Annotated in this window: 56 protein-coding genes, 2 tRNA genes and 4 pseudogenes (2 of these 62 only partly in view); 39 read left to right on the top strand and 23 right to left on the bottom strand. The window is 50.4% G+C overall.

The annotated features are described in order from the left end of the window. Nucleotides 1–561: the 3' portion of a glutathione transferase GstA gene (gene gstA / locus OGV57_RS05435; RefSeq protein WP_003029164.1), read on the top strand. Its footprint begins 45 nt before the window's first position; only the last 561 of its 606 coding nucleotides appear in the window; its start codon lies off the left edge, out of view; the stop codon is at nt 559–561. Nucleotides 562–644: 83 nt separating this feature from the next. Here gstA and pdxY read toward each other — a convergent pair whose 3' ends face one another. The 5 genes from pdxY to anmK all read right to left on the bottom strand — a co-directional run bounded on the left by pdxY (nt 645) and on the right by anmK (nt 5225). Continuing rightward, nucleotides 645–1505 (bottom strand): pyridoxal kinase PdxY, encoded by an 861-nt coding sequence (gene pdxY / locus OGV57_RS05430; RefSeq protein ID WP_054528355.1) that lies wholly within the window; start codon nt 1503–1505, stop codon nt 645–647. A gap of 64 nt (nt 1506–1569) precedes the next feature. Next, nucleotides 1570–2844 carry a tyrosine--tRNA ligase gene (tyrS, locus tag OGV57_RS05425; RefSeq protein ID WP_003836431.1) on the bottom strand — a complete coding sequence of 425 codons (1275 nt, stop codon included), beginning with the start codon at nt 2842–2844 and terminating at the stop codon, nt 1570–1572. A 126-nt stretch (nt 2845–2970) separates the two neighbouring features. Further along, on the bottom strand, nt 2971–3627 hold the full coding sequence (gene pdxH / locus OGV57_RS05420) for a pyridoxamine 5'-phosphate oxidase (protein ID WP_003029169.1): 657 nt from the start codon (nt 3625–3627) through the stop codon (nt 2971–2973). 59 nt (nt 3628–3686) lie between these two features. Further along, nucleotides 3687–4016, bottom strand: a complete 330-nt coding sequence (mliC, locus tag OGV57_RS05415) for a C-type lysozyme inhibitor (protein WP_003029170.1) — start codon at nt 4014–4016, stop codon at nt 3687–3689. Between the two features lie 87 nt (nt 4017–4103). After that, nucleotides 4104–5225 (bottom strand): anhydro-N-acetylmuramic acid kinase, encoded by a 1122-nt coding sequence (gene anmK / locus OGV57_RS05410; RefSeq protein WP_054528354.1) that lies wholly within the window; start codon nt 5223–5225, stop codon nt 4104–4106. Between the two features lie 274 nt (nt 5226–5499). On the opposite strand from anmK, the gene slyB reads away from it, so the two are divergent. Further along, the gene (gene slyB / locus OGV57_RS05405; RefSeq protein ID WP_003029175.1) at nt 5500–5967 is read left to right on the top strand and encodes an outer membrane lipoprotein SlyB; all 468 of its coding nucleotides are present in this window, start codon (nt 5500–5502) and stop codon (nt 5965–5967) included. Nucleotides 5968–6013: 46 nt separating this feature from the next. Here the strand turns inward: slyB and slyA are convergent, their stop codons facing one another. Continuing rightward, nucleotides 6014–6454, bottom strand: a complete 441-nt coding sequence (gene slyA / locus OGV57_RS05400; protein WP_019076732.1) for a transcriptional regulator SlyA — start codon at nt 6452–6454, stop codon at nt 6014–6016. A gap of 192 nt (nt 6455–6646) precedes the next feature. Between slyA and OGV57_RS05395 the strand changes: the two genes are divergently transcribed. The 3 genes and pseudogenes from OGV57_RS05395 (at nt 6647) to OGV57_RS05385 (ending at nt 9786) form a co-directional block, all read left to right on the top strand. Next, a complete protein-coding gene (locus OGV57_RS05395) occupies nt 6647–6883 on the top strand; it encodes a DUF1656 domain-containing protein (RefSeq protein ID WP_003029180.1) in 237 nt (78 codons plus the stop codon). 2 nt (nt 6884–6885) lie between these two features. Continuing rightward, the gene (locus OGV57_RS05390; RefSeq protein WP_003836440.1) at nt 6886–7749 is read left to right on the top strand and encodes an efflux RND transporter periplasmic adaptor subunit; all 864 of its coding nucleotides are present in this window, start codon (nt 6886–6888) and stop codon (nt 7747–7749) included. Then, nucleotides 7746–9786 (top strand): annotated as a pseudogene (locus tag OGV57_RS05385) (FUSC family protein). Before OGV57_RS05390 ends, OGV57_RS05385 begins: the two are co-directional and overlap by 4 nt. Here the strand turns inward: OGV57_RS05385 and sodC are convergent. From sodC to OGV57_RS05370, 3 genes are all read right to left on the bottom strand, one after another. After that, complete coding sequence (sodC, locus tag OGV57_RS05380; protein ID WP_003029187.1) at nt 9762–10286, bottom strand: superoxide dismutase [Cu-Zn] SodC; 525 nt, start codon at nt 10284–10286, stop codon at nt 9762–9764. The pseudogene OGV57_RS05385 and the gene sodC overlap by 25 nt on opposite strands. A gap of 81 nt (nt 10287–10367) precedes the next feature. After that, nucleotides 10368–11264, bottom strand: coding sequence for an aldo/keto reductase (locus tag OGV57_RS05375; protein WP_003029189.1), 897 nt, complete (start codon nt 11262–11264; stop codon nt 10368–10370). Nucleotides 11265–11313: 49 nt separating this feature from the next. Then, nucleotides 11314–11553: a DUF1289 domain-containing protein gene (locus tag OGV57_RS05370; protein WP_003029191.1), complete on the bottom strand. Its 240-nt coding sequence runs from the start codon at nt 11551–11553 to the stop codon at nt 11314–11316. A gap of 101 nt (nt 11554–11654) precedes the next feature. Here OGV57_RS05370 and OGV57_RS05365 point away from each other — a divergent pair, with 101 nt between their 5' ends. The 4 genes from OGV57_RS05365 to rnt all read left to right on the top strand — a co-directional run bounded on the left by OGV57_RS05365 (nt 11655) and on the right by rnt (nt 14654). Continuing rightward, nucleotides 11655–12254 carry a TetR/AcrR family transcriptional regulator gene (locus tag OGV57_RS05365; RefSeq protein ID WP_032935837.1) on the top strand — a complete coding sequence of 200 codons (600 nt, stop codon included), beginning with the start codon at nt 11655–11657 and terminating at the stop codon, nt 12252–12254. Between the two features lie 54 nt (nt 12255–12308). Further along, the gene (locus tag OGV57_RS05360; RefSeq protein ID WP_003029197.1) at nt 12309–13406 is read left to right on the top strand and encodes an alkene reductase; all 1098 of its coding nucleotides are present in this window, start codon (nt 12309–12311) and stop codon (nt 13404–13406) included. Between the two features lie 97 nt (nt 13407–13503). Beyond that, a complete protein-coding gene (gene gloA / locus OGV57_RS05355) occupies nt 13504–13911 on the top strand; it encodes a lactoylglutathione lyase (RefSeq protein ID WP_003029198.1) in 408 nt (135 codons plus the stop codon). A gap of 95 nt (nt 13912–14006) precedes the next feature. Then, a complete protein-coding gene (gene rnt / locus OGV57_RS05350) occupies nt 14007–14654 on the top strand; it encodes a ribonuclease T (protein ID WP_003029200.1) in 648 nt (215 codons plus the stop codon). A 53-nt stretch (nt 14655–14707) separates the two neighbouring features. Here the strand turns inward: rnt and grxD are convergent, their stop codons facing one another. Continuing rightward, entirely contained in the window at nt 14708–15055 is a 348-nt protein-coding gene (grxD, locus tag OGV57_RS05345) for a monothiol glutaredoxin 4 (protein ID WP_003832760.1), read from the bottom strand. Nucleotides 15056–15389: 334 nt separating this feature from the next. Between grxD and OGV57_RS05340 the strand changes: the two genes are divergently transcribed. Together OGV57_RS05340 and sodB are read left to right on the top strand one after the other, a co-directional pair. Further along, the gene (locus tag OGV57_RS05340; protein ID WP_054528353.1) at nt 15390–16220 is read left to right on the top strand and encodes a C40 family peptidase; all 831 of its coding nucleotides are present in this window, start codon (nt 15390–15392) and stop codon (nt 16218–16220) included. A gap of 127 nt (nt 16221–16347) precedes the next feature. Beyond that, a complete protein-coding gene (sodB, locus tag OGV57_RS05335) occupies nt 16348–16929 on the top strand; it encodes a superoxide dismutase [Fe] (protein WP_003029205.1) in 582 nt (193 codons plus the stop codon). A gap of 39 nt (nt 16930–16968) precedes the next feature. Here sodB and OGV57_RS05330 read toward each other — a convergent pair whose 3' ends face one another. Beyond that, complete coding sequence (locus OGV57_RS05330; RefSeq protein ID WP_044699907.1) at nt 16969–18138, bottom strand: MFS transporter; 1170 nt, start codon at nt 18136–18138, stop codon at nt 16969–16971. 176 nt (nt 18139–18314) lie between these two features. Continuing rightward, a complete protein-coding gene (cydH, locus tag OGV57_RS05325; RefSeq protein ID WP_003029209.1) occupies nt 18315–18404 on the bottom strand; it encodes a cytochrome bd-I accessory subunit CydH in 90 nt (29 codons plus the stop codon). 297 nt (nt 18405–18701) lie between these two features. Between cydH and purR the strand changes: the two genes are divergently transcribed. Further along, the gene (purR, locus tag OGV57_RS05320; protein WP_003029211.1) at nt 18702–19727 is read left to right on the top strand and encodes an HTH-type transcriptional repressor PurR; all 1026 of its coding nucleotides are present in this window, start codon (nt 18702–18704) and stop codon (nt 19725–19727) included. Here the strand turns inward: purR and punR are convergent. After that, nucleotides 19724–20656: a DNA-binding transcriptional activator PunR gene (gene punR, locus OGV57_RS05315; protein WP_003029215.1), complete on the bottom strand. Its 933-nt coding sequence runs from the start codon at nt 20654–20656 to the stop codon at nt 19724–19726. The two genes, purR and punR, sit on opposite strands and share 4 nt — an antisense overlap. Before the next feature lie 113 nt (nt 20657–20769). Between punR and punC the strand changes: the two genes are divergently transcribed. Next, nucleotides 20770–21975 carry a purine nucleoside transporter PunC gene (gene punC / locus OGV57_RS05310; protein WP_054528352.1) on the top strand — a complete coding sequence of 402 codons (1206 nt, stop codon included), beginning with the start codon at nt 20770–20772 and terminating at the stop codon, nt 21973–21975. 289 nt (nt 21976–22264) lie between these two features. Beyond that, nucleotides 22265–23413, top strand: a complete 1149-nt coding sequence (cfa, locus tag OGV57_RS05305; RefSeq protein ID WP_003029219.1) for a cyclopropane fatty acyl phospholipid synthase — start codon at nt 22265–22267, stop codon at nt 23411–23413. Between the two features lie 41 nt (nt 23414–23454). On the opposite strand, the gene OGV57_RS05300 is transcribed toward cfa, so the two are convergent. Then, nucleotides 23455–24102, bottom strand: a complete 648-nt coding sequence (locus OGV57_RS05300) for a riboflavin synthase (RefSeq protein WP_003029220.1) — start codon at nt 24100–24102, stop codon at nt 23455–23457. Nucleotides 24103–24319: 217 nt separating this feature from the next. Between OGV57_RS05300 and mdtK the strand changes: the two genes are divergently transcribed. Continuing rightward, a complete protein-coding gene (mdtK, locus tag OGV57_RS05295) occupies nt 24320–25693 on the top strand; it encodes a multidrug efflux MATE transporter MdtK (RefSeq protein WP_003029224.1) in 1374 nt (457 codons plus the stop codon). A 39-nt stretch (nt 25694–25732) separates the two neighbouring features. Here mdtK and OGV57_RS05290 read toward each other — a convergent pair whose 3' ends face one another. Next, complete coding sequence (locus tag OGV57_RS05290; RefSeq protein ID WP_054528351.1) at nt 25733–26431, bottom strand: RluA family pseudouridine synthase; 699 nt, start codon at nt 26429–26431, stop codon at nt 25733–25735. Nucleotides 26432–26560: 129 nt separating this feature from the next. On the opposite strand from OGV57_RS05290, the gene OGV57_RS05285 reads away from it, so the two are divergent. The 11 genes from OGV57_RS05285 (at nt 26561) to trpS (ending at nt 37918) form a co-directional block, all read left to right on the top strand. Then, nucleotides 26561–27352, top strand: a complete 792-nt coding sequence (locus tag OGV57_RS05285) for a PhzF family phenazine biosynthesis protein (protein WP_054528350.1) — start codon at nt 26561–26563, stop codon at nt 27350–27352. Nucleotides 27353–27388: 36 nt separating this feature from the next. Next, nucleotides 27389–27697, top strand: coding sequence for a monooxygenase (locus tag OGV57_RS05280; RefSeq protein WP_003836470.1), 309 nt, complete (start codon nt 27389–27391; stop codon nt 27695–27697). A gap of 222 nt (nt 27698–27919) precedes the next feature. Further along, the gene (locus OGV57_RS05275) at nt 27920–28315 is read left to right on the top strand and encodes a RidA family protein (protein WP_003029233.1); all 396 of its coding nucleotides are present in this window, start codon (nt 27920–27922) and stop codon (nt 28313–28315) included. A 27-nt stretch (nt 28316–28342) separates the two neighbouring features. Further along, entirely contained in the window at nt 28343–29311 is a 969-nt protein-coding gene (locus tag OGV57_RS05270) for a threo-3-hydroxy-L-aspartate ammonia-lyase (RefSeq protein WP_054528349.1), read from the top strand. A gap of 127 nt (nt 29312–29438) precedes the next feature. Then, nucleotides 29439–30080, top strand: coding sequence for a helix-turn-helix transcriptional regulator (locus tag OGV57_RS05265; protein WP_003029239.1), 642 nt, complete (start codon nt 29439–29441; stop codon nt 30078–30080). A gap of 409 nt (nt 30081–30489) precedes the next feature. Beyond that, the gene (locus OGV57_RS05260; protein WP_003029241.1) at nt 30490–30984 is read left to right on the top strand and encodes a putative pterin-binding protein; all 495 of its coding nucleotides are present in this window, start codon (nt 30490–30492) and stop codon (nt 30982–30984) included. A gap of 17 nt (nt 30985–31001) precedes the next feature. Next, nucleotides 31002–32966, top strand: a complete 1965-nt coding sequence (locus tag OGV57_RS05255) for a putative bifunctional diguanylate cyclase/phosphodiesterase (protein WP_003029244.1) — start codon at nt 31002–31004, stop codon at nt 32964–32966. Between the two features lie 84 nt (nt 32967–33050). Next, nucleotides 33051–33533, top strand: coding sequence for a glutathione peroxidase (locus tag OGV57_RS05250; protein ID WP_054528348.1), 483 nt, complete (start codon nt 33051–33053; stop codon nt 33531–33533). Between the two features lie 165 nt (nt 33534–33698). Beyond that, on the top strand, nt 33699–34808 hold the full coding sequence (locus OGV57_RS05245) for an AI-2E family transporter (RefSeq protein ID WP_044712332.1): 1110 nt from the start codon (nt 33699–33701) through the stop codon (nt 34806–34808). Between the two features lie 119 nt (nt 34809–34927). Further along, nucleotides 34928–36712 (top strand): diguanylate cyclase, encoded by a 1785-nt coding sequence (locus OGV57_RS05240; RefSeq protein ID WP_054528347.1) that lies wholly within the window; start codon nt 34928–34930, stop codon nt 36710–36712. A 201-nt stretch (nt 36713–36913) separates the two neighbouring features. After that, the gene (gene trpS, locus OGV57_RS05235; protein WP_003029254.1) at nt 36914–37918 is read left to right on the top strand and encodes a tryptophan--tRNA ligase; all 1005 of its coding nucleotides are present in this window, start codon (nt 36914–36916) and stop codon (nt 37916–37918) included. A 420-nt stretch (nt 37919–38338) separates the two neighbouring features. Here the strand turns inward: trpS and OGV57_RS05230 are convergent, their stop codons facing one another. The 3 genes and pseudogenes from OGV57_RS05230 to OGV57_RS23780 form a co-directional block, all read right to left on the bottom strand. Beyond that, nucleotides 38339–39085 (bottom strand): SDR family NAD(P)-dependent oxidoreductase, encoded by a 747-nt coding sequence (locus OGV57_RS05230; protein ID WP_054528346.1) that lies wholly within the window; start codon nt 39083–39085, stop codon nt 38339–38341. 70 nt (nt 39086–39155) lie between these two features. Further along, nucleotides 39156–39844, bottom strand: a pseudogene (locus OGV57_RS05220) (helix-turn-helix transcriptional regulator). Nucleotides 39845–39978: 134 nt separating this feature from the next. After that, nucleotides 39979–40137: pseudogene (locus tag OGV57_RS23780) on the bottom strand (DNA methylase); the annotation flags it as partial. Between the two features lie 673 nt (nt 40138–40810). Between OGV57_RS23780 and OGV57_RS05210 the strand changes: the two are divergent. From OGV57_RS05210 to OGV57_RS05155, 12 genes and pseudogenes are all read left to right on the top strand, one after another. Next, nucleotides 40811–41116 carry a helix-turn-helix domain-containing protein gene (locus OGV57_RS05210; RefSeq protein WP_003029261.1) on the top strand — a complete coding sequence of 102 codons (306 nt, stop codon included), beginning with the start codon at nt 40811–40813 and terminating at the stop codon, nt 41114–41116. Nucleotides 41117–41340: 224 nt separating this feature from the next. Beyond that, complete coding sequence (locus OGV57_RS05205; RefSeq protein ID WP_016150178.1) at nt 41341–42045, top strand: DUF1120 domain-containing protein; 705 nt, start codon at nt 41341–41343, stop codon at nt 42043–42045. A gap of 99 nt (nt 42046–42144) precedes the next feature. After that, nucleotides 42145–42849 (top strand): fimbria/pilus chaperone family protein, encoded by a 705-nt coding sequence (locus OGV57_RS05200; RefSeq protein WP_003029264.1) that lies wholly within the window; start codon nt 42145–42147, stop codon nt 42847–42849. 121 nt (nt 42850–42970) lie between these two features. Continuing rightward, on the top strand, nt 42971–45385 hold the full coding sequence (locus tag OGV57_RS05195; RefSeq protein ID WP_054528345.1) for a fimbrial biogenesis usher protein: 2415 nt from the start codon (nt 42971–42973) through the stop codon (nt 45383–45385). Beyond that, a complete protein-coding gene (locus tag OGV57_RS05190; RefSeq protein WP_044699932.1) occupies nt 45382–45933 on the top strand; it encodes a DUF1120 domain-containing protein in 552 nt (183 codons plus the stop codon). Before OGV57_RS05195 ends, OGV57_RS05190 begins: the two co-directional genes overlap by 4 nt. Before the next feature lie 4 nt (nt 45934–45937). Then, nucleotides 45938–46720, top strand: coding sequence for a DUF1120 domain-containing protein (locus tag OGV57_RS05185; RefSeq protein WP_032941311.1), 783 nt, complete (start codon nt 45938–45940; stop codon nt 46718–46720). Nucleotides 46721–46792: 72 nt separating this feature from the next. Continuing rightward, complete coding sequence (locus tag OGV57_RS05180) at nt 46793–47773, top strand: GlxA family transcriptional regulator (RefSeq protein ID WP_054528344.1); 981 nt, start codon at nt 46793–46795, stop codon at nt 47771–47773. A gap of 78 nt (nt 47774–47851) precedes the next feature. Next, nucleotides 47852–48862 (top strand): type I glyceraldehyde-3-phosphate dehydrogenase, encoded by a 1011-nt coding sequence (gene gap / locus OGV57_RS05175; protein ID WP_054528343.1) that lies wholly within the window; start codon nt 47852–47854, stop codon nt 48860–48862. Between the two features lie 212 nt (nt 48863–49074). Further along, nucleotides 49075–49552, top strand: a pseudogene (locus tag OGV57_RS05170) (glutathione peroxidase). A gap of 199 nt (nt 49553–49751) precedes the next feature. Then, nucleotides 49752–49828: transfer RNA gene (locus tag OGV57_RS05165), tRNA-Val, on the top strand. A 4-nt stretch (nt 49829–49832) separates the two neighbouring features. Continuing rightward, nucleotides 49833–49909 (top strand) — tRNA-Val (locus OGV57_RS05160). Nucleotides 49910–50079: 170 nt separating this feature from the next. Continuing rightward, nucleotides 50080–50802, top strand: a complete 723-nt coding sequence (locus OGV57_RS05155; RefSeq protein ID WP_054528342.1) for a substrate-binding domain-containing protein — start codon at nt 50080–50082, stop codon at nt 50800–50802. Here the strand turns inward: OGV57_RS05155 and OGV57_RS05150 are convergent. The 4 genes from OGV57_RS05150 to puuE form a co-directional block, all read right to left on the bottom strand. Then, nucleotides 50789–51541: an ABC transporter ATP-binding protein gene (locus OGV57_RS05150; protein ID WP_054528341.1), complete on the bottom strand. Its 753-nt coding sequence runs from the start codon at nt 51539–51541 to the stop codon at nt 50789–50791. The genes OGV57_RS05155 and OGV57_RS05150 overlap by 14 nt on opposite strands. Beyond that, nucleotides 51538–52542 carry a FecCD family ABC transporter permease gene (locus tag OGV57_RS05145; RefSeq protein WP_054528340.1) on the bottom strand — a complete coding sequence of 335 codons (1005 nt, stop codon included), beginning with the start codon at nt 52540–52542 and terminating at the stop codon, nt 51538–51540. Before OGV57_RS05145 ends, OGV57_RS05150 begins: the two co-directional genes overlap by 4 nt. Then, nucleotides 52529–53584, bottom strand: a complete 1056-nt coding sequence (locus OGV57_RS05140; protein WP_054528339.1) for an ABC transporter substrate-binding protein — start codon at nt 53582–53584, stop codon at nt 52529–52531. The genes OGV57_RS05145 and OGV57_RS05140 overlap by 14 nt, the downstream gene beginning before the upstream one ends. Nucleotides 53585–53764: 180 nt before the next feature. Further along, nucleotides 53765–55027, bottom strand: a complete 1263-nt coding sequence (gene puuE / locus OGV57_RS05135) for a 4-aminobutyrate transaminase (protein ID WP_054528338.1) — start codon at nt 55025–55027, stop codon at nt 53765–53767. 106 nt (nt 55028–55133) lie between these two features. On the opposite strand from puuE, the gene pdxR reads away from it, so the two are divergent. Beyond that, nucleotides 55134–56609 carry a MocR-like pyridoxine biosynthesis transcription factor PdxR gene (gene pdxR, locus OGV57_RS05130; protein WP_003843510.1) on the top strand — a complete coding sequence of 492 codons (1476 nt, stop codon included), beginning with the start codon at nt 55134–55136 and terminating at the stop codon, nt 56607–56609. Nucleotides 56610–56652: 43 nt separating this feature from the next. Here the strand turns inward: pdxR and OGV57_RS05125 are convergent, their stop codons facing one another. After that, a protein-coding gene (locus OGV57_RS05125) for a c-type cytochrome (protein ID WP_046670609.1) crosses the window boundary here: on the bottom strand, nt 56653–57483 show its 3' portion. It continues 378 nt past the right edge of the window; the window shows 831 of its 1209 coding nt (coding positions 379–1209); its start codon lies off the right edge, out of view; it ends in the stop codon at nt 56653–56655.

The raw sequence follows: 57483 nt of genomic DNA, 5'->3' as shown, positions 1-57483 counted from the left end.
ATCACACTTCGTGAGAGCGGTAAAGATTTCACGCTGGATGGTGTTGATCTGATGAAGAAACGTCTGGAAAATGGCGATGATTTTTTCGCGGTAAACCCAAAAGGGCAAGTTCCCGCACTGCTGCTGGATGACGGTACGCTACTTACCGAAGGTGTCGCCATCATGCAATACCTGGCGGACAGCGTGCCAGACCGTCAGCTCCTTGCCCCTACCAGCAGCCTCTCCCGTTACAAAACCATCGAATGGCTTAACTACATTGCGACAGAACTGCATAAAGGCTTTACGCCACTGTTCCGTCCCGATACGCCGGAAGACTTCAAGCCAACCGTTCGCGCGCTGCTGGAGAAAAAAATGCAGTATGTGAACGACTCGCTAAAAGATAACCAATGGATCTGCGGCCCGCGCTTCAGCATCGCCGATGCCTACCTGTTTACCGTACTGCGTTGGGCCTATGCGGTTAAGCTGAATATGGCAGGATTAAGCCATATTGACGCGTATATGGCGCGTATGGCTGAACGCCCGGCGGTTGCCGCGGCGCTTAAAGCAGAAGGGTTAAATTAATTGTTGCTGCCGGGTGGTGCTTGCGCTTGCCCGGCCTACAGCTAAAAATATGCCCGATAAGCGTGAACGCCATCGGGCATTGATTACAGCTGCGTTGCGCTGAAGTAGTGCTCAGGCTTCGCGATGCGATCCTGCGCGGCCACCACCTGCAGCTCATACTCGTGCATATCTTTGGTGGCGATCATCACTTCGTACACTGCCGCAGTCACATGCTCAAGCGCCTGCTGTAAAGACGCGCCCTGTAACAGTTTCACCAGCAACAAGCCACTGGTAACATCACCCACACCAACCGGTTGACGTGTGCCAAAATCGACCAGCGGGCGACTGATATGCCACGCCTGCTCAGCGGTGACCAGCAGCATCTCGAAACGGTCGGTGCTAATACCTGCGCGTGCCAGATGCTTCACCAGTACAATTTCAGGTCCCTGAGCGATCAGTTCACGCGCCGCCGCAACAGCCTCATCAACATTGTTCACCGCATGCTCGCACAGAATTTCGAGCTCAACCAAATTCGGGGCAATAATGTCACTAGCCGGAAGCGCATGACGAACATGAAATTCCGCCACACCCGGAGCTACGATACATCCCTTTTCAGGGTGTCCCATCACCGGATCGCAAAAGTACTTTGCCTGCGGGTTGGCCGCTTTTACTTTACGTACAATACCCAGAATATGCTCGCCCTGTTCAGCTGAGCCAAGATAGCCGCTCAGTACTGCGTCACAGGTCTGGAGTTTATCAATATCAGCAATGCCCTGGACAATTTCAGTCAGGTGGCTCGGCGGCATAACGCAACCGGTCCATTTGCCATACTGCGTGTGGTTTGAAAACTGGACGGTATTCAACGGCCAGACGTTCGCGCCAAGACGACGCATCGGAAATTCTGCTGCACTGTTGCCCGCATGGCCAAAAACAACGTGGGACTGGATGGCGAGGATATTCTTCATTTTACTTATCACAACCCTGAAAAAATAAAGGGGCGTAGTTTCCCACGCCCCTGCTAACGCAATCTTACTTCCAGCAAATCAGACAATAGTTCTTCTTGCCACGGCGCAGTAAGGTATAGCGCCCGAACAGGATATCACTCTCCTGGAAGAAATATTCCGGATCGGACTGCTTCTCACCGTTGATGGTCACTGCGTTAGACGCAATGGTCTTACGGGCCTGACCGCGAGAAGGTTGCAGTTCGGAGTCCACCAGCGCCTGCATCAAATCGGCACCTTTGTCCATCTCGATCATCGGCACGCCATCCTGCGCCAGCTGTTCGAAATCTGCTTCACTCAAATCGCTGAGATTGCCGTTGAACAAGCTTTCGGTAATGCGTTTTGCCGCGACCAGACCTTCTTCACCGTGAACCAGACGCGTAACCTGTTCGGCCAGAACATACTGGGCACGCGGCGCTTTACCGCTGTTTTTATCTTCTTCTTCCAGCGCATTGATCTCTTCAATATCCATGAAAGTGAAGAATTTCAGGAAGCGATAAACGTCCGCATCGGCGGTGTTGATCCAGAACTGGTAGAATTTGTACGGACTGGTTTTCTTCGGATCCAGCCACACTGCGCCGCCTTCCGTCTTACCGAATTTGGTGCCATCAGCTTTAGTAATCAGTGGTACGGTCAGACCAAACACCTGATTCTGGTGCAGACGACGGGTCAAATCGATACCCGAAGTAATGTTACCCCACTGGTCAGAACCACCAATCTGCAGTGCCACGCCGTGCAGCTTATTCAGGCAGGCAAAGTCATAACCCTGCAGCAGGTTGTAAGAAAACTCAGTAAAGGAGATCCCCTGATCGTCACGGTTCAGACGCTGCTTAACCGCTTCTTTGTTGATCATCTGGTTGACGGAGAAGTGTTTGCCGATATCACGCAGGAAAGTCAGTACGTTCATACTGCCAAACCAGTCGTAGTTGTTCGCAGCAATCGCCGAGTTGTCGCCACAGTCGAAATCGAGGAACGGTGCAACCTGTTTGCGGATTTTATCCACCCACTCCTGCACAGTGTCTTCGGTATTCAGTTTACGCTCGGCGGCTTTAAAGCTCGGGTCACCAATCAGACCGGTTGCGCCACCTACCAGTGCGACAGGCTTATGGCCTGCCTGCTGGAAGCGTTTCAGGCATAACAATGGAACCAGATGCCCCAAATGCAAGCTGTCAGCGGTAGGATCGAAGCCGCAATAGAGCGCGATCGGGCCTTGCGCCAGTCGCTCTGCTAACGCTTCCTCGTCCGTCACCTGGGCCACCAGCCCCCGCTCTTGCAATTGTTTAATCAAGTTACTGCTTGCCATCAAAATCTCCATGTATAAAACGACTGCACCTTTGCCGGTACACGACTTTTCGCCTGATGCGAAAGAAACATAGAATAAAGCGCCGGATTGATCAGCACCAGCGCTTAAAACAAGAAATTTGCATCTTTAGGGGGCCAGGCGATCAATTTTCCACGCGTTATCTTCGCGTTGGTATAAAAAACGATCGTGTAAGCGGTTTTCACCACCTTGCCAGAACTCCATTTGCTCAATACTCACGCGAAAGCCGCCCCAGAAACTTGGCAGCGGAACTTCTCCTTGCTGAAACTTCTGCTTCAGTTCGAGAAATTTACTTTCAAGAATACCACGAGCTGAGATCCGGCTGGATTGCTTAGAGACCCAGGCGCCAATCTGGCTATCGCGTGGGCGACTGTGGAAGTATTTCACTACTTCTAACGTGGAGAGACGCTCAGCCTTGCCGATCACCATCACCTGCCGTTCCAGCGTATGCCAGGGAAATAAAAGGCTGATGCGTGGATTTTTCTCGATCTGATGCGCCTTACGGCTACCAAGGTTGGTATAGAACACCAGCCCTTTGTCATCATAATGTTTGAGTAACACGATACGCTGATACGGCTGGCCATTTTCATCGACGGTCGCAACGACCATCGCGGTGGGATCGGCCAGTTTGGCGTCACAGGCTTGCCCCAGCCAGCGCTCAAACAGCGCAAGGGGTTCGGCGGGAAGATCGCGGCGGCGAAGACCGCCTTTCGTGTATTCACGGCGCAGATGCGCGATTTGCTGCAATTCGTCGTTATCAGACATGATGTTGGGCTACGGATTGTCAGTGGGTGACGCTATTGTGCGCCGCCCAGGTGAAAATCTCAACGCTTCGGGTTCTGTAACTGACAGTTATTTAGCACAATTCTGTCTCGTTTATAGACCGTTGCCTCGTCGCCTTTAGACCAGAAAACGTAGATCCCATCGGTATAGCGCGCACCTGATGCCGACACGCCCTGTTTGAGGTTCAATAGCTGATTATCATAAACAAAGCTTGCCGTCTGGCGGGTATTGTTCAGCTTGACGGTAAGTGGTTTTTCGTCGCAGCGGTATTCGAGCGTATCCGTTTGCATACGCTCAACAAATTGGTTGTACACGCTACACCCGCTAAGCAGTACCGGCAGACACACTAACAATAGTTTTTTCATAGCCATATCCTGAAGACTTTCCTGGTCCCGGAGGGTAATGGCACCCTCCCTAATATCCCTAGTTTACCGGCATACGGTGCTGAATAATTTCAGTTAACTCTGAGTTCGTGGGTTAGCAGGATAAATCGCCCCTAAAACGCTCGGCTCTGATGCGCCAGTCACAGAAGGCAGATTTCCAGGTAATCCAGCCAGTGTCCGCCACGCCAGCCAGGCAAAGGCTAACGCTTCCATATCATCGCCGCTGATCCCGGCTTCATCCGTTGAGGTGACCTCTGTTCCCGGCAATAGTGCCGCCAGACGCATCATCAGCAGCGGATTACGGCTTCCTCCACCGCAGACCATGAGCCGTTCACAGCCGCCGCTTAGCATGACCTGCTCTGAAATGGTCACCGCGGTCAGTTCGGCAAGCGTCGCCTGCACATCCCGCGGACTAATCCCCGGGAACTGCACCAGATGACGTTCTATCCAGCCATAATTAAAATACTCACGACCAGTGCTTTTCGGCGCAGGCGCGGAGAAATAAGGGTCGTTAAGCATATTTTGCAGTAACGGTAGGATAACCATTCCCGAAATGGCCCACTGCGCATCTTTGTCGTAAGGTTGACCGCATTGCCGCCAGATCCAGGCATCCATCAGCATATTGCCCGGCCCGGTGTCGTATCCGCGAACGGGTTGTTGCGGAATAAGCAGAGACAGATTGGCAATCCCGCCGATGTTTAACACCATCCGCCGTTCCGTTGGATGTGCCAGCAGTGCCTGATGAAACGCGGGAACGAGCGGTGCACCCTGCCCGCCAAGGGCGATATCACGTCGACGAAAATCGCCGACTACGGTTATCCCTGTACGCGCAACAATCTGGTTGTTATCGCCAATTTGCAGCGTGTGTGGCGCAGCACCGTTCGGTTCATGCCACACGGTTTGCCCGTGGCAACCAATCGCAACGATATCCTGCGGTTTCAATTTTTCTTGCGCCAATAACGCATTCACTGCCTCAGCAAATAAATAACCGAGCTGTGCGTCCAACTGACCAAACTGAGAAAGTGTAAGCTGCTGCCCCTGGCAGATATCCAGAATCGCTTGTTTAACATGAATGGGGATGGGCCAGGTCAGACTCGCCTGCTGCGCAACCATCGTTTCATCTATTGTCGCCAGCACAACATCGACGCCATCAAGGCTGGTTCCAGACATTACACCGATAAAACGGCCCGATTTCATAGGTCATCCTTTTAAGCAAATTAGCCTTGACACTCAACCATAAAGTGTCGACTAATGCCATGCTTCCTTAATGATTTTTGGTGGCTAATCATTACAATGATCGTTTAATTACATCAATTACATGAATGATTCGTTTATACTCGGTTGATCCGATTTCGGTTAAGATTTTCATATTGTTCCAGTAGAACATGTGATCTTAGGCTCACAAATGCCATATAATTTAACCATGAAGGGTGCTTTATTAGCGTTTCGTGGTGACAAAGGAGATTTGTAAATGATTAAACGTGTGCTGATTGTTTCATTAATGGGCGTATCTTTAGCGGGTTGCGTTAACAATGATAGCCTTTCAGGTGACGTGTATACCGCATCCGAAGCGAAACAAGTTCAGAACGTTACCTACGGTACGATTGTTCATGTTCGTCCGGTGCAAATCCAGGGTGGCGATGACGCAAACGTGATTGGTGCTATTGGTGGTGCGGTACTCGGCGGGTTCCTCGGTAACACCGTCGGCGGCGGTACGGGTCGTTCATTAGCGACGGCTGCAGGCGCAGTTGCCGGTGGCGTAGCGGGTCAAGGCGTACAAGGTGCGATGAATAAAACCCAGGGTGTGGAACTGGAAATCCGTAAGGATGATGGTAATACCATCATGGTGGTTCAGAAACAGGGTGCGACCAAGTTTTCAGCCGGCCAGCGCGTTGTTATGGCTAACAACGGCAGCCAGGTTACCGTGTCTCCACGCTAATCAAATTCACGTGTGGTCAGACTCTGGCCACACGTCATTTGTTGCTTCAGCCCTGTGACTGCAGCTCAATAATATTGTGTTCCAGCCTGGCGACCAGTTTAATCAGCAGATCAATTTCCTCAGCTGAAATCCCTTCCAAAATTTCTCCACGCGTCTTGTTGATAACCGCTTCCATATCAGCGATCAGCGGCTCTGCTTTTTCTGTCAGTTTAATTCTCTTTGCCCGACGATCGCTGGCGCAAGTCTGTCGTGAAATGAGTCCCTTTTCCTCTAACTGGTCAAGCGTACGTACCAACGAAGGTTGCTCGATGCCAATCGCTTTAGCCAACTGAATCTGCGATTGATCCGGCGGCAACTGATGAATGTTGTGCAGCGTAACCCAATGCGTCTGCGTCAACTCCAGAGGTTTCAGGCGATGGTCAATCAGAGCACGCCAAATGCGCACCAACCGTGCCAGATCAGAACCTAATGGCGATTCCAATTTCATCTCCTTATAATTAGCTTGCTAAGTTATTGTGCTGATTTTAGAATAGTGTGCAGCATTTGTATTCCCAAAACAAATGTATTGCCAAATTTGCTTACCGGCTGACATTTTTTCAGACATCATGCGTTACGGAGACTCATTGTCTCTTTTTTGCTAAACCTATAGCAATGCTCTCTTCCGCCAAGGATTTTGCCCGTGAAGTTTATGTTTAATGCAACAGGATTGCCCCTACAAGATTTAATGATCGGCGCATCTGTCTACTTCCCTCCTGTTTTCAAGGCGATTGTAGCAGGCTTTATTCTCTGGTTGGTTGTTCATCGCCTACTGCGCGACTGGATTTACTCTGGCGAAATCTGGCATCCCTTGTTAATGGATCTGTCACTCTTTACGCTTTGCGTATGTCTGGCCTTTGTTATGCTGATAGCGTGGTGATTATGTCGCTTAAAACCGTTAAATACTTCTCCACTATTATAGTCGCTGCAATCGCAGTTTTCGCCGGATGGTGGATGTGGAATTACTATATGCAATCGCCCTGGACACGTGATGGCAAAGTGCGAGCTGAGCAGGTCAGCATTACACCACAGGTGTCAGGTAGCATTAGCGAACTCTATATAAAAGATAACCAGTTTGTGAATAAAGGCGATGTCCTTTTTATTATCGACAAGACACCATTTCACATTGCTGAACTGAATGCGCAAGCGCAACTTGCAAAAGCGCAGTCTGACCTGGCGAAAGCCAATAACGAAGCCAACCGCCGCCGTCATTTATCGCAAAATTACATCTCAGCCGAGGATCTGGATACCGCAAATCTCAACGTGAAAGCCATGCAGGCGAGTGTTGAAGCAGCAGAGGCCAGTCTGCGTCAGGCACAGTGGCAATTGACGCAAACGGTGGTCAAAGCCCCCGTAGCGGGCTGGGTCACCAATCTTTCAACCCGTCCCGGAGACTACGCTTCAACCGGAAAACCTCTGTTTGCTCTCGTCGACAGTCACTCTTTTTATGTAATGGGGTATTTTGAAGAAACTAAGTTGCGCCACATTCGCGAAGGTGCACCTGCCCTCATCACGCTCTACAGCGGTGATATAAAGTTACAGGGTCACGTTTCCAGTATTGGTCGTGCTATCTACGATCAAAGTGTGGAAAGTGATTCCGGCCTGATTCCAGATATCAAGCCCAACGTGCCGTGGGTGCGTCTGGCGCAGCGTATCCCGGTACGCATCGAATTCGACGCCCTGCCGCGGGATGTCACGCTGGTATCAGGTACAACCTGCAGCGTATCCATCGGCCAGCGTAAATGAAACTACCCCGCCTGACACCTGGCAATTTGCCGTGGTTTAAAGCCACGGCGGCACAGTGGCGTTATGCGCTGCGTAACACCATTGCGATGTGTCTGGCGTTAACTTTTGCTTATTATCTGAATCTGGACGAACCCTATTGGGCGATGACCTCAGCGGCGGTGGTCAGTTTTCCCACCGTTGGCGGGGTTATCAGCAAAAGTCTGGGTCGCGTGGCGGGGAGCTTACTGGGTGCCACCGCCGCATTGATTATTGCCGGTCATACCCTTAATGAGCCGTGGTTGTTCTTGCTGAGCATGTCGGTGTGGATCGGTTTTTGTACCTGGGCCTGTGCGCATTTCACCAATAACGTTGCCTACGCCTTTCAACTGGCGGGTTATACGGCGGCAATCATTGCGTTTCCCATGGTCAATACCGTGGAAATTACGCAGTTATGGGATATCGCGCAGGCACGCGTGTGCGAAGTCATCGTCGGTATCTTGTGTGGCGGTGTGATGATGATGATCCTGCCCAGCACCTCCGATGGCATCACGTTACTGACTGCATTGAAAAACATGCATTCACGTTTACTGGAACATGCCAGCCTACTCTGGCAACCAGAAACCACGGACGCCATTCGCACAGCCCATGAAAGTGTTATCGGTCAGATTCTTACCATGAACCTGCTGCGTATTCAGGCGTTCTGGAGCCACTACCGTTTTCGCCGACAAAATGCTTTGCTCAATTCACTGTTGCATCAGCAGTTAAGGATGACCAGCGTGATTTCCAGTCTGCGCAGGATGCTGCTGAACTGGCCTAATCCCCCGTCCAATACCCGGGAAATTATCGAGCAGTTGCTCAGCGAACTGATAAAATCCAATGCTAATAGCTACACCGTCGCACGTATTATTGCCCCACTGCGACCCGTCGATGCACGCGACTATCGACACGTCGCCTTCTGGCAACGACTGCGTTATTTTTGTCGGCTCTACCTGCGCAGCAGTCATTATCTGCATTTACTGGAAAATGGCGTTACCGCCGAGCGTATTAATATCGTCCGCACGCCGGGGCTTGCCCGTCATACCGATAATGCGGAAGCTATCTGGAGCGGGTTACGTACGTTCTGTACTTTGATGCTTATCGGCGCATGGAGCATTGGCGCACAATGGGAATCAGGCTCTGGCGCCCTCACGCTCGCCGCCATCAGCAGTGTGCTGTATTCCGCCGTTGCCACGCCGTTCAAGTCGCTTTCTTTGCTGATGCGCACGCTGGTTTTGCTGTCGCTGTTTAGCTTTGTGGTTAAGTTTGGCCTGATGGTGCAAATTTCCGACCTCTGGCAATTCATTCTCTTTCTCTTCCCGCTACTCGCCACCATGCAACTGTTAAAGCTGCAAATGCCAGCGCTGGCAGGTCTTTGGGGGCAACTGATTGTATTTATGGGTTCGTTTATCGCGGTGACCAATCCGCCGGTATATGATTTTGCTGATTTCCTGAATGACAATATGGCGAAAATCACTGGTGTGGCGCTGTCATGGCTGGCCTTCGCCATTCTGCGGCCCGGTTCGGATGCACGGAAAAGTCGCCGCCATATTCGCGCCCTGCGCCGAGATTTTGTCGATCAGCTCAGCCGACACCCATCACTCAGTGAAAACGAATTTGAATCGCTGACCTATCATCACGTCAGCCAGCTCAGCAGCAGTCAGGATGCGCTGGCTCGACGCTGGTTATTACGTTGGGGGGTCGTATTGCTGAACTGCTCGCACGTAGTGTGGCAACTGCGCACCTGGGAGGCGCGTTCGGATCCGCTGGCTCGCGTCAGGGACGTGTGTATCTCTCTGCTGCGCGATGTAATGAGCGAACGTGGCGTCCAGCAACGACCACTGAATGCCACGCTGAGTGAGCTACAACGCATTTGCGATGCGCTTGCCCACCATCATCAACCTGCTGCACAGGAGTTATCGGCATTGATCTGGCGGCTACACTGCTCGCTCTCACAACTCGAACAGGCGCCACCGCCGGGCACTCTCAGTAGTTGATTATTTGATAACACCACAGGCGTAGCGCGCTCCGCCACCGCCAAGCGGTTTCGGTTGATCGGACATATTATCGCCGCCCACATGGATCATCAGCGCTTTGCCTTTAACCTCATCGAGCGTTTTGAGGCGCGGCGCAATGACCGGTGTTGTGGCGTTTCCGTCGTTATTCACCACCAGCAGCGGCAGGTCACCCATATGACCTGCGCCTTCCGGGCCTTCGTGTTTGCCGGTTTGGTGCGGATCATAATGGCCTCCAGCCGATTCCGCGGCTGAGGCTTTCCCTTCTTTAATCGCCGGTTGGCAGCTGCCGTTCATATGCACGTGGAAGCCATGTTCTCCCGGCGGCAACGCTTTCAGATCGGGCGAAAACTCCAGCCCCTTTGCGGTTTCAGCAATAGTGACCGTACCAATCGCCTGGCCAACGCCTTGCGACGTGACCAGATTCATCGTCACTTTTTCTTCAATGGCAGCCTGCGCACCTGCACAGGCGAGTAGAGTGATGATGGCCAAACTCAAACGCTTCATAAGACCTCCGTCCAAAAGGTGTCTGATTGTTAAGTGTAAACCAGTGACGCAATTTTGAACGGAGATGCACCAAAAACACGATTAAGGTACGTCGTAACCCAGTGCAGCTTTACGAATGCGGAACCATTGCTGGCGAGACATGTTCAGCGTCTCAGACTCAATGGCGGCGCGTACGCGCTCTATTTTTCCTGAGCCTATAATCGGCAGCGGCTGAGACGGCAAACGTAAAATCCAGGCGTACACCACCTGTTCAATAGACTGCGCGTTTAGCTCTTCTGCGATCGCGGCAAGTTCATTTCGTAATGGCTGGAACGCATCGTCATTAAACAAGCGACCGCCGCCGAGGCAGGACCAGGCCATTGGACGAATACGCAACTGCTGCAGTTGATCTAAAGTGCCATCCAGCAGGAGCGGCTGATGTACCGGAGAGATTTCAACCTGGTTGGTCGCCAGCGTAAACGGCAGACGCGATTGCAACAATGAGAACTGTGCCGGGGTGAAATTAGAGACACCAAAGTGACGCACTTTGCCACTGTGGTGCAATTTTTTGAAAGCGTCGGCGACGTCGTCAGCATCCATAAGCGGATCGGGGCGGTGGATCAGCAACAGATCAATATGATCGGTCGCCAGCAGCTTCAGCGATTCTTCCGCACTGGCAATAATATGCGCGCTGTCGGTAATGTAATGGCCCAGCGCATTTTCCGCGCGCGCCGTCGTCGCGATCCCGCATTTGGTCACAATCTGCATTTTTTCACGCAAATGGGGAGCCAGTTTCATAGCCTCACCAAACGCCGCTTCACACTGATATCCACCGTAGATATCGGCGTGATCGACGGTGGTCACGCCCAGATCCAGATGCTCTTCAATAAAGCTGACTAGCTGGCGCGCGGACATATTCCAGTCCATCAGGCGCCAGTACCCCATCACAAAGCGAGAAAATTCCGGGCCTTGCGGCGCAATAGTAATACGCTGAACCATAGCAGCTTCCTTTTAAGTGAATGTGCCTCGAGTATACGCAATTACGCTTTTAAAAGAGTGAAGGTTGTTGCGGTTCTTCCGAAGGGTTGGCTTTGTTCGCACGTAATTTACGCATCAGGCGCTGACGACAAAGCCGTAGCACTTCCTGCTTTTGGGCATCGCTCATCTTTTGCCAGTTAAAACGCTCATCCCGACTGCGAAAACAGCCACGGCAAAATCCGCGTTCGTCAGACTGACATATTCCACGGCATGGGCTCTGGACGGGGAAAAACTCCAGCTGTTCGGCCACATCCCCTCCTTTAGTAAGATTGATATACTTATTGAAGACGTTAACTGAATTTCTCGCAAGCGCTATTGCATTAGACCGACTGGTCTATTACACTCCTTTTCATGAACAAAATCACTGAACACGATACACGCGAACATCTGCTGGCGACTGGCGAACTGCTGTGTATGCAGCGCGGCTTCACCGGCATGGGTTTAAGCGAACTACTGAAAACCGCTGAAGTACCCAAAGGTTCGTTTTATCATTACTTTCGCTCTAAAGAAGCGTTCGGTGTCGCGATGCTGGAACGCCACTACGCGGCCTATCATCAGCGACTGGCTACACACTTTGATACGGGTGCGGGAAACTACCGCGACCGCATTCTGGCCTACTATCAGGAAACCCTGAACCAGTTTAGCCAGCACGGCATTATTAGCGGCTGTTTAACTGTAAAACTGTCTGCCGAAGTGTGCGATCTGTCAGAAGATATGCGCACAGCGATGGATAAAGGCGCGCGGCACATTATTGTGCTGTTAGCGCAGGCGCTGGAGAAAGGTCAGGCCAGCCATTGCCTGTCTTTTGTTGGCGAGCCGTTACAGCAGGCGCAGGTACTGTATGCGCTGTGGCTTGGCGCCAACCTGCAGGCCAAGATTTCTCGTAGCGCCACTCCGCTGGAAAATGCGCTGGCGCACGTTAAAAACATCATCACAACGCCTGTCGTTTAACAGGCGTTTTTATTTCCCTTATTACTAGACGACCGGTCTATTCAGGAGTGCCACATGTCATCTGAAAAACTGTTTTCCCCACTGAAAGTGGGTGCCATTACGGCAGCAAACCGCGTATTCATGGCGCCACTGACGCGTCTGCGCAGTATTGAGCCTGGCGACATCCCTACTCCGCTGATGGCCGAGTATTACCGTCAACGCGCTAGCGCGGGTCTTATTATCAGCGAAGCGACGCAGATTTCCGCACAGGCGAAAGGTTATGCCGGAGCACCCGGCTTACACAGCGAAGCGCAAATTGCCGCATGGAAGAAAATCACCGCTGCCGTACACGCTGAGCAAGGTCATATTGCTGTCCAGTTGTGGCACACCGGACGCATCTCTCACGCCAGTCTGCAGCCAAATGGTCAAGCTCCAGTTGCACCTTCCGCGATCAGTGCTGGAACCCGCACCTCGCTGCGCGATGAAAACGGCCTGGCAACGCGTGCCGATACCTCAATGCCACGTGCGCTGGAAACCGAAGAGATTCCGGGCATCGTTAATGACTTCCGTCAGGCGATAGCCAACGCGCGCGAAGCGGGTTTCGACATGGTTGAACTGCACTCTGCCCACGGCTACCTGCTGCACCAGTTCCTGTCGCCAACCTCTAATCAGCGTACCGATCAATACGGCGGTAGCGTCGAAAATCGTGCGCGTCTTGTGCTGGAAGTGGTTGATGCCGGTATTAAAGAATGGGGTGCCGATCGTATTGGTATTCGCGTCTCCCCGATTGGCTCATTCCAGAACGTTGACAACGGTCCGAACGAAGAAGCCGATGCGCTGTATCTGATTGAACAATTGGGCAAGCGTGGAATCGCTTACCTGCACATGTCTGAGCCGGACTGGGCCGGTGGCGAGCCGTATTCCGATGCGTTCCGCGAAAAAGTTCGCGCGCGCTTCCACGGTCCTATCATTGGTGCTGGTGCCTACACCCCTGAAAAGGCAGAAGCGCTGATCGAGAAAGGTCTGATCGACGCCGTGGCTTTTGGTCGTGCCTATATTGCTAACCCGGATCTGGTGGCGCGTCTGCAACGCAAAGCGGAGCTGAACCCACAACGTGCCGAGAGCTTCTACGGCGGCGGCGCGGAAGGTTACACCGACTATCCTACCCTCTAACGTCACAATCTCCGTTCTGCCATTGATAGCGGCGTAACAACGCCGCTATACTAAAACAACATTTTGAATGTATTAGCCATTTTCGAAGGGGAAAAAAATGCGTTTACTCCATACCATGCTGCGCGTGGGTGACCTGCAGCGTTCCATCGAGTTTTATACCAACGTGCTGGGCATGAAGCTGCTGCGTACCAGCGAAAACCCTGAATACAAGTACTCTCTGGCTTTTGTCGGCTACGGTCCTGAAACCAGTGAAGCCGTAATCGAACTGACCTATAACTGGGGTGTCGACAAGTATGAGCTGGGTACTGCCTATGGCCATATCGCCCTGAGCGTAGACAACGCGGCTGAAGCCTGTGAACGTATTCGCCAGAATGGCGGTAACGTAACGCGTGAAGCGGGTCCGGTAAAAGGCGGCACCACAGTGATTGCGTTCGTTGAAGATCCGGACGGCTATAAAATTGAGCTGATCGAAGAGAAAGACGCCGGGCGCGGCCTGGGCGACTAACTTCCCCCTCGGGCGCAGATCGTCTGTGCCCGTAGTTTTATACTCATCATTTTGCCATAATACGCGCTGCAATTTTCCCGTATTAAGAGACCCAGATGTCCGATAACGCTCAACTTTCCGGTCTGTGTGACCGTTTTCGTGGTTTTTATCCTGTCGTCATTGATGTCGAAACCGCAGGGTTCAATGCCAAAACCGATGCGCTGCTTGAGATTGCAGCCATCACACTGAAAATGGATGAACAAGGCTGGCTGATGCCGGACACGACGTTGCATTTCCACGTAGAGCCGTTTGAAGGCGCGAATCTGCAGCCGGAGGCCCTCGCCTTTAACGGTATTGACCCGAACAATCCGCTACGCGGCGCGGTCAGCGAATATGACGCTCTGCATGCCATCTTCAAAATGGTGCGTAAAGGCATTAAAGACAGCGGCTGCAATCGGGCAATCATGGTGGCGCATAACGCTACGTTCGACCACAGTTTCATGATGGCAGCGGCAGAACGCGCCTCGCTGAAACGTAATCCGTTTCATCCGTTTGTCACCTTTGATACGGCGGCATTAAGCGGTCTGTCATTGGGGCAAACGGTGTTGTCAAAAGCGTGTCTGGCGGCGGGAATGGAGTTTGACGGGAATCAGGCACACTCGGCACTGTATGACACCGAACGTACGGCCGTGCTGTTTTGCGAAATCGTTAACCGCTGGAAACGTCTCGGTGGTTGGCCTCTTCCCGTGCCTGAAGAAGCGTAACGGCGACATAAAAAAAGCGACCATTTCAGGTCGCTTTTTTACTTCTGCTGATATTACTCAGCGTCCGGCTCTTCGGTTTTGTATTTCGCAGCTGTTTCTTTAATCAGCTGCTGCAACTCACCGCGCTGGTACATTTCGATCAAAATGTCACAACCGCCAACCAGCTCACCATCAACCCACAGTTGTGGGAAAGTTGGCCAGTTTGCGTATTTCGGCAGTTCGGCGCGAATATCCGGGTTCTGCAGAATATCAACGTAAGCAAAGCGTTCACCACAGGCTGACAGCGCCTGCACAGCCTGAGCGGAGAAACCGCAGCTTGGCAGTTTAGGAGAACCTTTCATGTACAGGAGAATCGGGTTTTCAGCGATCTGGCGCTGGATTTTTTCGATAGTGGTGCTCATTATCTTGCTTCCTTAAACTTCTTTTACGGCAGTAGTCTGACATTGTAACGGGTCAGACAGGCAACGGAAAATAACATTTTCATTACGCGTTATTATTTTATCCCCTGACGCTAAAAGTTGCATTCATAATCTCACTTATCCCCTTCAAACATGTGGTTTTGATTATCTGTTCACCAACTCCAACGTTAATTGATGTTTTTTTTTGCGGTCGGTTACGAAACATAGTTTTAAACAAAAAAAGCTATTAACTTTCCCTCTTTCTATAGATTAGAATCGTCAAGTTTTGAAAATCACACGCAGGCACGATAGACCTGCCTTACCAGAGGACTGCTCAGTGGCGCGGATAAACCGAATCTCGATCACGCTCTGTGCTTTACTTTTTACTACACTGCCCTTTACGCCTATGGCTCATGCTTCCAAGCAAGCCAGGGTGACACCTACCAATTCTCACACCATCAAAACGGTAGATAAAAAGAAAAGCGCAACAACCAGCCAAAAAACAACAAAGACCAGCAAGAAAACGGCGACAAAAACCACCAGTAAAACCAGCACCAAAACCGCTTCCTCTTCTAAAAAACGCACTGCCACTCCGGCAAAGTCGACTAAAACTGCAAATCGTCGTGGTAAAACTGCCGTAGCACAAACCGCAGCCGTTACCTGGACTGAAAAATGCACACCGCGCAAAGGTCATAAACCACGCTGCGTGAAGGTGAAAACCACTGCACCAACTACGCTTGCTGACGCCCATAAAGTGAAAGTGCAGAAAGCGACTAAAACCGCTATGTCCACTTTGATGAACCAAATCGGTAAACCTTATCGTTGGGGCGGTTCCTCGCCAAGAACCGGGTTTGACTGCAGCGGTCTGGTTTATTACGCCTATAAAGATCTGGTGAAGTTCCGCATTCCGCGTACCGCGAACGAAATGTATCATCTGCGTGATGCCGCACCGATTGAACGTGGCGAACTGAAAAATGGCGATCTGGTCTTCTTTCGTACCCAGGGTCGCGGAACGGCCGATCACGTCGGCGTCTACGTCGGAAACGGTAAGTTTATTCAGTCACCGCGTAGCGGGCAGGAAATTCAAATCACCTCTCTGAGCGAAGATTACTGGCAGCGCCACTATGTGGGCGCTCGTCGGGTAATGACGCCAAAAACAATTCGCTAAAAACTTACCCTACAGAACATGCTGTAGGGTAAGTTCTTCTTTTGCATAACCTTTCAATTTGCTACCCTATCCTTACTCACAATGAGGCTATTGTGTGTACTCAATATAAATAATAAGGAGAGAAGCAATGTCGTTTGAATTACCTGCATTACCGTATGCCAAAGATGCTCTGGCACCGCACATTTCTGCCGAAACGCTGGAATATCACTATGGCAAACACCATCAAACCTACGTGACCAATCTGAACAATCTGATTAAAGGCACGGCGTTTGAAGGCAAATCACTGGAAGAGATCGTTCGTAGCTCTGAAGGCGGTGTATTCAATAACGCAGCACAAGTATGGAACCACACGTTCTACTGGAACTGCCTGGCACCGAACGCAGGTGGCGAACCAACCGGTAAACTGGCCGATGCTATTGCCGCCTCCTTTGGCAGCTTTGCAGATTTCAAAGCGCAGTTTACCGATGCCGCTATCAAAAACTTCGGTTCTGGTTGGACCTGGCTGGTTAAAGGAACTGATGGCAAACTGGCTATCGTCTCCACCTCCAACGCAGGTACTCCGCTGACCACCGACGCGACGCCGCTGATGACCGTTGACGTATGGGAACACGCCTACTACATCGACTATCGCAATGCCCGTCCTGGCTACCTGGAACATTTCTGGGCGCTGGTGAACTGGGAATTTGTTGCGAAGAACTTCGCAGCATAAAAAAGATAACGCAGAAGGGCTTCCTTCTGCGTTTTTGCATTAATTCGTGGTCGTGAAAGCCTCTTCTGGCTGTCTTCTTGCGGAAATAAACACCAGCAGCAGCGCAAGACCCGCCACAATCGCCCCCATCACTGGCACAAAACTGTAGCCCAGGCCGCCTGATATCACCGCCCCACCGGCCGCTGCACCCAGAGCGTTCCCCAGATTAAACGCGCCAATATTGACTGACGATGATAATCCAGGTGCTTCACTGGCAACGCGCATCACACGCATCTGCAACGGTGGAACGACCGCGAACGTCGCCGCGCCCCAGACCACCATACTGATCGCCGCCCCCAGCTCATTACTCGCAAGGAAAGGAATGGCCAGCATAATAACCATCAGCAGCAGTAAAAAGCCTTTCAACGTACCGTTGACTGAACGGTCAGCAAACTTGCCACCAAAGTAGTTACCGATCGAGAAACCAATGCCTATCAACACCAGCATCCCGGTAACAAATGCCGGAGTGGCATGAGTGATAGTATGCAGAACCGGCGAGATGTAGGTATAAAGCGTGAACATCGCCCCAGCACCCAGTACGGTAGTCAGTAACGCCGACAACACCTGTGGGCGCATAAGTACCGCCAGTTCGCTGCGAACATCCGGGCGCTCTCCCGCTCCCCCCTTGGGTAAGGAGAAGAACAGGCTGACCATAGCAATGACGCCCAGACCCGCAGTGGCCATAAATGACATGCGCCAGCCGATGGTTTCACCAAGCCATGTCGTCGCCGGAACGCCGCCAATATTGGCGATGGTTAACCCCATAAACATCGTTGCTACGGCGCTGGCCTGCTTATGTTTGGGTACAACACTGGCAGCAACCACTGAACCGAGACCAAAAAAGGCCCCATGGTTAAGACTGGTCAAAATACGCGATAGCATTAGCGTGGTGTAATCCGGCGAGATAGCAGAAAGCACATTACCCAGCGTGAAAATCGCCATCAGGAATATCAAAGCATTACGTCGCGCGCGATGAGACAGCAGCAATGTCATCAGCGGTGCACCTACCATCACACCTACCGCATAGGCGCTGATCAGCATGCCGGCCGCCGGAATCGAGACATCCACACCTTTGGCTATGACGGGCAATAATCCCATTGGCGAAAATTCGGTGGTGCCAATGCCAAACGCTCCGATCGCCAGCGCCAGTAAAGGATAATTGAGTTTCATATTGCGACTCCGTAACGTCGAGCCGTGGCGCGACATAAAATAAGAGTCAAAAGCATGACATTGATCGCAAAATTAATAAAGTTAACAAAATTGCAAAAGACTTTTGCTAATTCGCAAACAATAGAAGAGATAGACGAGCGGAAAGAGTGAGGGAGAGCTAACTCCCTCGGGGGAAATCAATGCAGCGCTGCGGTCAGGCCACCCGCGACGATCAAACCCAGAACAATAATGGTAGTCACTAACGAAAATTTCAGATCGGTGCTCATCAAGTTTTCTCCTTTTTATTCCCACACAAAAAGTGATATTGCGCATTTTTACACACTTGAAAGCAAAAATCTCTCACGATTTATATTGATAACTGCTTTTAACTCTTCCCCTTTTCGTTAAGATCAGACAAAATTCCACGCTTACTTGATTAGCGTACCGGCCATTGACCCCTTCCTGACGTTCCGTGTCGTTTTCCCGGCGTGCCGCAACCCTTACGTTGCGCTAAGGGTGTGTAAAGGCAAACGTTTACCTGGAGTATTCTCAGGAGCTTAGGATATGGTCTGGAGTGAGATGTAATGGCAACAATTAAAGATGTAGCGAAGCGAGCAAACGTTTCCACTACAACCGTATCACACGTAATTAACAAGACGCGCTTTGTCGCGGAAGAAACGCGTAATGCTGTCTGGGCAGCGATCAAAGAACTGCACTATTCTCCGAGCGCAGTTGCCCGCAGCCTGAAGGTGAATCACACCAAGTCTATTGGCTTGCTGGCGACCAGCAGCGAAGCGGCCTATTTCGCAGAAATTATCGAAGCCGTGGAGAAAAACTGTTTCCAGAAAGGCTATACGCTGATTCTGGGTAACGCATGGAACAGTCTCGAAAAGCAGCAGGCCTATCTGTCGATGATGGCGCAAAAGCGCGTTGATGGTCTGCTGGTGATGTGTTCTGAGTATCCGGAGTCGCTGCTTTCGATGCTCGAAGAGTATCGCCATATTCCGATGGTCGTCATGGACTGGGGCGAAGCTAAAGCCGACTTTACCGATACGGTCATTGATAACGCCTTCGAAGGCGGTTACATGGCGGGTCGGTATCTGGTAGAACGCGGTCATCGTGAAATTGGCGTGATCCCAGGTCCAATGGAACGTAATACCGGGGCCGGGCGTCTGGCGGGCTTTATGAAAGCGATGGAAGAAGCGCTGATTAAAGTGCCTGATAACTGGATTGTCCAGGGCGATTTCGAGCCTGAGTCCGGCTATCGCGCCATGCAGCAAATTCTGTCGCAATCGCATCGTCCGACCGCTGTCTTCTGCGGTGGCGATATTATGGCGATGGGTGCGCTGTGCGCCGCTGACGAAATGGGTCTGCGCGTACCACAGGATGTCTCACTCATCGGCTACGACAACGTGCGCAACGCCCGCTTCTTCACGCCGGCCTTAACGACCATTCACCAGCCGAAGGATTCACTAGGTGAAACGGCCTTCAACATGCTGTTAGACCGTATCGTGAATAAACGTGAAGAGTCACAGTCTATCGAGGTGCATCCACGTCTGGTTGAGCGTCGCTCCGTTGCCGACGGTCCGTTCCGAGATTACCGCCGTTAAGCCTGTTGTGCGGGAGTCTCATCTGGCTCCCGCAGCCATTCCTTGTTCAACGTTTCACTATCCCCTAAATAGTCCAGCAGCCAACTCAATGCCGGTGACGTATCGTTCTGCTGCCATGTCAGACAGCATGCAGCATCAGGAAAGGGGTTCTCCAGTTGCAGCGCAACCCACTTGCCGCTATCGATCCACGGCTTGGCAAAATGCGTCGGTACCATGCCAACACACAGCCCTGCTGATAAGCAGGTAGCGGATGATTCCCAGTCAGGCACCACGACGCGTTTTTGGTTATCCAGCAGCCAGGTAATACGCTTTGGCAGTGTACGGGAGGTATCTTCGCGCACCAGTGACGGCCAGTTGCGCAACGTATCATCACTTAGCGGTCCGGGCATTGATGCCAGTGGATGATGGCTGGCTACCACGCAGCTCCAGCTCAGCATTCCCATATCGCGGAAGGTATAGCGCCCCCCTACCGGAATCGCCTGTGTGGCGCCGATGGCCAGCTCCACGCGTCCATCGGACAGCGCGTCCCATACGCCGTTAAACACTTCCTGAAAAACTAACAACTCCACATCATCAAAGTGACGGTAAAAATCCACGATCATCTGTCGGGTACGATCCGGGCGGACAATGTTATCGACTGCGATCGCCAGCTGTCCGCGCCAGCCGTTGGCAATTTGCTGGCATTGCTGGCGCGTGATCTGCATTTTTTTGATAACAGAGCGACCTTCTTTTAAAAACCATGCCCCGGCAGGCGTTAATTCCACATCCCGATGGCGTCGCTCAAAAAGTGGTACCGCCAGCCACTCTTCCAGTTGGCGCACAGTGTAGCTTACCGCCGAAGGTACACGGTGTAGCTCCTGTGCGGCTGAACTAAAGCTACCGTTACGCGCAACCGCATCAACCACTTCAAGTGAATATTCCGACCACATATTCTGCCTGCAAAAATTTTGAAATCAGTAAGCAAATATTAACGTTTCACAGCGAGAATTACACTCACTACACTCAGCGGCATTGTTCTATTGCTAAAAAAAGAGAAATAATGATGCAACCTGGGAAAGGGTTTTTAGTCTGGCTAGCGGGCCTTAGCGTGCTCGGCTTTCTGGCAACAGATATGTATCTGCCCGCCTTCGCCGCAATTCAGTCCGATCTGCAAACGCCTGCATCTGCCGTCAGCGCTAGCCTGAGCTTGTTCTTAGCCGGTTTTGCCGTCGCACAACTGCTGTGGGGACCGCTCTCTGACCACTATGGTCGCAAGCCTATTTTGCTGCTGGGTTTATCTATTTTCGCACTGGGCAGTCTGGGCATGCTGTGGGTTGAAAACGCCACAGGCCTGCTGGTTCTGCGATTTGTTCAGGCCGTTGGCGTCTGTGCAGCATCGGTTATCTGGCAAGCGCTGGTTACCGACTATTATCCTTCACAAAAAGTAAACCGCATCTTTGCCACCATTATGCCGCTGGTCGGGTTATCACCTGCCCTCGCCCCGTTATTAGGTAGTTGGATCCTAGTACATTTTTCCTGGCAGGCCATTTTTGCCACCCTATTCGCCATTACTCTGATTCTGATGCTTCCGGCGCTGCGTTTAAAGCCTACAGCTAAAGCACGCGATGACAGCCAGGATAAACTGACTTTCACCACCTTGCTGCGCTCGAAAACTTACCGTGGAAACGTGCTGATTTATGCCGCCTGTTCCGCGAGCTTTTTTGCATGGCTGACGGGTTCCCCGTTCATCCTTAGCGAAATGGGTTATAGCCCAGCGGTAATTGGTCTGAGCTATGTTCCGCAAACTATCGCCTTTTTAATCGGTGGTTACGGCTGTCGTGCTGCGCTGCAAAAATGGCAGGGTCGTCAGCTGCTGCCCTGGTTACTCATTCTGTATGCCTTCAGCGTTGTAGGCACCTGGGCGACCGGCTTTATTCATCATGTCGCATTGGCTGAAATCCTGATCCCATTCTGCGTTATGGCGATTGCGAACGGCGCAATCTACCCTATCGTTGTCGCCCAGGCATTACGCCCTTTCCCACAGGCCACTGGACGCGCTGCCGCATTGCAGAATACGCTACAACTGGGTTTATGCTTCCTGGCAAGCCTTGTCGTTTCCTGGTTGATTGCTACCCCGCTGCTCACCACTACCAGCGTTATGCTGACCACGGTATTGCTGGCTGCTGTGGGTTACAAAATGCAATCGCAGAAAACTGACGCCCCGCAAACAGATGACCGCGCGCAAATTGCCCACGGAGAGTCTCAGTAATAATTGTCGCGGGCAATTATTAGCCCGCTAAGAATTATCAGTTGAATCGTCAAAAATTCAGGCCTATACTGATTTCCGGATGTTAAAAAAACGATAATTTTTATGTGTTAACGGGAACAAGAATGTTCCCGTATTCCCACGGATGGTCTTTTCGGCAAGGGTTCCTCCCTTCCTCTGTTCTACGTCGGATTATAGATTCACGGATTAATTCCGTGAGATTTCTCACAAAGCCCAAAAAAGCGTCTACGCTGTTTTAAGGTTCTGATCACCGACCAGTGATGGAGAAGCTATGAGTTCATCGTGTATAGAAGACGTCAGCGTACCGGATGATGACTGGTACCGCATCACCAATGAATTATTGAGCCGTGCAGGCATTACCATTAATGGCCCGGCACCGGCGGATATTCGCGTAAAGAACCCCGATTTTTTCAAACGAGTATTGCAGGAAGGATCGTTAGGGTTAGGTGAAAGTTATATGGATGGCTGGTGGGAATGCGACCGGCTGGATATGTTTTTTAGTAAAGTCCTACGCGCCGGTCTTGAAAACCAACTCCCCCGCCACTTCAAAGATACGTTACGAATTGCCGCTGCTCGCTTGTTCAATTTGCAGACCAAAAAGCGTGCATGGGTTGTCGGCAAAGAACATTACGATTTAGGCAACGATCTCTTTACTCGCATGCTGGACCCCTATATGCAGTATTCCTGCGCCTACTGGAAAGATGCCGATACCCTGGAATCTGCCCAGCAGGCGAAGCTAAAAATGATTGCTGAAAAGCTGCAGTTGAAGCCAGGGATGCGGGTGCTCGATATAGGCTGCGGCTGGGGCGGCTTATCCCAGTTTATGGCATCAGAATATGGCGTCAGCGTGGTGGGTGTAACCATTTCGGCAGAACAGCAGAAAATGGCGCAGTCACGGTGTGCGGGGCTTGATGTCACAATTTTGCTGCAGGATTATCGTGACCTGAATGACAAATTCGATCGTATTGTTTCCGTCGGCATGTTTGAGCATGTAGGGCCGAAAAACTACGCCACCTATTTTGACGTGGTCGATCGCAATTTAAAACCGGATGGTCTCTTTTTACTGCATAGCATCGGCTCCAAAAAGACCGACAATAACGTTGATCCGTGGATCAATAAATATATCTTCCCGAACGGCTGTTTACCATCAGTTCGCCAGATTGCCAACGCCAGCGAGCCACATTTTGTAATGGAAGACTGGCATAATTTTGGCGCGGATTACGACACGACGCTGATGGCCTGGCACGAACGTTTCATTAACTCCTGGCCTGAAATCGCCGATAACTATACCGAACGTTTCAAACGGATGTTCAGCTATTATCTGAACGCTTGTGCCGGAGCGTTTCGAGCTCGCGATATTCAGTTATGGCAGGTGGTTTTTTCTCGCGGCGTTGAACACGGCCTGCGCGTTCCCCGTTAATCGTTATCGCCCCCGTATCAACGAGGGCTTAACTCTCAGGCTTAGGCTCCCGCTTCTCCCGTTATGTTGCTGATGGCGCTTTCACGCGCCGCCAGCACACGCTCAACAGTATCAACCACCGCCTGCGTTTGGGGATCGATTTCGATATTAACCCTTGCGCCCAGCTTTTTCTTGCCAAGCGTCGTACGCTCCAGCGTTTCCGGGATCAAGTGTACACAGAAACGCGTCGGCGTCACTTCACCGACCGTCAGACTGATACCGTCAATACCAATAAATCCTTTGTACAGGATATATTTCATCAGCGACGGGTCCTGGACTTTAAACCACACCTGGCGGTTATTCTCCGAGGTCAGAATTTTCGACACTTCGGCAGTGGTCATAATATGGCCCGACATTAAATGTCCGCCAATCTCATCACTGAATTTTGCCGCACGCTCAACGTTAACCAAATCACCGACCTTCAGTTCGCCCAGATTGGTGATACGCAGCGTTTCTTTCATCAGGTCAAAGCTTATCTGGTTCCCGTTAATTTCGGTGACCGTCAGGCAGCACCCATTGTGGGCAACCGATGCGCCGGTCTCCAGCGCATCCAGCATATATTCAGGCAACTCCACAACATGCGTACGAAAATTTGGTTTTTCATCAATGGACACCAATTTTGCGGTGCCCTGCACAATACCCGTAAACATACTCCCTACTCCTGAACTCAATTAAGACATCTCTGCACAGCACAATAGCAGGTGGAAATTCAGGTTGCCAGCAATGCGCCGCGCCTGCCTGTTTTTTCACTGGAGAATTACGTATTCCTCGCTACAATAGACTGAAATTTCCCCTGCTTTTTCTCCTTGCTGCCATATAAGGCGGCTTTTTTAGTCTCTCAAATAACAACAATATAGTGGTGTACACGTGCAAAAGTATGTAAGTGAAGCGCGTCAGTTATTAGCTCTGGCAATTCCGGTGATTCTTGCGCAAATCGCTCAAACCGCAATGGGATTCGTTGATACCGTCATGGCGGGCGGATACAGCGCCACGGATATGGCGGCCGTCGCCATTGGTACCTCTATCTGGTTACCTGCCATTCTGTTTGGTCACGGACTACTGCTGGCATTGACGCCGGTCATTGCGCAACTCAATGGTTCCGGACGCCGGGATCGAATCGCCCATCAAATACGTCAGGGATTCTGGCTGGCGGGCAGCGTCTCCGTGCTGATTATGGTTGTGCTATGGAACGCAGGGTACATTATTCGCTCCATGCATAACATTGACCCGGCGCTGGCGGATAAAGCCGTTGGCTACCTGCGTGCCTTGCTGTGGGGCGCACCGGGGTATTTGTTCTTCCAGGTAGCCCGTAACCAGTGCGAAGGATTAGCCAAAACTAAACCAGCGATGGTGATGGGTTTTCTCGGCCTGCTGGTGAACATTCCGGTTAACTACGTTTTCATTTATGGACATTTAGGCATGCCGGAACTGGGTGGCGTAGGCTGCGGCGTGGCTACGGCGGCTGTTTACTGGGTGATGTTTATCGCCATGCTCTCTTACATCAAACGTGCGCGCTCAATGCGCGATATCCGTAATGAGCGTGGTTTCCAGAAACCTGACACCGCAGTAATGAAGCGTCTGGTGCAACTGGGTTTACCTATCGCGCTGGCGTTATTTTTCGAGGTAACGCTGTTTGCAGTGGTCGCTCTGCTGGTTTCCCCGCTGGGGATTGTCGACGTGGCCGGACACCAGATCGCACTGAACTTCAGTTCGTTAATGTTCGTCCTGCCGATGTCTCTGGCTGCTGCCGTCACCATTCGTGTCGGTTATCGTCTGGGCCAGGGCTCCACGCTGGATGCACAAACTGCAGCCAGAACGGGTCTGGGTGTCGGTGTCTGCATGGCGGTCGTAACGGCGCTTTTCACCGTGACATTCCGCGAGCATATTGCCCTGCTCTACAACAATAATCCGGAAGTCGTCACCCTGGCCGCGCAGCTCATGTTACTGGCCGCGGTGTATCAAATATCGGACTCTATCCAGGTTATTGGCAGCGGGATCCTGCGTGGTTATAAAGATACGCGTTCCATTTTCTTTATAACCTTTACAGCCTACTGGGTGCTGGGTCTGCCGAGCGGCTATATACTGGCGCTGACCGATCTGGTGGTTGACCGCATGGGGCCAGCAGGATTCTGGATGGGCTTTATTATCGGCCTGACCTCTGCGGCGGTGCTGATGATGCTGCGGATGCGCTTTCTGCAACGCCAGCCGTCAGCGGTTATATTGCAACGAGCTGCACGATAATGCCTAAATAGCCGCCGTCTGGCGGCTTTTTTTACATCCTCAGAACGGGCTGGCGTTTTGGGCGTTCATCCACGCTTCACTAATGGGATGCCTGAAATGCAGTTCACTGGCATGCAGCATCAGTCGCGGCACCCTTTCAGTGCCAGGCAGCAGACGCACGCCATACAAATCACAGCCTAAAATCGGATGTCCCAACAGCTGACAGTGGATCCGCAGTTGGTGGGTCCGCCCGGTTTCAGGCATCAGTTGTACCCGCGTCAAGGGGAGCAACGCCCCCTTTTCCTGACGATGATAAAAGCGCTCGACAACCTGATAGCGCGAACGTGCGGGTTTGCCGTTGAGAGCACAAATTGACATTAATGGAAACAGCGACGGGTCTTTGGCAATCGCTGCATCGATAACTCCTTCGTCGTTTTCCAGATGGCCGCATAACAGCGCGCTGTACACCTTAGTGACCGTACGCTGGCTGAACTGCTGGCAAAGCGCAGCGTTGATAGCCTTGTTACGGGCGACCACCATCAGTCCAGAAGTGCCGAAATCAAGCCGATGTACCAGCGTGCAGCCAGGGTAAATCTGTACCAGCCGGTGATGTACCGAATCGAGATTCTGCGGATTTTTGCCCGACAAGCTAAGCAACCCGCTGGGTTTATTGATTAGCACCAGATGCTCGTCCCGATAGAGGGTCTCTATCTCGTCATGACAAGGCGGGGCAATAAAGGTATCGAGGATCGTAGACATCAGGCGGCCAGAATGAGGTGTGGGGACGGATGATAACGAATTTTCACCGCAGTGGCGAATCGGAGCGTTGACCCAATGGCTGGCATGGTAGAGTGTGATTTATCCTGAGTGCGATGAGAGGGTTATTCTGTGCAACAAATCGATTTTTACATGGTGGATGCCTTTACCACCACGACGTTTGGCGGTAATGCCGCAGCAGTCTGTCCGCTCACGGACTGGTTACCCGATGAAACATTATTAAAGATGGCGCAGCAGCATAATCAGTCAGAAACCGCTTTTTTTGTCGCCAATGAGAATGGTTTTGAGCTGCGTTGGTTTACCACTCAGGGTGAAATCAATCTGTGTGGGCATGCCACGCTTGCCGCCGCGCATGTCATCTTTGAACATCTGGATTACCCGGATACAAAAATCCATTTTGCTACCCGCTTTGTGGGACCGCTGACGGTCACGCGCAGCGGTGAATGGCTGACGCTCGATTTTCCTGCCTGGCAAAGCGAATCTGCCGTGCCGCCCGCTTTACTGCTGGAAACATTAGGCATCACCGAATACAAAGAGATGCGCGTGGCACGCGATTACATGGTGGTGTTGGAAAATCAACAGCAGGTTGAGGCTGTTCGCCCAAACATCCACGCCATGCTTCCGCTGGGGAAAATGGTGTGCATCACCGCGCCGGGTGACGGGGAATACGATTTTGTCAGCCGTTTCTTCTGCCCGGGTGAAGCCGTCGCGGAAGACCCGGTCACAGGCTCGGCACATAGCATGCTGATCCCTTACTGGGCTGCAAAACTGAATAAAACACAGATGCTGGCGCGCCAGGTCTCTGAGCGCGGCGGGGATTTACGCTGTCAGTTAGCAGGAACGCGTGTTTATATCAGTGGACAGGCAATAACTTATCTGACCGGTAAAGTGCTGCTGCGCTAGCAGCCTTACCCGAAATAACCAATCCATGGAGGATTTATGTCGAACAAACTCGTGCAGATACACTTTGATTTTCATGGTCCGTTTGGGGCTGAGATGTCGAGTCAGCTCGTTGAACTGGCCGAATCAATCAACCAGGAGCCAGGGTTCATCTGGAAAATCTGGACCGAGAACGAAGCAAATCACGAAGCGGGTGGCATCTACCTGTTCCGGGACGAAGACACCGCTCAGGCCTATATCAAAAAGCATACCGCCCGTCTGAAGCATCTGGGTGTGGAAGACGTGACGTTCAAAATCTTCGATATCAATGAACCGTTAACTAAAATTAACCACGGTCACATCGGCTAGTATTTTGCCTTAGACGCCCCGCCCGGGGCGTTTCTTCACTCTCCTGCCTTCCCCTCTTCGTTCCTACCCAGGTTAGCGATTTACGTTAGCCACATTTGCAATAGTTCACAAAATCATCACCCGCGAAAATTATCTCTAGCCGAAAGTGGCATATAGGCGTATAAAACAATACAAATTGTATTATTTTATACAAAGTGAATCATTGGCTACAGGAGGTTTATTATGTCCGCGGACATTACACTGAACTCATCTGCTGGAAGCTTCCCGCCAGCAGGTCATTACTCGCACAGTACAACGGCTGGCGGTTTCGTCTTCATTTCTGGGCAATTGCCGGTCACTTTCGACGGCGAGAAAAAAGCGGATGCCTCTTTTGAAGATCAAACCCGGCTGGTGCTACAGAATATTGATGCTTGTCTGGCGGGTGCTGGAGTTTCCCGCCAGCATCTGGTGTCAGTTCGCGTCTATGTGACGGATATGAATCAGTGGCCGACGTTTAACAAAATCTATGGGGAGTGGATCGGTGATTTCCGTCCATCCCGTGCTGTAGCCGGTGTTGCGGAACTTCATTATGGTTTTGCGCTGGAAGTTGAAGCTATGGCGTTGGCCCCGCAAGCGTGACATTTAACAACATACAGGTGAACAACAATGACTGAAATGACACTGCCTGATTATAACGATGTTGCCGCTGCGGCAGCGCGCATCGCAGATTATGCTAACAAAACGCCGGTGATGACATCCCGAACGGTTAATGAAGAATTTGGCGCGGAAGTCTTCTTTAAGTGCGAAAATTTCCAGAGAATGGGCGCCTTCAAATTTCGCGGCGCTATGAATGCGCTACGCCAGTTCACACCACAACAACGTGCTGCGGGTGTCGTGACGTTTTCTTCCGGTAACCATGCGCAGGCCATTGCACTGTCGGCAAAATTATTGGAGATTCCAGCAACAATTATCATGCCGCATGATGCTCCGGTAGCTAAAGTTGCAGCAACAAAAGGCTATGGCGGAAAGGTGGTAACTTACGATCGCTATACTGAAGATCGTGAAAAAATTGGTCGGGACCTAGCAGAGAAACAGGGGTTAACGCTGATCCCCCCTTACGACCATCCGCACGTGATTGCAGGCCAGGGCACCGCCACAAAAGAGCTGATTGAAGAAGTGGGTCAGTTAGACGCCCTTTTCGTTTGTCTGGGCGGTGGCGGCCTGCTCTCAGGATCCGCTCTGGCGGCCAGACATCTGTCTCCTGACTGCATCGTCTATGGTGTCGAACCTGAAGCGGGTAACGATGGTCAACAGTCGTTTCGTAGCGGAAAAATTGTTCATATCGATACGCCCAAAACCATTGCTGACGGTGCTCAGACCCAACATCTCGGGAACTATACGTTTCAGATTATCCAGCAAAACGTGAACGATATTCTGACGGTTTCAGACGCTGAGTTAATCACCTCAATGAAATTTATCGCTGAACGCATGAAAATCGTCGTTGAGCCGACCGGGTGTCTGGGTTTTGCTGCGGCCAGAGCGCGCAAAGCTGAACTTCGCGGCAAGAAAGTCGGCATTATCATCAGCGGCGGAAACGTGGATATCAGCCGCTACAGTGAATTTCTGGCCAGATGATAAACAGGGTATCTGTCATGCAGATACCCTAATGTTACTGTCTGTACATTGCCGTCTGGAAAAACGATCCCAGGTCACTGTAAACTGCTCGCAATCATGGCAACAGGCATCACCGCAGGAGACTGGCATGCCAAAAACCGACAATAACTCGCTTCTCAGCCAAATTGATACTATCGCCAGGGGATTGAGTGAGACCTTCTCTCCGTTTTGCGAAGTGGTGGTTCATGACCTCAAAAATCCTGAACATGCCATTTTATCCATCCATAATAATCTGTCCGGACGTCAACCCGGCCAGCCAGCAACCGAGCTTGGCCTGGCGAGAATCGCATCGCCTGACTTTCCCAGCATCATTGCGAACTACAGTAATCAGTTTGCCGATGGTCGCCCGGTGAAAAGTACCTCAATTGGCATCAAGGATGAAGAAGGCAGATACGTAGCAGCTCTCTGTCTGAATGTAGATATGACGCTGTTTCGTGGCATGCAGAGTGCTCTTGCGCGTTTTACTGAAACCGAAAACTCCCCCATTAAGGAACATATCGATCCCGGCAGTAACGAAGTCATCCGCCAGCGTATTGATGACTTTGCCGCTAAACGCGCTACGACGGCCCGAGCCCTTAAACCTCAAGACCGTAAGCTGCTGATTCAACAATTACGCCAGGACGGTTTGCTGAACGTACGCAAATCTATGGATACGGTGGCACAGCATCTGGGCGTATCAAGGGCCACCGCCTACCTGTATGCCCGCCAGTCAGTTCAGGCGGGTGAATAAACGGGTTCAGTTGAACTGCACCAGCCGCAGCATAAAAAGTCTGATCTTGATTACCGACACGAAGCGCTCCCGCTATACTTTGGCCCGCTTCGTATCCGATATAGCCACCAACCAGTAAACAACGCCCCGCCGCTGGGAAAAAATAAACCTTTATTTTCGTAGGCATTTATTGGCACTGAGTCAATAAATGATTTATTTTTGTACATACATAGTGAGATTACGTTTTCCTCAAATAACACCATCAGCATTGATTAAACATCATAATAAAACAGACAAAATCTAACCCATTGATTTAGAGGAATAAAAATAAAGCTGAATTTATTGCATCAATAATACCTATGCAATATATATAAATAGAGTGATATCTAAATTATAATTCTTTTACATCCGGCTGATTGGTGAGGTAAGAATGCGGTTAATCGTAATGTTAGTAAGCTTTGTGCTCACCACCCAGCTCTGGGCAGGTGAACTTCCCCAGCCTTCCGGTACAGTTCTTTTAACGCTGTCCGGTAATATTGAAAATACAAATGCAGACGGGAAAGCCGTTTTTGATACCGCCAGCCTTGAGAAGCTGGGCATGGTCAGTTTCCAGACCACCTCCCCCTGGTATAATGGACGCACTACTTTTACGGGTATTCCACTACAAAAGCTCATGGATTACGTCGGCGCGAGCGGCTCGGTTGTAAAGGTCACTGCGCTCAATGACTACACCACCGTAATCCCTCTCAGTGATTTCAAAAAATACAATGCCATCCTTGCGTTAAAAATCAACGGAAAATATATGCGCATCCGTGATAAAGGTCCTTTATTCATTGTGTACCCCTATGACAGCATGCCGGAACTGAATAATCAGATTTATTATTCAAGGTCTGCATGGCAGGTCAGTAGTATGGATATTGAGTAAGCGTTCAGAGGAACATCATGAACAGAATACTGGCTGGCATCATCTTTTTTCTTTTTATATCTACCGGATATATCTCTTTCCTCGTGCATGAACGGCAACAAGAGTTACAGAAACTGACTCATTACACCGATTCCTGGTCTGCTGCTCAGCTGGTATCACAATATTACCGATTCGAGTCATTGCTGGGTCTTTACACTATCGATGATACGATGAATCTCGATGATGTACGCATGCGCCTCGACATTATGCTCAGCCAGAGTGATTTAATAAAAGAAGGTGACCTGGGGCGCTACATAGAAAGCAATATAGCCCACCGTGAGCTGGCGGTAAAACTTGAAAACACCCTTAGTTTTCTGGATGTTAATCTAGAGAAAATGAACCGTTCAGCACTCCAGGCTTATCTGAAAAAAATGCATACTCTGGATGCGCCACTGGGTCGTCTTTCATCTGGTGCGTTAAACAAAGATGTTAACTCGATCAATAACGCCAACCAAAAAATTCAAACGCTGTACTATATTTACTCAGCAACCTCGGTGCTGCTGATAATACTGAGTGCGATTCTGGGAGTGCTCATTTTCTATCAAAACAGAAATATTCTGCGGGCGCACCTGCAGGTCAAGAGTCTTGCCGAAGAACTGCAGAAATCTAAAGAAAAGCTGCAAATCCAGAATGCTAAACTGGAATATGACGTCTACCATGACTCTCTTACCGAGATGAATAATCGTCAACTATTCTGGAGCGATTTAAATAAAACAATTGAGATAGCAGAAAAAAATCACGATTCTGTGACTGTGATGTTGTTTGATTTAGATCGATTCAAAGAGGTAAATGATACGTATGGTCATGATGCCGGTGATATGTTGCTACGCCAGATATCAGACCGACTGGTTTCAATGAGTCTTACTTCGGATACGCTGTATCGCCTGGGTGGAGATGAATTTGCGTTTCTCTCAAGTGGCCTGACAGAAAGCCACGCCGTTTCGCGGGCCCAGAAAATATGTGAATTTATCAGCCAGCCCTACACTATTTATAACACGATTATCAACATAACCACCTGTGTTGGCATTGTTATCTCAGACACTGAACGTCGTTCCGACTATCTTTATAAATTTGCCGATCTGGCCCTTTATGAAGCCAAAGGTGAAGGCTCAGGTAAGATAAAAGTCTTCCGACAACGAATGTTAGAAAAGCTACAAGAAAGCAGAACGCTTGAGCATGATATGGCATTGGCAATAGTGAACAAAGAATTCGTGGTTTATTACCAGCCCATTGTTGACTCCTTCAGCCAGGAAATTTATAGCTATGAAGCCCTAATTCGTTGGCTCCATCCTCTGAAGGGCCTCCTGTCGCCGGATAGCTTTATTCCTGTTGCTGAAAAAACCGGAATGATTAATGAGATGGGGAAAGCAGTGCTTGAAATTGCCTGCAGGGAAGCGGCTTGTTGGGCGGTTCCTGCTAAAATTTCAGTAAATGTCTCTCCTGTCCAGCTAAGCAGCAAAGCCTTTGTCGGTATCGTACTGTCTATTCTGAAAGAAACTGGACTCCCAGCCGATCGTCTTGAACTGGAAGTAACAGAGTCCTCTCTCTTCACTGAGAGTACGACACCGATGAATACGCTTAATAAGCTCAGAGCCCTGGGCGTAAAAATCTCCATCGATGATTTTGGTACCGGATATTCTTCTCTTTCGCGCCTGAGCAAGCTTGCCTTCGATAAAATTAAAATAGACAAGTCTTTTGTGCATTCAATATCCACACATGAAGATGCGCTTAATATCATCAAACTGATCACGGGCATGGCGAAATCCCTCAATATGAAGGCTGTTGCTGAAGGTGTTGAAACGCAGGAACAACTAAAAAGCCTTCAGGCGCTGGGCTGCGATTTCGCCCAAGGATATCTGTTTGGTAAACCTCAACCTTGTGTCAATGAGGAAATCAGAAATGGTCAAGTTGTGCCAATAAACAACAGAAAAACGATGCCATGAAGATTTTCTATCAGGCTTCAACTGCCCGTAACGCGCTGAGTGGCAATGTCGACGCTAAACTCACCCTGACCTGAGGTTTAAAAAATGAGCACTTTTCATCAACTTACCGCCACAAGCCTGAATGGTCAGCTTATTTCAATGGCCGACTATGCAGGCAAACTGGTACTGGTGGTTAATACCGCCAGCCATTGTGGCTTTACGCCACAATATGCGGGCCTTGAAGCACTGTATAAGAAATACAACACACAGGGCCTGGTGGTGCTTGGTTTCCCCTGCAACCAGTTTGGTAAGCAGGAACCCGGTGGGGCCGACGAAATCGCGCAGACCTGCTACGTCAACTACGGCGTGAGTTTTCCAATGTTTGAGAAAGTGGAGGTTAACGGTGCCGCTACACACCCGGTATTTCGTTACCTGAAAGATGAATTACCCGGCATACTGGGTGGGAGGATCAAGTGGAACTTCACTAAATTTCTGGTCGGACGCGACGGAAAACCGCTTAAGCGTTTTGCCCCCTTCACCACTCCAGAAAAAATAGAAACCGTCATCTTTGATGCACTAAAAATCTAATGGTTGCTGTCATTCAAATATCACATTAACACTGTGGATATTCATTGGTTTTTATCTTCAGTAAGTCACCGTATTAGCCAAAATAAGCGGCAATCTTCAGCTAAAGTTGGTAAATCCCCTGAACGGTTCTATAGTCTGGACTGCTTTTCATTACAGGGTTCACTAATGCGATTTAACGGACTGACTAAAGGTTTCTTCATTTTCATACTTGCCCTCGTGACCTGGGCGTTCTTCGATGTGCTGTCCCCCTACTTTTCCGCCATTTTGTGGGCCGCGATATTAACGACTATCTTTAACCCGGTAAAAAACAGACTGCGCAGCGCGCTTGGCGAACGCAACGGACTGGCATCGTTGATTACCATCGTCATTATCTGTCTGATTGTCTTTATCCCGCTGATGGTAATCCTGTCATCGCTGGCCATTGAACTGAACGTGGTGTACACCAAACTGCAACAGAATGACACGCAGTTCCCGGAGGTCGTCGCTTCTGTTCTTTCGTATCTTCCTGACTGGGCCAGAGGTTTTCTGGCAGAACACAATCTGGATGATGTCGCGCAGATCCAGAAAAAACTGTCCGATGTCGTGCTGCAGGGTGGACAGTACCTCGCCGGCAGCGCGTTCCTGATTGGTAAAGGAACATTCGGCTTTGCTATTAGCTTCGGCATCATGCTGTATCTACTGTTCTTCTTACTGAAGGACGGACCGTACCTGGTGCGCCAGATTCTGGACTCATTACCGCTTTCTGATTTTGCTAAACAGCACCTGTTTGCAAAATTCGTCGGCGTGACGCGGGCAACCGTCAAGGGCACGGCGGTCGTCGCTTTGGTTCAGGGTATTCTTGGCGGCATCGCGTTTGCGATTGTAGATATCGACGGTAGCGTTCTGTGGGGCGCGTTGATGGCGTTTCTCTCCCTCGTGCCCGCCGTCGGTTCAGCGATCGTCTGGGTACCAGCAGCAATATTTCTGTTCGCCACCCATCAGCTATGGCAAGGGCTGTTTATCGTTGGCTTCTTTGTGATTATCGTTGGGCTGGTGGACAATATCCTGCGCCCGCTGCTGGTAGGTAAAGACACCAAAATGCCGGACTATCTGATTTTGATTACCACTCTCGGCGGCATGGAGATCTACGGTATTAACGGCTTTGTGATTGGCCCCCTGGTTGCCGCACTATTCATTACCTGCTGGAACCTGTTTTCCGGGCGTGACCATGAAGGTAACGTAGAAGGAATCGACGAAGCCTTTATGGAAGAAGGAAAAAATCCTCCAGATTTTTGATTGCAGGACGATAACAGAAGGCGGTTTAAGGACCGCCTTTTTTATTTTCACGCAAAATCATACGTTTCCTATAATTTCAATCATGCGTATTCATTAATCGTCGCAGAAGGAACTAATCAGTGCGAATAGCCACAATCACCAACTGGGCCTATAGCGCGACGGTATGTCTGACCATCGCTTCAGGCGTTGTCATGCTGATGGCATCCAGCGCCGATAACACAGAACGCCAGGTGGTAGAACAGCGTTATCAGTTCGATCAACTTACCGAAGAAGTCGAACTCGATGCCTGGTCGCTGTCCGACCTGGCGCGCGACTATGTTATTGCAAAAGATCCTGAGGTGCTCAACGCCTACCGCCAGAAAGAAGCGTCGCTGAAAGCCGTTGAGCATCGTCTGTCGAAGCTCAAAGACCTTGGTGCAATGGATGAAGAGCTGGCGCTATTGCATGAAGGGCTGCGGATTGTGGATGCTCTGCAGGATGAGCAGGCCGAGGCGCTTGCCAGCGTCGCGCGTGGAGAAGAGTCGCAGGCCATCGCCCTGCTGTACGGAAAAGCCTATGAACAGGAACTGGAGCGAGCCCAGGACCGTATAGATCATTTCCGCCAGTTACTCGATAGCCGCGTACGCAACACGATTGAAGATGCAACCCAGTCATCCCGCATGCTGCGGACGGCCTCTGAAGTGATGGTCGGTCTGACGGCGCTGCTGTTTTTATTCGTTCTCGGTTTCATTTTAAAGCGTCGTGTTCTGCGCCCCGTCGTGCGTTTGAGCGATGTCGTAAACCGTCTCGCATCGCAGGATTATGCCGTTGAGACGCCCAGCTTTAACCAGATAGACGAAATAGGCGACATGGCACAGGCGATCCGGATATTCCGCGAGAACGGTCTGGCTCGTCAGAGACTGGAGAAGGAGCGAGATGCCGACTGGGCAATCCGCGATCTGCTGGCACGTATGACGCAGCGTCTGCAGGGCTGCGAGAATTTTGCCGATGTCATCAATGTGGCGGAACTGTTTGCACCGAATATTGCCCCAGGTATTGCCGGGCGGCTTTACATACTGGACCGGGAACCCTGGCAAATGCGCTGCGTTGCACAATGGCTCTCACCGCAGGGTAAAGCGGATGCGTTCCACCCGGACGAATGCTGGGCTGTGCGCCGCGGCCAGAGCCACCCTCCGGTACAAGGTGAACCCGATATCGCCTGCTACCATCTGCCGGACTCATGCCAGCAGCATACCCTGTGCGTTCCACTGATTGCCCAGGGAGAAGCCATCGGTCTGCTCTCATTCCAGAACCTTAGCGATGATTCCGCCCCCTCTCGTGCGTATCTGGAGCTAATGGCAGAAGCACTCGGCCTCGCATTAGCCAACCAGCGTCTGCGTGACGCCCTGCTGGAGAAAGCGCTCTACGATCCGCTAACTGGTCTACGCAACCGTCATCATCTGGAAGATACCTTACGCACTCTGATGAGCCAGGCCGTACGCAACAAGGAGCCGATCAGTTGCCTGATGATCGATATTGACCATTTTAAAAATATTAACGATCGCTTTGGTCACGAGGCGGGAGACAGCGTGATAAAAAGTATCGCCGCCACCATTCAGCGCGTGGTTCACGACAGCGGCATGGCCTTCCGCTATGGCGGTGAGGAGTTTCTGGTGCTGCTGGCCAATACGGATGAACAGGCCGCCAACCGCCTTGCGACGGATATTTATAACGGCGTACGCGAACTGTCGCTGCGCTTTGGCGTCTCTGAAATTGGTCACGTCGATGTTTCTATTGGCGTAGCCAGCTATCCGCAGCACGCCCAGAGCGACAACCTGCTGCGTGCTGCAGACGTGGCACTGTATCGCGCTAAAGAGCTGGGACGTTCGCGCATCGTGAGCTTTGGCATGCTGGAGGCCAGTTGAACATGGCTTTACCTCAACGCCAGGCGGTGATATGTTAATTCAATGAACACAAAACACGATATCACCGCTTTTAATTACAACCTGTGGTGGCTGCCTTCTTAAAGGCGGTCAAAATGTGTTTTTCCCATTTTTAGATAACCGCCGAAAGGCGGTTATTTGCATTTAGAGACCCCTTTCGGTTTTATGACTAAGGAGTCTTACATGAACAATAAAACCATCATCCTCACTGGCGATCGTCCCACCGGCCCGCTGCATCTTGGCCATTATGTGGGGTCATTGCGCCAGCGCGCCGCGCTGCAACATGATTATCAGCAGTTTATATTGGTGGCTGACCTGCAAGGGCTAACCGATAACGGCAGCACACCGCAAAAGATCCGCGACAATATTCCCGAGGTACTTGCCGACTATCTTGCCGCAGGAATAGATCCTTCACTGACCACTATTTGTTTGCAATCGGCCCTGCCTGCCCTTGCGGAATTGACCGCGCTTTATATGAATATCGTCACCGTGGCTCGCGTAGAGCGTAATCCTACGGTTAAAAACGAAATTGCGCAGAAAGGGTTTGCCCGCTCGTTACCGGTTGGTTTTCTGGTTTATCCCATCAGTCAGGCGGCAGATATTACGGCCTTCAAAGCCGAAGTGGTTCCCGTCGGCGACGATCAGTTGCCAATGATTGAGCAGACTAATGAAATCGTGCACAAGATGAATAGCCTGTTACCGGCCCCCGTCTTATCGCACTGCAAAGCGCTGCTGAGTGAAACCAGCCGCCTACCAGGGATCGACGGGAATGCCAAAATGTCAAAATCGCTTGGTAACACATTGCTCCTGTCAGCCAGCGAAGAAACCATTCATCACGCGGTCAGTGCAATGTACACCGACCCCAATCATCTGAAAGTATCCGACCCGGGGCAAATCGACGGCAATATGGTATTCATTTACCTCGACGCTTTTCATCCGGATAAAGCAAAAGTGGCGGAAATGAAAGCGCATTACCAACGGGGTGGACTGGGTGACCGGACATGCAAAAACGAGCTGGAGGTGTGCTTGCAGGAACTCATCGCCCCAATGCGCGAGCTGCGGGCAACCTACATTCAGGATAAAGGCATGCTGATGGCAATGCTCAAAAAAGGCAGCGAACAGGCGCACGAGATCACGCAGCAGACATTAAGAGAAGTGAAGCAAGGGCTGGGTTTGCCGGTGTTCTGAACTCGACCTATTACAGTCGGCCCAATAAATAAAGACAGCTCCCAACGAGTTACCTTCGCCGGGAGCTTTCAGAATCTTCCCCACGTTTTATCAGCAAAATGCACTAATGTTTTATTTCGAAATCAAAACCTCATTTCAGGCGATGGCCCCTCTGAGAAAAGGCATGGATTGTCGCCGAAGAGACTATGCTACTCAACGAGTGGCAAAAGGAAGCATTTCATCTGTATCTACAGACAAAGATGCCCGTTTTTCAATGTGAGTTAAACCAATGGAAAGTCGATCATTTATTCTCATATTAGTTCAAACTGGAGATGCTGTTATCATTACCCCTATAATAGGAGCATTAAATATATTATAACGCTCCTATTGAACCTACCGCTTTGGTTAGGTAATGCTTATAGTTTAAAACGTTAGAGAAATTTACTCGGCTAAATATCCACCATCAATTGGATAAACTCCTCCGGTACAGAATGCGGATTTGTCTGATAGCAAAAACAATATGAAGTCTGCTATTTCTTGCATTTTTGCCATCCTTTTCATAGGGTGGCTTTTGGCGAAGCTATGTACGATATTTTCAGGAAGTGCACTCATTCGCGGGGTCTGGACATAACCAGGAGCGACTGCATTTACTCGAATTCCTTGACATGCAAATTCTAGCGCTGCGGTTTGGGTTAAACCAATTATACCATGCTTAGCCACGGTGTAAGGCGCTAATCCAGGAATGCCAACCAGGCCATTTACGGCAGATAAATTCACTATTGAGCCACCAAACTTCATCATCTGAGGTATTTCATATTTTAGGCAGTAAAAAACTCCGCTCAATGAGGTGGCAATAACCTTATCCCAGTTCTCAACTGTTTGCTCTGTTATGTTTTTACCATGATCACCTGTTAAGCCTGCATTATTTACAGCATAATCAAGTCTGCCGAAGCGTTCGATAACCTCATCGATCATTTGTCGTACTTGTTCGGGCTGTGATACATCACATCCGATCCCCATCGCTTGTTGACCCTGTGAAGATAATTGTTTCGCTTTTTGTTTAGCCTGCTCTGACGAACGGGCGACAATAATGACCTTAGCACCATGTATGTGTAATTGCTTTGCGACGGCCTCACCTATTCCTGTAGTGCTTCCTGTTATCACAGCAATTTTATTTTGGAAATTCATACTCCCCCCAAAGATGTAGAATTGAACCTTTCATCTGGGTTAGTATACAAATGAGCTGTGACAGTTTTTGTCAGTACTCTTTCTCCTCGCTAATCCCTTCTTTTACTCTCCATTTTTTCAATAAAACCGCCCTGCTTTCACTATAAAAGGAATCCAGTTGCTCAATTTCCTTAATTTTGTCAGTCCTAAAGTGGCGAAAATCATTTCTCATCTCACACCATGCAACCAAAAGCCAACATGACTCCATGTATACCAACCCAATGGGCCATATGACTCGAGAAGAGTAAGAGTCTTTCTTATCACAATACTTTATTTTGATTCTCTTTCGCTTTTTAATAGCATTGCGAATATCTTCAAAAAACATCTCATTTTTTCTGAAGGACCAATCAGATAGGATTGACTTTCAATAAGATTTTTCAACTCACCGGAAATGACAGTATGTATTTTGGCAAGTGCATTCTTAGCGATAATTTTGAAATCATGGTCCGTATTATGAGAGACCCAATTCAATCCAAGCGTAATAGCATTGACTTCTTCATGAGACAGGTTTAAGGGTGGCAAATGAAAATCAGATTTAACGATATAACCAATTCCAGCACCACCTTCAATGCATACCTCTTGATGCTGCAGCGTTTTTATATCTCTGTAAAGGGAACGCACACTTATCCCTAATCTTTCTGAGAGTGTGGATGCAGTGATCGGATATCTTTGTGCCCTTAATATCTGTAGTAATTCGAGAAGCCTTTCTGTTCTAGTCATAGTGATAAATCCATCATGATCCTGAGACGATTTCTTAAAGCATCTATTAGATAAGCATCTTAGTACAAAGCAAGTGTAGATGGCTAAGTTGAACTGCCCCAAGGTCTGATACCGCGCTAAGTTCGTAATGCGTCCATCAGTGCGTCTGTTTTGAGGACACATTTCATCTCATTGCAGGTGGGTTGTAGCCATTCATCGCTTTTGTCGCCGGCAATACTGTGTCGGAAAGGCCACGGACTCCGACCAACTGCGGGGGATCTGTGGGGGATGAAATCAACGGCACGATCCGGAAAGAAGCGGAAAAGCCGCCCGTCCTGTGTCCACTCAGGCGCGGTACACTGGAGCCAACAATGGATATCCTTACGCATCGCGCGATATGGACATGGAACCGCAAAGCGTCATTACAAAACATCCGTAAAGCTGTTCGGATAGTATATCGTGCTGTGGGTGTGAGTGAATTCAGGCAACGGGCAGATATCACCGCAATTTTTACTCTGAACTATAAATTATGAGTCCCCTTTAATCATCAATATTATTGTTGAGACCTGACAATGGTCATTTCAGGCTTTATTTCTAATTTTCAGCACCAGATACCCGCTGATATTTATAGAACACATCTGTAATTTACTCCTTATTGGTGTAACGTGTAACTATATATTTCACGGAGTAACCAAATAATAGCAATTATGATTGCACGTGAAACTATTAGTGTATTCATGACTGTGAGATAAGTAGATCGTTATCATATATTATCTTTATTTTTCATGAAGATACAACCAAACCTCAAATTCATTTAATTTATTGAAACAATCGTTTAACCTGTTTTGATAGTTTTATTCTATTGATGATTTACTGACCGATCGATATTAACTTGTTTTAAGAGTAAAGGATGTTTGCAATACTTTTATGGCCGAAATATATGTCAACAAATAAATCAACATAAACAAATAGTAAACGGAGTCGCTAATGCACTTGAAATACAATATATCTAACGTTAACGCCAGAATCGGTCGATTCGTTCGTAGCAACCGACAAAAAATGAATATGAGCGCAGAAGAGTTAGCTGTTGAATTAAATATATGTCAGCAGCATGTATCACGGTTTGAACGGGGGCAGTGCGCTTTTACGTTAGAGTTTATTCTGCGAATTCTGAACGTTTTTAACATAAGACTGAGTCATCTTGTCAGTGAAGTTTTCTATGAGGATACACAGGTATTTAGCAAGGCCAGAAGCATTATCCAAAACAATTCAATGACTAAGACCATTAATTAACGAGCTTGATTTTTAAAAGCAGCATTTACTGGACAATATTCTTCAAGAGAAACCAAATACAACGTATTGCTTTTGTATTTCTCTAATTTTTACCGGGTGTGAATATCTAAAACCTGCTACATGAAGAAAGTCATGCTCCGCATCGCCATGTTTACTTGAATAAAGTGAACATGGCGCTGCACAGGCGTTGTATTTTTAAATCCATAATTAGGAATGTTACTTAAATGAAATTAAATAAACTACTGGTTGCTTTATCACTTACTTTTATTTCCGGCTCAGTCCTTGCGGCAGGTGGAGACACGGCCACGCTTAAAGTCACCGGAAAATTAGTGCCGGGCGCATGCGCCGTCAATCTGGATAACGCCGGTATTGTTGACTACGGAACAATGTTAATGACGAACCTGTCTGCAACTGAAGACAATCAACTGCCGGAAAAACGTATTAATATGGGTATTAAATGCAATTCCGAACGACTTGTTGCGTATACCCTTCATGATGAACGTAGAGATTCTCTTTATAATGGTGTGATTAAAAATGCCACCGTTGATGGCAGCGATATACCCGCAAGCAGCAATCAATTTGGTCTGGGGCTTACGAACGACGGTGAAACAACACTGGGGGCATATACTGTTATTAACTGGTTCCCTGATATGACTTATTCGGGTAGCACTGACAATCTGGTGTTTATCAGTAAAAAAATTACCAGCGACGACTGGTCACGCACGGCCTCTGGCAGCACCGTAAACGGCGTGGATGTTGCGGCCAGGTTACACACCTTAGGAAATCCTGATACATTAACCCCGGCAGCTTTCTCTGAATTGAAAGTTCCATTATCTATTAAAGGAGTTCTTCGCAAAGGGGAAGACCTTAAGATTACGGATGAAACGAATCTCGACGGTGAGGCAACGATTTCTCTGGTTTATCTTTAATAATATCCCGTAAATTAATACGATAAAATCAATTTTATCGACTCTGTTTATTACCGGGCCATGTTCTAATGGCCCGGTAAATATACTGGAATAACTACAATGCGTCAGCCATTTTTCTTCTGGAAAGTTCTTTTCATTCTTTCACTTTTCCTGATATGCGTCCCACAGGTTAGTATGGCCACCGGAATGCAGCCTGACAGTTCCCTTTTACTGATCCAGGAAAAGGAAAGCGGAGGCAGCATGAATGTCACCAATACAGACAATATCCCTTCCCTGCTTTACACACAGGTCATTAATGTTGACGGTGAGGATGACACGATTAAACTCCTGCCGACTCAGCCGGTAGTCCGGGTTGAAGGAGGTAAGACTCAGCAAGTTCGATTTATTCTTAAAACGGAAAAGCCGCTAATTACTGAGCATCTTAAACGTGTCATTTTCGAAGGTATCCCCCCAAAAATTCCCGGTAGTAACAAAATTGGTATTACCATACGTCAGAATTTACCCGTACTTATTCATCCAGAAGGATTACCGGAACGAAAAGATCCCTGGACGTTACTTACATGGCATAAAGAAGGCAATCAGCTGAAAGTTACTAATCCAGGCCCCTATGTCGTCCGCCTGGCCCAGCAGTTTGTCACACTACCGTCGAAGACACAATTTGACCTCGGGAGAACGTATTTACTGCCGGGCCAGCATATAACCTTATCATCAGCATCCTCGCTTACGGCTGATAACGAAGTACGTTTTGTTCCAGTCAGCCGTTACGGTGTTCAGGTGTCGGAGTTTATTGCTTCGCTAAATTGAAAGAAACTTTAGCGCCAGACCGGATGTCAGGTTTCAACGCTGAATATTTATTATAAAAACCTATTTCGCATCAGAACGATTTATATCCGAGCTCCTGCAAGGATAGCTATAAGGTTAATAAATGCCCTTTAATTTAATCAGAACATTGCCTGTTCACAGGTATGCATATTATTTATTTCTCGGTCTACTTGGTAGTTACAGTATGATGTTATCCGCCGAACCTTTACTATTTGATAACGGAAGATTAAAAAACCGTGGACTGGATGCTGGTCTGAGTCATTATTTTTCTCACGCCGCACGTTTTTCACCAGGCGAATATCCTGTTAGTTGGGTGATTAACGGGCGCAATAAACGTCAGCTTATGACGCGATTTAATGCGCAGGGCGAACCCTGTATAACTCCTGAAACATCCCGAAATCTCGGACTTGCGTATGAGTTTAATCAAGGATGTCTGGATTATCAGACGCTTTATCCCGCAGCACAGTTAACGGCAGACCCGTATAAAAATCAGATTAGTATTACAGTTCCGACATCTGCGCTGACGCCAGAAAGCATCTTATTACGGAAGGATATTATTCAGGGAGGCACATCGGGGCTGCTTAATTATAATCTGCAGTCGTCAACCACAGTTCAGTCCGGAAAGCACGAAACTTATCAACTGGGACTATTTGAATCAGGACTGAATCTGAATGACTGGCTGCTTCGCAGTCGTCATACGGTATCGTACAGTGACGGAACACGTCGTTCTCAGCGACTATATACTTATGTCCAGAAGACGTTTCAGTCGCTACAACAGACCTTTCAGGCAGGAGAGATATACGCTCGTCAGACGCTACTCGCCATTCCTGGATTAACGGGGCTTCAACTGTTTCCTGATAGTGCACTGCGTCCTGCTCGTAGCGGCGTTTCTGTTCAGGGAATAGCGCGTTCCGCGCAGGCTCGTGTTGAGGTTTATCAAAACGGACAGTTAATCGAGGCAACACAGGTTCCTGAAGGACCGTTTTCATTAGATAACATTTCCATGCTCAGCACGCAGTTTCCGCTGGATGTGAAAGTGACGGAACAGGATGGTCAGTTAACAACGTTTTCAGTACCTGTCACGGCCTTACAAACTCCGGCCGACGCTCCCCTTTATGGGTCTGTGGCACTCGGTAAAGTGCGCGAGACAGTTGCCAGCGATGAATCGGCCCCCTGGCTCATTACCGGAAGTCAGGGAATGCGGATTTCCCGACAGGCAACGCTAAGCGGTAGCGCTCTGGCCTCAGCACAGTATCAATCCGCGGCGGCATCCCTGAGTTTTATTCCGATACCGGCATGGTCACTGTCGCTGCAAACCACGATGGCACAGGAACAGTACACGCATCATGCGGGCAGCAAGGAAAGCCTCAGTCTCCGCTACCAGCTTAACCCTTCCGCCAGTATTCAGGCGGCCTGGACCACAACATCTGCGGGATTTCGTGAGCTCAGCGACGCTGTAAATCATACGACTTCCACAGCGAACAGTTACTACAATGTGGGAGGTAACTGGGCTCATGAACATTTAGGTCTGTTTTCGCTGAGTTACTCGACCTCCTCCGCGCGTGACCATGCCGCCACACCGAAATCATGGTATGCCTCATGGTCAAAAAACTGGCGCTGGGCTGGACATGGTCAGATTAACCTTTCGGCCACATGGCAACGTGTTTCTGGCTCCCGGACGAGTACGCAACGTGACGATGATGTTTTTTATATCCGACTTGGGCTGCCTCTGGGACACGATCGCGTAAATCTGTCCCTTCGTCGACAGGGCTCCCGGACTTATAACGATGTTCAGACCAGCGGACAATGGGACGATATGTCATATTCGCTATCGGCAGGACGGGACTGGCAAAATGCACAAAATACCATCAGCGGCAGTTTTGGGCAGAATTTGCATTATGCCCAGATGAGTGGGTATGCCAGCCAGACCGCCAATTATTGGGGGTATGGCGGTTCGCTAAGCGGTGGGATTTCCGTTAATCAGGAAGGGATACTTTTTTCACCTTATGCGATTCAGGAATCATACGGCGCGCTTTCATTAAATTCTCCGCTTTCCGGGATCAAAGTATCTACCCCGCAGGGCCCCGTCTGGACTGATTATCGCGGCAAAGCGCTGGTTCCCGGCTTAACACCGTGGCAGCCCTCTCGTCTCAATATTGATGTTAAAACGTTGCCCAGACATGTCGACTTAACCAATGGTGCCGCGGAGCTTACCGTTTCGCGAGGAGCCGTCGCATTCACACAATTCAGGGTATCAGACACCCGCAGGGTACTCATGACAGTCAGACGTACTAACGGAAAGCTTCTGTCTAAAGGAAAAGGGATCGTAGACAGCGATGGGCAGTACGTGACGAATTCTCTGGAAAAAGGCCTGGTTTTCTTTAGCAACCTGCAGCCCGGTGAGTCGTTCTTTGTGGGGGATGACAACGGTAGCCCCATGTGCCAGCTACAGTATTCCCTGCCCCCAACTCCACCTCAGGATGGTTTATATGAAGAGTTAACGGGAGTATGCGAATGATTCGTTTAATATCATTATGTTGCGGCATCTATTTTATTGTCAGTCCGGTCGTTCAAGCGCAGTGCAATATTATTGCCAGCCAGTTGCGCCACGAATACGGCAAAGTCCGGTTTCAGGATACTGAGCCCACCGGGCAGGTACAATGGCAGCAGTTGCCCGCCCGTCAGGTACAGGTACAGGTGCGGTGTGATGTTCCTCAACCCATACATATCCGGTTTGATGACAATGACCGTCGAGGACTCGACTTCAGTTTCGGTGAGGAGGGACGGGCAACGGTGATGTTCAGTGAAGCGTTTGTCGATAATAAGAGCAGCCAGTTCGTTGTTCACCACGAGCTTAATAAATCGTCTGAATCACGGTCGCAGACCCCTATTGCTGTTCTCAACGGAGACACAGTTGAGCTCCAGCAGCATCATCAGCCCGTGAACGGGATGTCGGCCACTTTCCTGCTTACGGTTATTCCCCGTGTACAGGCCCGCAGCTTTCAGGTTTCAGATCAGCAGGCGTCAACATTGTCATTACGTATGACCGTACCAGAGAGAGAATAACTCGATGATTTCATTTTGGTTCAAGGAAATTTTTCAGCGTGTTATATACCACCAGTCAAGTGTTACAGGAAAGATGCGCCTGATTTCGCTTATTAAAAGCCGGATACATCGGTGGCTTTGTTGTGCCGGGGGGATATTTTGCCTGTTGATTACGAAGGCGTATGCGGAAAATACGGTGGATGTGAGCTTTTCAGCTGAAATGATCCCGGCGGCATGCCGGGTATCGCTGGATAATGGCGGCACTGTGGATTACGGTACGCTGAGTCTCTCATCGATCCGTTCTTCATCTCCCTATCTGTTGACGCCACGTGTTATCGGCTTGCATATACAGTGCGAGAGCCTGCGACAGGTGGCATGGATGGTCAATGATGAAAAAGCGGAAACCCGGGTCCGTAACCTGATAATTGACTCTCACGATGATAAGACATCTGGTCGGCATTCATCTGACACCCTCTTTGGACTGGGTGTTACCTCAGGTCAAAAACCGATTGGTGGTTACCTGATAACCGCATTAGCCGGGGAGAGCGCCGTGGAAGGCGATATCGCGTCATGGGGGTATCAGACGGGGGAACAAGAACGGAGCATGTGGCAATCAGCCGGGACAGCACTAACACTGATTTCAGGCATCATGAGACTGACTCCGGTGGATGCGAAAAATAATCCCGTGGCAATTCGTCAGTTGACAATCCCCCTCAGGATCTCTGCCGCCATTGCCTCCGATGGCCTGAGCTTACAGGATGAGACTGAGTTACAGGGCGAGGCCACAATCAGCCTGATTTATTTGTAATATTGGGACAAGAATAGTATCCCGCAACACATGTCTGTTGACTTATTTTGTAAAAAGACTACTTTTCAGGACATGAAGAAGATACTCATCATTGTTCCCGATGGCGGCATGCTGTTTGAATCCGCCGGTATTGCCGACATCATGATGCAGGCCAACCGCCTGCATCCCAAAAGCGCTACGGAAACCTGTTATCAGGTTCAGTTAGCCACAACGCAACCACATCAGGTGATCCATGGTCAGTCCGGCCTGAACCTACTGGCAGATCATCGCCTGCATGAGATAGATCCTCGCGAACCTCTCGATACCATCATTATCACCGGCAGAGGTCAAAATCCGCAGGAAGGAATTGCTGTGGTTGACTGGCTGCGCCTTGCCGCTCCCCATGCCCGCCGCATTGCATCCATTTGCGGCGGTGCGATGCTGCTGGCACAAACCGGGCTGCTGGACGGCAGACGAGCCACCACCCACTGGAAACTACTTGAAACCATGCAGGCAGAATTCCCTCAGGTGCGCGTCGAAAGCGGTCCGCTTTATATTCAGGACGAACACATCTGGACATCGGGTGGCGTGAGCTCCGGCTTTGATCTAACGCTAGCGCTGGTTGAAGAGGATTATGGTTTCAGTCTGGCGCGCGACGTCGCTCAAGACTTCGTCATGTACCTGCGCCGTCCTGGGGGCCAGCTGCAGTTTAGCCGCTACAACCTTCAGCATACCAGTACTCTGGGCCCGATTAACGATCTGCTGATCTGGCTGCTTGAGAACCTCACCGCCGACCTCAGCGTGGATAAACTGGCGGAAAAAGTCGCCATGAGTCCACGTAACTTCACCCGCGTGTTTACCCGGGAAACAGGAGCTTCACCGGCGCGCTATGTAGCTGAAGCTCGTCTGGCCGCCGCCCGGCAGCGTCTGGAGCAGACCAACGAGACGCTGGAGCGTATTGCCGAACAAACGGGATTCGGCAGCAGCATCAACCTGCGACGACTATTCGAAAAACAGCTTCACCTGACCCCGGGCGAATATCGCCAGCGTTTTCATTGTCGTAAAATGGCCTAAAGTGATCCTTTTTTGTCGTTTACGCCAAGCAGTGATCGGCCTAAATTTATGCCAGAGACAACAGATAAGGAGTTGATCATGGTAAAGGTCGGTATTAACGGTTTTGGCCGTATCGGACGTAACGTACTGCGTGCTGCACTGGGTAACTCGGATATTCAGATTGTGGCAATCAACGATCTGACTGACAGTAAAACATTGGCGCACCTGCTGAAATACGATTCGCTGCTGGGTAAACTCGATGCCGACGTCGCCGCCAGTGAGGGGCAACTGGTCGTTAACGGTAATTCCATTACTGTTTTTAGCGAACGCGACCCAGCCAAAATCCCCTGGCGTCAACGTGAAGTCGATATTGTCATTGAAGCAACCGGCTTCTTCACTGAACGAGACAAGGCGGCAGTACATATCCACAACGGTGGCGCAAAGCGCGTAATTATCTCTGCTCCAGGTAAAAACGATGATTTAACCATCGTGATGGGCGTTAACGATCATCTCTACTCGGCGGATAAACACTTTGTCGTCAGCAACGGTAGCTGCACCACCAACGGTCTGGCACCTGCCGCGCAGGTTTTGCACCAACATTTCGGTATTAAGCATGGTCTGATGAACACCACCCATGCCTACACCAACAGCCAGGCGCTGCACGACCAACCGGAAAAAGATCTTCGTGGCGCCCGCGCCGCTGCATTGTCGATAGTGCCCTACTCAAGCGGTGCTGCAAAGGCGCTTGGCAAAGTCATCCCTGAGCTGGATGGTCGCTTAACCGGTTATTCGCTGCGCGTACCAGTTCCGGTAGTGTCAATTGTCGACCTGACCGTCACGCTTGAGCGGGATGTAACGGAAGAAGAAGTCAATAATGCATTTCGTAACGCCGCCGCGACGGGGCCGCTGAAAGGGATCCTGGGCTATAGCGATGAACCGCTCGTTTCAAGCGACTACCAGGGTGACCCGCGTTCATCCATTATCGACGGCCTGTCAACGTTGGTAATTGGTGGCAATATGGTCAAAATTCTCGCCTGGTACGATAACGAATGGGGATTCTCCAATCGGCTCGTCGACCTGGCGCTGTTAATGGCAAAAAACGAGCGCTAACTCCTGCTTCCCACGCCCTCTTAAAATCCACGCCTGGCGTGGATTTTTTAACTCTGCCACGGCAGATTAAATGTGAGTTTGATGGCGGAGCAATTCCTCTCAACTTAGTCATTTTATTAATCTTACGGTTGCTACCATAATAAAAAGTCACTAAGCGAAGCCTATAACCCGCAGGCAATATGAGTAATGTGAACTTAATTGAGGATTCCGGTATGACCACCTTTCATCAACTTACTGCCACCAGTCTCAATGGCCAACCCATCTCGATGGCCGATTACGCTGGCAAACTGGTGCTGGTGGTTAATACCGCCAGTCATTGTGGATTCACGCCACAATAGCAGGCCTCGAAGTGCTCGATAAGAAGTACGCCGCACAGGGTCTGGTGGTGCTGGGTTTCCCCTGCAACCAGTTCGGTAAACAGGAACCTGGTGGAGCCGATGAAATCGCACAAACCTGTCACATCGACTACGGTGTGAGCTTCCCGATGTTTGAGAAAGTGGACGTCAACGGCGCTGGGACGCATCCGGTGTTTCGTTTCCTGAAAGATGAATTACCCGGCGTGCTGGGTGGATCAAGTGGAACTTCACTAAATTCCTGATCGGGCGCGACGGTAAGCCGCTTAAGCGTTTTGCCCCCTACACGACTCAAGAGAAAATAGAAGCCACGATCCTTGCAACGCTAAAAGACTGAGTGCTCATGTCATTCAAACCGTTCCCATTATGCCCCTGCTTGCTGCCTGAATAAAAAACACGCTGCAAAATCAACAAAATATAATCAACTTGCTTAATTACTCTGCAATCGCGTGAGATCAGGAAGAAAAATGCCATTTCCCTCTTGCCTCATTCGGTCTGTGCCGCTAATATTCGTCCCCGTTGTCACCTACAACGTTGCGTTCATAGCTCAGTTGGTTAGAGCACCACCTTGACATGGTGGGGGTCGTTGGTTCGAGTCCAATTGAACGCACCATCTTGCGTCCGTAGCTCAGTTGGTTAGAGCACCACCTTGACATGGTGGGGGTCGGTGGTTCGAGTCCACTCGGACGCACCAAATCATCTCTTCGATTTGGTGCTATTTCCCTTCAAAACTATCGTTTTATCTTCGGTTTTATCATTTCCTACGTTGCTACAATAGCAATGCGTTAAATCATTCTAAATTCCATGCTCAACGCGTATCATTCATATTCTTTGTATAATGTCTTTCGTCAGAGCCCGGATACCATGCCCTCTTCCATCCTCCTGTTCGCCGCGGGCAGTTTACGCCCAGCATTTACCCCGCTGATAAGCCAGTTCACGCACATGAGTGGAATAGACGTCAAGGTTGAATATGGTCCGGCCGGTTTACTGCGCGAGCGTATTGAAGCGGGTGAACCGTGTGCGCTCTTTGCCTCCGCCAACCGGGAACATCCGCAAAACCTGCTGGTACGTAATAAAGCCGTCTCAACGCACACCTTTTGCTGGAACAAACTGAGCCTTGTCAGCAACCGAATCGGAACCTGGCTGGATTTACTCCGCGACCCAACGCTGCGACCAGGTACATCAACGCCCGGCTGCGACCCTTCCGGAGACTATACCTGGGCATTTTTCGACAATATGGATGTACTGGAACCAGGACTCGGGCAGCAACTTCGGGCGCGCGCTATCCCACTGGTTGGTGGCCGTGATACGGTAAAAATCCCGCAAGGAGAACTGGCGAGCGCCTGGATCCTGCGCCAGGGGCTGGCCGATCTGTTTATCGGTTACGCGCATTACGCACACGCGCTGCACGCGATGACCGACGTACATTACGTGGCTATTCCGGACGAGCACAATATTTGCTGCGAATACCAACTGGCGGTGCTTGATGCATCCAAAGAAGTCATGGCGCTGGTTGAATTCATACTTTCCCGCAGCGGTCAGGCGTTCCTTACCGCCGCAGGATTCTTACCGCTTAACGCCGAATAGAAAACAACGGTGCGATAAACGGCGTAGGGTGATTCTCCACGCTAAGTTTTCGCAGCGGTAAGCCATAGGCCAGAAACAGATTCTCTTCGGTCACAATGCTGTCCGTTGGCCCTGCCCGCCATTTACCTTCAGGGAGTAGCAGCAAAGTATGGGAAGCAACCTGCAACGCATGAAGCGGATCGTGGGTCGAAAAGAGAATGCTGCATCCCTGTTGATGGGCCAAATCGCTGATGAGCTGGAGCACCACCTGCTGATTGGCGAGATCCAGCGCGGAACACGGTTCATCAAGTAACAACGTTTGACACTCAGTCACCAGAGCCCGGGCAATCATCACTAACTGTTGCTGCCCGCCAGAAAGTGAGCCAAATGAGCTGGAGGCAAGATGCGCAATACTCAACTGCTCTAATGCCTGCATTGCTCTTTGTTGATCCTGCTGGCTGGGTTGCGCAAAAAGCTTCACGTGCTGTGCTCGCCCCATCAGCACCACATCGCTGACCGTATAAAGAAACGGTAGATGGCTATGCTGTGCCACAATTCCTATCCCACCGTTATTTTCAATACTCCCGCCTAAAGCAGGCAGCGTGCCGGTTAGCGTATCAAGCAGCGTACTTTTACCCAGACCGTTACGTCCAAGCACGGCCCAGATATCACCTTTCTGGCAACAGAACGTTAGCGGCTCAAATAGCGGCGCGCGATACCCATAAGAAAGCTGATTTACGCGCAGTGCGGCAGGTATCATGATTTCTCCCGACGGCTGGTACGAATGAGCAAGAAAGCAAACAACGGCGCACCGAACAATGCGGTGATGATCCCCAGCGGTATCTCCGCGTGCATCAGGGTGCGGGCAATATCATCCACGACAATCATAAAACCGCCCCCCAACCAGAAGGCACACGGCAGTAGACGACGATGATCAACGCCCACCAGCAAACGCGCCAGATGCGGAATAACCAACCCAACCCAGGCAATACTGCCGCTGACCGCCACCTGAGCGGCGACCAAAAATGCGCAGCACACCAAAACGCTGCGTCGCAGAGGAACCACCGCCACCCCCAGTGCTCTGGCATCTTTGTCATTGAGCGATAACAGGTTTATCCGCCAGCGTAGCTGGAACAAAACCGTCGCGGCGATACCGACTGGAACCGCCAATAGCAGTACTTTATGCCAGTTGGCCGTCGCGAAGCTCCCCAGCAGCCAGAACACAATATTAGGTAACGTCTCTTCGGTATCAGCCTGATATTGGATCAGGCTCACCAGCGCGGCAAAAAAACCGCTCAAAATGATACCTGACAGGATCAACACCAGCGTATTCTCCAGCCCCTGTAACGCAGCAATGGCATACACCAGGATCAATGCCGTCAGACCGAAGAAAAACGTTGACCCCATCATCAGCAAGGGCGAAAGACCGAGCAGGATGGCCAGCGTTCCGCCAAAGGCCGCCCCCGACGTCACACCGATAATATGCGGGTCGACCAGCGGATTATGAAATACTCCTTGCAACGTCGCCCCGCATAACCCCAGCGCGCCCCCCGCCAGCAGCGCCATCAGAATACGCGGTAATCTGACCGTCCAGATCACCTGGCTGGCTATTCCCTCAGCCTCGCTATAGTGCGTCAGGTGGTAAAACACCTCGCTTAACGACAGCGGATATTGTCCGAGGCATAGCGAACTGACGCCCAGCAACAGGACCACAACGATTAAGAGCGGTTGCTGGGGCAAAAAACGGTTACTTAGCTGCATCAGACTGCCAGTTCACACGATAAAAACGCTGATAGTAATCTTGCGCCTGCGCATCAACGTCCACATCTTTATAGGCATCCGGATACAGTTTTTTGGCCATCCACAGTTCACCGATCGCCAACGCCTCCGGCATCGGATAGCCCCAGGCTTTGGCGTATTCAGGCATCAACCAGACACGATGATTTTTCACCGCATCAATCCCCTGCCAGTTCTGATCGTTTTGGATCTGAGTTACCACCTGCGGATAGCGATCCTGGACAAAAATCACCTGCGGGTTCCACGCTAATACCTGCTCCAGCGCAACCTGACGGGCCCCTTTCACACTGGCAGCCGCCACGTTTAATCCCCCCGCGTGCTGCATCATCAGTCCTGTGTACTTCCCGGAGCCGTAAGTCATCAGGTCGGGGTTAGCCATATAAATACGGACTTTTTGCGCATCCGGGATGTTTGCAACCGGCGCATTGAATTTTGCTCGTGCCGCAAAAACGTAGTCGATTAACGTTTCAGCCTGCGGTTTGCGCCCCACGACATCCGCAATCAAGCGAATACCCTGCTTTAACCCTTCGTTGTAGACCTGCTCTTCATCGGCCATAGTCGGGTTCATTTTATTCTGTTGCCCGTCGGCATCTTTGCGCAATGAGATAGCAACGACCGGAATACCGGCGTTCTGAATCTGCTGGATCATCTCCGCGGGCGCATAGTTGGCGACAAACACCACCTGTGGATGAATTGCCAGCAGGCTTTCAATGTTCACGCTGGTGAGATCGCCCGGTGTCGGCAATGTAGTAATCGTCGGCATAAAGCGCGCAAATTCAGGCCCGAGCTGTTTTTTCCAGCTCGACATCACGCCAACAATGTCCTGCTGCGCATTGAGCTGGACCAGAATATTCAACGTCTGGTGTTGCAGCACGACCACTTTGTCCACATGGTCAGGGATCGTGACCTGTCGACCAAGCTGATCGGTGATCGTACGGTCGGCCTGAGCAGAAAACGCAAACAACATGCTGGCGCATACCAGCACAAAAGAGCGGAAAGTTAACATGGGATACCATCTGAATAGAGGAGTAAAAACGATATGTATTAAATTATATAACGTAATGACTGGCAACCCATTCGCGATAAATACCGCACTACACACGAGGAAGATCAATTTATGCCAGCAATAATAAAGCCGACGGTGATGACAACCGTCGGCTTTATGTCTTTTCTGCGGTATACGGGACTATTTCGTCGCCGCTTTGATGATCTGAAGCGCTTTGGCGAACTGATCCTGCGGAATCGTCAGCGGGTAAAGGAAACGAATAACGTTGCCATACTGACCGCAGGTCAGCAGCAGCAGTCCTTGCTCAAGGGCTTTCTTCTGCACGCGTTGTGCGGCGGAAGCGTTGGGTTCCCCTGTCACTGGATCACAGAATTCAGCAGCAATCATAGAACCTAAACCACGCACTTCGGCCAGTTCAGGACACCCTGCTTGCGCATCTGTCAGAGCGGCGCGCAGCTGTTCGCCGAGGGCCGCCGCACGCTGGCACAGCTGTTCATCATGAATAATGTCCAGTACTGCATGGGCCGCCGCGATCGACAGCGGGTTCCCGGCGTAAGTTCCACCCAGACCACCCGGCGCAGGTGCATCCATGATTTCGGCTTTGCCCACGACGCCAGACAGTGGCATGCCGCCCGCGAGGCTTTTCGCCATGGTCATCAGGTCCGCTTTATCGGCGTAATGATCCATCGCAAACAGCTGGCCCGTACGGGCAAACCCGCTTTGTACTTCATCGGCGATCATCACGATGCCATGCTCGTCGCAAATACGGCGGATGGCAGCCACAAATTCCGGCGGTGCCACCACGAAGCCCCCTTCGCCCTGGACGGGTTCGAAGATAATCGCCGCAACCTGGGTTGGGTCGATATCGGCTTTAAACAGACGCTCAATCGCTTTTAGGGAATCCGCCGTGGAAATACCCTGAAATTCAGAAGGATACGGAGCATGGTAAACAGAGCCAGGGAACGGACCGAAACCTTTTTTATAGGGTGCCACCTTGCCGGTTAACGCCATCGTCATGTAAGTACGACCATGAAAACCACCGCCAAATGCGATAACGCCAGGACGCCCGGTATGTGCGCGTGCAATTTTCACCGCGTTTTCTACCGCTTCAGCCCCGGTGGTGAAGAATGTGGTTTTACGCTTGCCATCGATTGGCGCGACGGCGTTGATTTTCTCAGCCAAAGACACATAGCTTTCGTACGGGACAATCTGATAAGCCGTATGGGTAAAAGCCTGAAGTTGCGCTTCGACTGCCTGCACTAGGCGAGGATGGCGGTGTCCGGTGTTCAGCACGGCAATCCCGGCGGCAAAATCAATGTACTGATTGCCTTCGATATCGGTAATCGTGCTGTTTTCTGCCGACTGGGCATAAAAATCACACATCACACCCACGCCACGCGGGGTGGCATCCAGACGACGTTGTTGCAGGTTTTTATTGTTCATTCTCTACACCTTGTCCATTAATACATTTCGGTTGAATTACCCTTTAAATTTAGACGCCGTCTGGTACTTTAATCGAGAGCCAAATCGTTTTATTTTAAGGATCCAAATGCGTTCACTTGCCGGAGATGTGATCAAGCATGCGTTTAGTCAGCAGACTGACGAAAAACTACATCGCCGCCTGTATGCCGCCATTTGTAGTTGCATCCTCGAAGGTAGCCTGAAACCGGCTACCCGAATGCCTCCGTCGCGTGACCTGGCAGGAGAGCTGATGCTATCGCGCAATACCGTCCTGCGGGTTTACGAGCAGTTGCAGGCCGAAGGTTATATTTCTGCGCGTACCAGTAGCGGCACATTTGTCACTGACAGCGTGCTGGACAATCTCAACCTGCGTCCCAATAAAGAACCTGTTGCTGCCGCTCTGGAGGATCACACCCGCTTATCTGCCCGCTGCCTTGAGCTGTTAGGTAATGCCAGCGCCAGTCCCCGTCAGTGGGGCGCGTTTATTCCAGGCGTACCTGATGTAGAGCATTTCCCACACCGGGTGCTCAAAAAAATTCAGGACAGGCTGGCAAGACGATTGCGCCCGGAGTTTCTCACTTACGATGCCGCAGGCGGTGTGAATGAGCTGAAAGAAGCGCTGGCGGACTATCTGCGCACCGCTCGCGGCGTGCGGTGTTCGCCGGAGCAAATTCTGATTACCGAAGGTATTCACCAGGCGCTGGATCTGGTGACCCGAACGTTATGCAACCCGGGCGATCACGCCTGGATTGAGGAGCCGGGCTACTGGGGAATCAAAAATATTCTGCGTATCAATGCGGTAAATTTTTCGGCTATTCCTGTTGATGAACAAGGTATGGTCCCGCCGGATGCAGGCGAAACACCGCCAAAACTGATTTTTGTGACACCGTCACATCAATACCCTCTCGGTTCGGTGATGAGCCTCAGTCGCCGCCGGCAACTTATCTTTCGCGCACGTGAAACGCGAAGTTGGATAGTGGAAGATGATTACGACAGTGAGTTCCGCTTTTCCGGCCAGCCGATCCCCTCTTTGCAGGGGCTGGAAGAAGAGACACCGGTCATCTACATCGGGACATTCAGTAAAACACTCTATCCCGCACTGCGACTCGGGTATGTCGTGCTACCTAAATCGTTAGCCGCTCCGCTGAAAAAGGTTCATAACGACCTCTATCGTGGTGGACATCTGTTGATTCAGGCCGCGCTGGCGGAGTTTATTCGCGAGGGTTATTACGCAGCGCACATTCGGAAAATGCGCCAACTATACAGTCGTCGTCGCCAGATGCTGGTAGAGCTTATCAGCCGCCAGCTTGGTGAACATTATCTTGGTTCCTTCAGCAGCAACGCCGGGCTGCATATGATCTTACAGTTACCCGCAGGGAGCGATGACGCGGTCATTGCCCAACAAGCGAATGCGCAAGGGTTGTTGGTGCGCCCGTTATCACGCTATTACGTGAATGAAGAGAAACGCAGCGGCCTGTTGCTGGGGTTTGCAAGTATTGAAGAGCATGAAATGTCGGCGGCGTTTACCCGACTCGCGGATATTATCAGGGTAAACACCGTGTAAGCACTGCCGGATGGTGGTGCAAGCACCTTATCCGGCATACTGTTTAATGTGATGCTTTTTTAATCCCAGCCAGATCTTCATGGCTTACTTCGCCATTCCCTTCACCCCAGGTCTTACGCACGTAATTAATCACGTCGCGCATTTCGTTGTCACTTAACATGCCTCCGTAAGCGGGCATCTTGAAGGAGACGCTGCCACGCGTTGTCGGTGTTTCTGCGCCGTGGGCAATCACTCTGAACAGCGGCGTCGGGTCATCAACCATGACCAGCGGATTGTTGACCAAAGAAGGTGCGTTATCATCCGTACCTTTCCCTTCCAGACCGTGACAAGTTGAACAGTAACGGTTATAGGTCACTTTGCCCGCCTCTGGTGAATTCGACCAGGATGCTGTAGTCGCAGCAGCACGCACCGTTTCAGGCTTCGCGCTTTTCAGACTCAGCAGATATTGGGCGATCGCCGTGGCATCTTCGTCGGTCAGATACTGTGTACTCTGCGTGACGACTTCAGCCATCGAACCTGAAACCGCAGCATGCTTGCTCTTACCGGTCAGCAACAGCGATTTTAACGCCTGCTCAGACATTCCGCTGCCCCGCAGCGAAGGTGCATACCAGCCGTCAATCATCGCTCCGCTCAGGTACTCGGCATCTGCATGAGTATAGGCTTTTTCATTCATCGCCATGCCTCTCGGTGTATGGCAAGAACCGCAGTGCCCGGGACCTTCCACCAGATAAGCGCCCCGTTTTACCAGGGCTGCGTTGTCATCTGGTTTCGCGCTATCTACTGTCGTCGCTGGCGCGTCGGTAAACAGCCAGTTCCAGATATGCAGTGGCCAGCGGGCGGAGAGTAGCCACGGAATGGCATTCTCTTTATTGGG

It is taken from the genome of Citrobacter sp. Cf087 (assembly GCF_030334285.1).
Lineage (GTDB): Bacteria > Pseudomonadota > Gammaproteobacteria > Enterobacterales > Enterobacteriaceae > Citrobacter > Citrobacter freundii.
Note: the sequence above shows the minus strand (reverse complement) of the source record. Positions and strands in the feature narration are given on the sequence as shown.

Coding starts and splice junctions, on each gene's coding strand:
- pdxY (WP_054528355.1), bottom strand. CDS start 1,505: ATGAAGAATATCCTCGCCATCCAGTCCCACGTTGTTTTTGGCCATGCG.
- tyrS (WP_003836431.1), bottom strand. CDS start 2,844: ATGGCAAGCAGTAACTTGATTAAACAATTGCAAGAGCGGGGGCTGGTG.
- pdxH (WP_003029169.1), bottom strand. CDS start 3,627: ATGTCTGATAACGACGAATTGCAGCAAATCGCGCATCTGCGCCGTGAA.
- mliC (WP_003029170.1), bottom strand. CDS start 4,016: ATGGCTATGAAAAAACTATTGTTAGTGTGTCTGCCGGTACTGCTTAGC.
- anmK (WP_054528354.1), bottom strand. CDS start 5,225: ATGAAATCGGGCCGTTTTATCGGTGTAATGTCTGGAACCAGCCTTGAT.
- slyB (WP_003029175.1), top strand. CDS start 5,500: ATGATTAAACGTGTGCTGATTGTTTCATTAATGGGCGTATCTTTAGCG.
- slyA (WP_019076732.1), bottom strand. CDS start 6,454: ATGAAATTGGAATCGCCATTAGGTTCTGATCTGGCACGGTTGGTGCGC.
- OGV57_RS05390 (WP_003836440.1), top strand. CDS start 6,886: ATGTCGCTTAAAACCGTTAAATACTTCTCCACTATTATAGTCGCTGCA.
- sodC (WP_003029187.1), bottom strand. CDS start 10,286: ATGAAGCGTTTGAGTTTGGCCATCATCACTCTACTCGCCTGTGCAGGT.
- OGV57_RS05375 (WP_003029189.1), bottom strand. CDS start 11,264: ATGGTTCAGCGTATTACTATTGCGCCGCAAGGCCCGGAATTTTCTCGC.
- OGV57_RS05365 (WP_032935837.1), top strand. CDS start 11,655: ATGAACAAAATCACTGAACACGATACACGCGAACATCTGCTGGCGACT.
- OGV57_RS05360 (WP_003029197.1), top strand. CDS start 12,309: ATGTCATCTGAAAAACTGTTTTCCCCACTGAAAGTGGGTGCCATTACG.
- gloA (WP_003029198.1), top strand. CDS start 13,504: ATGCGTTTACTCCATACCATGCTGCGCGTGGGTGACCTGCAGCGTTCC.
- rnt (WP_003029200.1), top strand. CDS start 14,007: ATGTCCGATAACGCTCAACTTTCCGGTCTGTGTGACCGTTTTCGTGGT.
- grxD (WP_003832760.1), bottom strand. CDS start 15,055: ATGAGCACCACTATCGAAAAAATCCAGCGCCAGATCGCTGAAAACCCG.
- sodB (WP_003029205.1), top strand. CDS start 16,348: ATGTCGTTTGAATTACCTGCATTACCGTATGCCAAAGATGCTCTGGCA.
- OGV57_RS05330 (WP_044699907.1), bottom strand. CDS start 18,138: ATGAAACTCAATTATCCTTTACTGGCGCTGGCGATCGGAGCGTTTGGC.
- cydH (WP_003029209.1), bottom strand. CDS start 18,404: ATGAGCACCGATCTGAAATTTTCGTTAGTGACTACCATTATTGTTCTG.
- purR (WP_003029211.1), top strand. CDS start 18,702: ATGGCAACAATTAAAGATGTAGCGAAGCGAGCAAACGTTTCCACTACA.
- punR (WP_003029215.1), bottom strand. CDS start 20,656: ATGTGGTCGGAATATTCACTTGAAGTGGTTGATGCGGTTGCGCGTAAC.
- punC (WP_054528352.1), top strand. CDS start 20,770: ATGCAACCTGGGAAAGGGTTTTTAGTCTGGCTAGCGGGCCTTAGCGTG.
- cfa (WP_003029219.1), top strand. CDS start 22,265: ATGAGTTCATCGTGTATAGAAGACGTCAGCGTACCGGATGATGACTGG.
- OGV57_RS05300 (WP_003029220.1), bottom strand. CDS start 24,102: ATGTTTACGGGTATTGTGCAGGGCACCGCAAAATTGGTGTCCATTGAT.
- OGV57_RS05290 (WP_054528351.1), bottom strand. CDS start 26,431: ATGTCTACGATCCTCGATACCTTTATTGCCCCGCCTTGTCATGACGAG.
- OGV57_RS05280 (WP_003836470.1), top strand. CDS start 27,389: ATGTCGAACAAACTCGTGCAGATACACTTTGATTTTCATGGTCCGTTT.
- OGV57_RS05275 (WP_003029233.1), top strand. CDS start 27,920: ATGTCCGCGGACATTACACTGAACTCATCTGCTGGAAGCTTCCCGCCA.
- OGV57_RS05270 (WP_054528349.1), top strand. CDS start 28,343: ATGACTGAAATGACACTGCCTGATTATAACGATGTTGCCGCTGCGGCA.
- OGV57_RS05265 (WP_003029239.1), top strand. CDS start 29,439: ATGCCAAAAACCGACAATAACTCGCTTCTCAGCCAAATTGATACTATC.
- OGV57_RS05260 (WP_003029241.1), top strand. CDS start 30,490: ATGCGGTTAATCGTAATGTTAGTAAGCTTTGTGCTCACCACCCAGCTC.
- OGV57_RS05255 (WP_003029244.1), top strand. CDS start 31,002: ATGAACAGAATACTGGCTGGCATCATCTTTTTTCTTTTTATATCTACC.
- OGV57_RS05250 (WP_054528348.1), top strand. CDS start 33,051: ATGAGCACTTTTCATCAACTTACCGCCACAAGCCTGAATGGTCAGCTT.
- OGV57_RS05245 (WP_044712332.1), top strand. CDS start 33,699: ATGCGATTTAACGGACTGACTAAAGGTTTCTTCATTTTCATACTTGCC.
- trpS (WP_003029254.1), top strand. CDS start 36,914: ATGAACAATAAAACCATCATCCTCACTGGCGATCGTCCCACCGGCCCG.
- OGV57_RS05230 (WP_054528346.1), bottom strand. CDS start 39,085: ATGAATTTCCAAAATAAAATTGCTGTGATAACAGGAAGCACTACAGGA.
- OGV57_RS05210 (WP_003029261.1), top strand. CDS start 40,811: ATGCACTTGAAATACAATATATCTAACGTTAACGCCAGAATCGGTCGA.
- OGV57_RS05205 (WP_016150178.1), top strand. CDS start 41,341: ATGAAATTAAATAAACTACTGGTTGCTTTATCACTTACTTTTATTTCC.
- OGV57_RS05200 (WP_003029264.1), top strand. CDS start 42,145: ATGCGTCAGCCATTTTTCTTCTGGAAAGTTCTTTTCATTCTTTCACTT.
- OGV57_RS05195 (WP_054528345.1), top strand. CDS start 42,971: ATGCCCTTTAATTTAATCAGAACATTGCCTGTTCACAGGTATGCATAT.
- OGV57_RS05190 (WP_044699932.1), top strand. CDS start 45,382: ATGATTCGTTTAATATCATTATGTTGCGGCATCTATTTTATTGTCAGT.
- OGV57_RS05185 (WP_032941311.1), top strand. CDS start 45,938: ATGATTTCATTTTGGTTCAAGGAAATTTTTCAGCGTGTTATATACCAC.
- OGV57_RS05180 (WP_054528344.1), top strand. CDS start 46,793: ATGAAGAAGATACTCATCATTGTTCCCGATGGCGGCATGCTGTTTGAA.
- gap (WP_054528343.1), top strand. CDS start 47,852: ATGGTAAAGGTCGGTATTAACGGTTTTGGCCGTATCGGACGTAACGTA.
- OGV57_RS05155 (WP_054528342.1), top strand. CDS start 50,080: ATGCCCTCTTCCATCCTCCTGTTCGCCGCGGGCAGTTTACGCCCAGCA.
- OGV57_RS05150 (WP_054528341.1), bottom strand. CDS start 51,541: ATGATACCTGCCGCACTGCGCGTAAATCAGCTTTCTTATGGGTATCGC.
- OGV57_RS05145 (WP_054528340.1), bottom strand. CDS start 52,542: ATGCAGCTAAGTAACCGTTTTTTGCCCCAGCAACCGCTCTTAATCGTT.
- OGV57_RS05140 (WP_054528339.1), bottom strand. CDS start 53,584: ATGTTAACTTTCCGCTCTTTTGTGCTGGTATGCGCCAGCATGTTGTTT.
- puuE (WP_054528338.1), bottom strand. CDS start 55,027: ATGAACAATAAAAACCTGCAACAACGTCGTCTGGATGCCACCCCGCGT.
- pdxR (WP_003843510.1), top strand. CDS start 55,134: ATGCGTTCACTTGCCGGAGATGTGATCAAGCATGCGTTTAGTCAGCAG.